The sequence below is a fragment of the Diaphorobacter oryzae DSM 22780 genome (assembly GCF_059568935.1).
The window spans coordinates 411,386-467,796 of record NZ_JCANUL010000002.1 but is presented as its reverse complement, the minus strand read 5'-3'; the positions used below and the strand labels follow the sequence as shown (position 1 = coordinate 467,796).

The following is a 56,411-nucleotide window of genomic DNA, read 5'->3' as shown; positions in this document are numbered from 1 at the left end:
ATTGTCTCGCGCCGCGCCCCCGCTCAGATCATGGCGGCGGGCTCGGCCAGGTCCGGCAGCGCCGGTGCGTGCCCGCCGGCGGCCGCCTTGCGGCGCCCGCGCAGGCGGCCGTCCTCGGCCGGGGCCTGGCGCGGAAACAGGCTGTTGCGCAGCGCCTGCAGGTCCAGCACGCGCAGCCCCCCATATTCGACGCGGATCGCGCCCTGCGCCTCCAGGATGGCCAGCGCCTCGTTCACGCGCTGGCGCGACAGGCCCACCAGGTAGGCCAGCTCCTGCTGGGTGATGCGCAGCACCTCGCCCACGCCGGGGTAGAGCACGGGGTTGAACAGCGCCGCCAGGTTGCGCGCCACGCGCAGGTCGGGGCTGCCCAGGCGGTCGATCTCGCGCGCCGAGATGAACTGCCCCAGGCGCTCGTTGAGCTGGTTCATCACGAAGCGGTTGAAGCCGATGGAGTGGTCGAGCAGCCAGTGGAAGGTGTCCATGGGCAGACCCGCCACCACGCTCTTGCGCAGGGCCTGGATGTTGTAGCGGTAGGGCTCGCGCTTGACGGCCGTGCCCTCGCCGAACCAGCCGCCGGGCGGCACGCCGGTGAAGGTCATGGTCATGCCGTCGGCGTTGTCAGCGCTCATCTTCAGCAGGCCCTCGACCACGCCGAACCAGTAGGTCACGGGCCGGCCCACGCGGCACACGTAGTCGCCGGGATGCGCATCGCCCACCACCAGGGCGGCGGCGGCGCGCTCGCGCTCGGCGGGCAGCAGCAGGCCCATCCAGGGAATGCCGCCCAGTTCGTGCGCGGAAGGGGGGCGGCGCCGCTGGTGCAGGGAGGCATCTTGGTTCATGCCCCCGAGCATGACGCGAAACCGGCCCGGCGTGGCAGGGGGAATACCACGAAGCGGGCGCCGCGGCCGGGCGCCTTACCTGGGATTGATTGCTATATTTTTAATAGCTTTCGGCGCTTTATGGGTGAGCGCAAAGACCATTTTTCATGCAAACCGTATCTCACTGCGAGGGCAGTGCATAGCGGTAGCCGCGGAACGCCCAGACCGTGCGGCCCGGTTCGATGCGGTCGAGCACCAGGCCCGGGGCGGCCTGTTCGCCCTCGTGCAGCACCTGGCCGTTGACGATGACCATGCGGTGCTGCGGGTTGGCGGAATAGGTCACGCCCGCCAGCTGCAGCGTGGGCAGCTGCTCGCGCACGGCGGGCGGCAGGTCGCCCTGGGCGAAGACCGGCGCGGCGGGCGCTTCGGCCGCCGGCGGGCGCGTCGGCGGGGTGCGCGCGGGCTCGGCCCGCGCGGCGGGACGCGCCGGCTCACGCGCAGCGGGCTGTTCCCGCGCCGGTACGGCACGCTTGGCAGGGGCCGGCTTGGGCTCCGGTGCTGGTGCCGGTGCTGGTGCTGGTGCTGGTGCTGGTGCCGGTGCTGGTGCTGGTGCCGGTGCTGGTGCTGGTGCCGGTGCGGCCGGCGGCGCCGGTGCCACGGGCGCGGGCGGCGTCACGACGGGGGCCACGGGTGGCGCCTGGACGACGACCACCGCCGGGCGCGACAGCGTGCGCCACAGCCACCAGCCACCGCCCGCCAGGCCCGCGCCCAGCGCCAGCGCGGCCAGCGCCCAGGCCACGCCGCGCGCCGGTGCCGCGCCGGCGGCGGGCAGGCCGGCCACGGGCGTGGCCGGGGTGTGCAGCCCCGGCACGCTGCCCCGTCCCCGTTCGGCTTGTGCGCGCCGCAGCGCATCCAGGATGTAGGACATGGGTTCAGGCTCCGCGGTGCAGACGTGGTTCTTGCACGCCGGCGGCGCGGTTGAGCAACATCAGGGTCAGGGGACCGGCCTGGCCGTCGGGCGTCAGCCCCCGGCCCAGCTGGAACTGGTGGATGCGCGCGCGCCGCGCCGCGGGCGTCACGCCGCGCGCCGCGGCCGGGCCGGCGCCGGCCAGCGCCAGTTGCCGGTCCAGCCAGGCGGCGCCGGCCGCGGTGGCGGAGATGTCGCCGCCGGCCGGCAGGTTGGCGGGCGCCTTCCACAGCGTGGCGATCTCGCCGCGCCACAGCGGGGCCAGCTCTGCCACCGGAACCTGCAGCCGCATGCCGTCCGCGCCTTCGAGCGCGGCCGTTTCGCCCTCCAGCTGCCGCAGCACGGCGGCCACGGCGGCCGAGCCGTCGGGCGGCTGCAGCGTGAGCAGCACCGGCCGGTCGATCTGGCGCAGCAGGTTCAGGCTGGCGCGGCGGCTGCGGTAGCAGCGCAGGCCCTCGGGCGCCAGCGCGGCGCAGGGGTCCGCGGCATCGGCCGGCAGATCGGCCTGCCACGCCCGTGCGAGCACGCGCCAGGCCGCCGCGCCGCCGTCCGCCTGGGCGGCCAGGAACTGCGCCAGCGTAGGCGCGGCGGCGGAAGCGGCCGCAGGCACCGAGGCTGCGGACGCCGCCGGCAAGGCGACCGGCGCTGCCAAAGTCGAAGCGGACGCAGAAGCAGCGACCGCCGGCACCGGCGCCCGCGCGGTCGCGCCGCCCCCGCCTCCCGCCACGGGCGGCCACCAGCCCATGGCCCAGGCCAGCCCGCCCACGGCGGCCGCTCCCAGCAGCCCGCCCGCCCCTGCCGCCAGCCAGCGCGAGCGCCGGCCCGTGGGGTGCGGCGCGGCCGCGGCGGGCGCATCGAACACCTCGCGGGCGGCCTTGCGCACCATGGCGTCGCTGACTTCGCGCACGCCGGCAGCGTAGGCGCCCAGCAGCACGCGGTCGCACAGCAGGTTGATGCGCCGGGGCACGCCGCCGGTCAGGGCATGCACGCGCGCCAGCGCCCGGCGCTGAAAGGGCAGCGCCCCCTGCAGCCCGGCCACGGCCAGGCGATGGGCGATGTACTGGCGCGTTTCATCCGCGCTCAGGGCATCCAGGTGGTAGCGCGCGATCACGCGCTGGGCGAGCTGCTCCAGCGACGGGCTGGCCACCATGGCGCGCAGCTCGGGCTGGCCGATGAGGATGATCTGCAGCAGCTTGCGCTCGCTGGTCTCCAGGTTGGTGAGCAGGCGCAGCTGCTCCAGCACGTCGGGCGCCAGGTTCTGGGCCTCGTCGATGATGAGCACGTTGTTGCGCCCCGCGGCGTGCTGGCGCAGCAGGAATTCGTTGAGCGGATCGAGACAGTCCTTGACCGTCTCGGCGCCGGGCGCCGCGGGCCGGTGCGCCACGCCGAACTCGTCGCAGATGGAGCGCAGCAGCTCGGGCACCGTGAGCTTGGGATTGAAGATGTAGGCAACGTTGCAGTGCGCAGGAATCTGCTCCAGGAAGCAGCGGCACACGGTGGTCTTGCCCGTGCCGATCTCGCCCGTGAGCAGCACGAAGCCGCCGCCCGCGTCCAGTCCATAGAGCAGATGGGCCAGCGCCTCGCGGTGCCGCTCACTCATGAACAGGTAACGCGGGTCGGGGGCGATGGAGAACGGCGGGTGTTCGAGTCCGAAGAACGGGGCGTACATGGCAGCGAGGATAGCGCCCCGACCGGGGCACGGACGCGGCACGCGGGCCGCCGCCTTTCAGGGCCGACTCTGCGGCGATTCAGGGTTTGACCCCTGAGGATTAACCCTGGAATTGTCGTCGCAAAGACAAGATAACGTCAAAGTCATTCCTACCATTGGTTGCAATCGTGTGGCGGAACGTTCTCTTACGGCATTCCGCTGCCTTCCACAGAACTCGATAGGAACAGGAATGAAGACCACATTCCCCCATCTACTGTTGCAACATGCCGCGCAGCGGCCCGAAGCGGCGGCCTTGCGCGAGAAAGAATATGGCATCTGGCAGAGCTGGAGCTGGAAGGCCGTGGCCACCGAGGTGCGCCACATGGCCTGCGGCCTGCTGTCGCTGGGATTTACCAGGGGCCAGAACCTGGCGCTGATCAGCGACAACCGGCCCCACCTGTACATGGGCTTCGTGGCTGTGCAAAGCGTTGGCGGCGTGCCCATCCCCCTGTACCAGGACGCCGTTGCCGCCGAGATGGTCTTCGTCATCAAGGACGCCGAGATCGCCTTCGCCTTCGCCGAGAACCAGGAGCAGGTGGACAAGCTGCTGGAGGTGCGCGAGTCCGTGGCCGGCATCCAGCACATCATCTATGACGACCCACGCGGCCTGCGCAACTACGACCAGCCCGGACTGATCAGCACCGCGCAGCTCGTCGCGCGGGGCGCCGAGTGGGACAAGGCCCACCCCGGCGCCTGGGAGGCGATGGTGGAGCGCATCGACCCGCAGGATGTCTCGGTGATCCTCTACACCTCGGGCACCACGGGCCAGCCCAAGGGCGTGTGCCAGACGCATGCCAGCTTCATCGCCTCCGCCCAGGGCGGCGTGGAAGTGGACCGCCTGGGCCCGCAGGACAACGTGATCTCCTACCTGCCGCCGGCCTGGGTGGGCGACCACCTGTTCTCGCTGGCGCAGTGGATCGTGGCGGGCTTCACCATCAACTGCCCCGAATCGGCCAGCACCGTCAACATCGACCTGCGCGAGATCGGCCCCACCTACTACTTCGCCCCGCCGCGCGTCTTCGAGGGCATGCTGACCTCAGTCTCCATCCGCATGGAGGACGCCGCCGCGCCCAAGCGCTGGCTGTTCGACAAGTGCATGCAGCTGGCGCGCCGCGTGGGTTCGGACATCCTCGACGGCAAGCCCGTGGGTGGCCTGGACCGCCTCAAGTACAAGCTGGCCGACCTGATGATCTACGGGCCGCTGCGCAACGTGATGGGCCTGTCGCGCATCCGCGTGGCCTACACGGCCGGCGCCGCCATCGGCCCCGACCTGTTCCGCTTCTTCCGCTCGATCGGCATCAACCTCAAGCAGCTCTACGGCCAGACCGAGACCTGCGCCTATGTCTGCGTGCAGCGCGACGGCCAGGTGGAACTCTCCAGCGTGGGCCAGGCCGCGCCGGGGATCGAACTCAAGATCGCCGACAACGGCGAGGTGCTGGTCAAGGGCGTGTCGGTGCTCAAGGAGTACTACAAGCGCCCCGATGCCACGGCCGAGGTCATCGACGCGAACGGCTACTTCCACACCGGCGACGCCGGCGTGATCGACGCCAACGGCCAGTTGCGCATCATCGACCGCGCCAAGGACGTGGGCAAGATGAGCACGGGCGCCATGTTCGCGCCCAACTACATCGAGAACAAGCTCAAGTTCTTCCCGCATGTGAAGGAAGCCGTGTGCTTCGGCAACCAGCGCGAGCAGGTCTGCGCCTTCATCAACATCGACTACGAGGCCGTGGGCAACTGGGCCGAACGCCAGGGCATCCCCTACGGCGGCTACGTGGACCTGGCCTCCAAGGCCAAGGTGCTCGAGTTGGTCGCCGACTGCATCGCCCAGGTCAACGCCGACCTGGCGGCCGAGGCCGGCATGGCCGACACCCAGGTGGCGCGCTTCCTGGTGCTGCACAAGGAACTCGACCCCGATGACGACGAGCTGACCCGCACCCGCAAGGTGCGCCGCAACTTCATCGCCGACAAGTACGGCGTGCTGGTGGATGCGCTGTACTCGGGCAAGACCGAGCAGTTCATCGAGACCCAGGTGAAGTTCGAGGACGGCCGCAAGGGCAGCGTGAGCGCCACGCTGAAGATCACCGACGCCAAGACCTTCCCCGCCGCCCGCGCCGCCGCCTGACACGCAACGAGGCCCTACACATGACCAGCAAGAAGATTGGCGACGTCATCCTGGACGTCAAGAACATCAGCCTCCGGTTCGGCGGCGTGAAGGCGCTCACCGACATCTCGTTCAATGTGCGCGAGCATGAGATCCGCTCCATCATCGGCCCCAACGGCGCCGGCAAGAGCTCCATGCTCAACTGCATCAACGGCGTCTACACGCCCTCGGAAGGCTCCATCACCTTCCGCGGCAAGACCTTCGACCACATGAACAGCCGCCAGGTGGCGGAGATGGGCGTGGCCCGCACCTTCCAGAACCTGGCGCTGTTCAAGGGCATGAGCGTGATCGACAACATCATGTCGGGCCGCAACCTCAAGATCAAAAGCAACATCCTGATGCAGGCGCTGCGCATCGGCCCGGCCGAGCGCGAGGAGATCGCGCACCGCGAGAAGGTCGAGCACATCATCGACTTCCTGGAAATCCAGGCCTTCCGCAAGACCCCCGTGGGCCAGCTGCCCTACGGCCTGCAAAAGCGCGTGGACCTGGGCCGCGCCCTGGCCATGGAGCCGCAGGTGCTGCTGCTGGACGAACCCATGGCCGGCATGAACGTGGAAGAAAAGCAGGACATGTGCCGCTTCATCCTCGACGTGAATGACGAGTTCGGCACCACCATCGTGCTGATCGAGCACGACATGGGCGTGGTGATGGACATCTCGGACCGCGTCGTTGTGCTGGACTACGGCAAGAAGATCGGCGACGGCGCGCCGGACGAAGTCCGCAACAACGAAGACGTGATCCGTGCCTATCTGGGCACGAGCCACTGAGGCGGGAACCACTAGGAGAGATGGGCAAATGGCATTCTTTCTCGAAACACTGATCGGCGGCCTCATGGCCGGCATGCTCTACGCGCTGGTGGCACTCGGCTTCGTGCTGATCTTCAAGGCCTCGGGCGTCTTCAACTTCGCGCAAGGAGCGATGGTGCTGTTCGCGGCCCTGGCCATGGCGCGCTTTGCCGAATGGATCCCGAAGTGGACCGGCATCGACAACGCCATCGTGGCGAACCTGGCGGCCTTCCTGATCGCGGGCATGTGCATGTTCGCCGTGGCCTGGCTCATCGAGCGCCTGGTGCTGCGCCACCTCGTGAACCAGGAGGGCGCCACGCTGCTCATGGCCACGCTGGGCATCACCTACTTCCTCGAAGGCCTGGGCCAGACCATCTTCGGCAGCGACATCTACAAGATCGACATCGGCATGCCCAAGGACCCCGTGTTCCTGCTGGAGTCCACGTTCCAGGGCGGCGTGCTGGTGAACAAGGAGGACGTGATCGCCGCCGGCATCGCTGCCGCGCTGGTGGTGCTGCTGAGCGTCTTCTTCCAGAAGACCAAGACCGGCCGCGCCCTGCGCGCCGTGGCCGACGACCACCAGGCGGCCCAGTCCATCGGCATTCCGCTGAACCATATCTGGGTCATCGTCTGGTGCGTGGCCGGCGTCGTGGCCCTGGTGGCCGGGATGATCTGGGGCTCCAAGCTGGGCGTGCAGTTCTCGCTGACCACGGTGGCGCTGCGCGCCCTGCCGGTGGTGATCCTGGGCGGCCTGACCTCGGTGCCCGGCGCCATCATCGGCGGCCTGATCATCGGCGTGGGCGAGAAGCTGTCCGAGGTGTACCTCGGCCCCTACGTGGGCGGCGGCATCGAGATCTGGTTCGCCTACGTGCTGGCACTCGTGTTCCTGCTGTTCCGTCCGCAAGGGCTGTTCGGCGAAAAGATCATCGACCGCGTCTGACCCCACAAGAACAACAAGGAGAGAGTCCATGTTCTACCGCGAAAACGGCCAATTCAAGACGACCTACAAGGCCGACCAGCAGATCTTCCCGATCACGCAGGACCGCCTCGCCATCCTGCTGCTGCTGGCCATGGCATTCCTGGTCGTGCCCATGCTGGCCTCCGACTATTTCTACCGCGCCATCCTGATCCCGCTGGTCATCATGTCCATGGCGGCCCTGGGCGTGAACATCCTGGTGGGCTACTGCGGCCAGATCTCCCTGGGTTCTGGCGCCTTCATGGCCGTGGGCGCCTACGGCGCGTTCAACTTCTTCGTGCGCTTTCCCGGCATGCCGCTGATTCCGGCGCTGATCCTGGGCGGCCTGTGCGCCACCTTCTTCGGCATCCTGTTCGGCCTGCCCAGCCTGCGGGTCAAGGGCCTGTACCTGGCCGTGGCCACGCTGGCGGCGCAGTTCTTCAGCGACTGGATGTTCCTGCGCATCAAGTGGTTCACCAACAACTCCGACTCCGGCTCGGTCTCGGTGAGCAACCTGCAGGTGCTGGGCATGCCCCTCGACAGCGCCATGAGCAAGTACCTGTTCTGCCTGGCTCTGCTGGTGGTGGTGGCCCTGCTGGCCAAGAACCTGGTGCGCGGCGCCATCGGCCGCGAGTGGATGGCCATCCGCGACATGGACGTGGCCGCCGCCGTGATCGGCATCCGCCCGATGTACGCCAAGCTCAGCGCCTTCGCTGTCAGCTCCTTCATCGTCGGCATGGCCGGCGCGCTGTGGGCCTTCGTGCACCTGAGTTCGTGGGAGCCGGCGGCCTTCTCGGTGGAGGTGTCGTTCCGGCTGCTGTTCATGGTGATCATCGGCGGCATGGGCTCCATCATGGGCTCCTTCTTCGGCGCCGCCTTCATCGTGGTGCTGCCCATCTTCCTGAACCAGTTCCTGCCCGCCGCGGCCAGCCTGTTCGGCATGGAGATCTCCACCGCCGCTGTGTCCCACGCCGAGCTGATGATCTTCGGCGCGCTGATCGTGTGGTTCCTCATCGTCGAACCCCACGGCCTGGCCAAGCTCTGGTCCATCGGCAAGCAGAAGATGCGTGTCTGGCCCTTCCCCCATTGATGTTTTTGCAAGGTGTGTTCCGCGCCCAGACAGGCGCAATTCAGGCGACGTTCCGATCCATCCACAAGGAGACAAAACCATGAAATTCACCCGACTCGCTGTAGCCGCCACGGTGGCATGTACCCTGGCAGGCTTTGCGGGCAGCGCAGCCGCGCAGGCCAAGGAGCAGTTCTTCCCGCTGCTGTCGTACCGCACCGGCCCCTACGCACCCAACGGCGTGCCATGGGCCAACGGCAAGCAGGACTACATCAAGCTGATCAATGCGCGCGACGGCGGCGTCAACGGCGTGAAGCTCACCTTTGAAGAGTGCGAAACCGGCTACGCCACCGACCGCGGCGTGGAATGCTACGAGCGCCTCAAGAGCCGCCCCGGCGTGACGCTGTTCGACCCCCAGGCCACCGGCATCACCTTCGCGCTGACCGAGAAGGCCCCCGTGGACAAGATCCCGCTGATGACGCTGGGCTACGGCCTGTCGGTGGCGCAGGACGGCATGGCGTTCAAGTGGAACTTCCCCTACATGGGCAGCTACTGGACCGGCGCCGACATCCTGATCCAGCACATCGGCAAGAACGCCGGCGGCCTGGACAAGCTCAAGGGCAAGAAGATCGCCCTGGTCTACCACGACAGCCCGTTCGGCAAGGAACCCATCCCGCTGCTGCAGGAACGCGCCAAGATGCACGGCTTCGACCTGCAGATGCTGCCCGTCACGGCGCCCGGCGTGGAGCAGAAGGCCACCTGGCTGCAGGTGCGCCAGAGCCGTCCCGACTACGTGCTGCTGTGGGGCTGGGGTGTGATGAACTCCACGGCCCTGAAGGAAGCCCAGGCCACGGGCTACCCGCGCGACAAGATGTACGGCGTGTGGTGGGCCGGTGCCGAGCCGGACGTGCGCGACGTGGGCGACGGTGCCAAGGGCTACCACGCACTGGCGCTCAACGGCCATGGCACGCAGTCCAAGGTCATGCAGGACATCCTCAAGCATGTGCATGGTGCCAACCAGGGCACGGGGCCGAAGGACGAAGTGGGCTCGGTGCTGTACACGCGCGGCGTGATCATCCAGATGCTGGGCGTGGAAGCCGTGCGCCGTGCGCAGGAGCGCTTCGGCAAGGGCAAGGTCATGACGGGCGAGCAGGTGCGCTGGGGCATGGAGAACCTGGCGCTGGACCAGAAGAAGCTCGATGCGCTGGGCTTCTCGGGCCTGATGCGCCCGCTGTCCACCAGCTGCGGCGACCACATGGGCTCCACCTGGGCCCGCGTGCACACCTGGGACGGCAAGAAGTGGGACTTCTCGTCCGACTGGTACCAGGCTGACGAGCAGATCCTCAAGCCGCTCATCAAGGCCGGCTCCGAGAAGTACCTGGCCGACAAGAAGATGACGCGCCGCGACGCGGCGGACTGCCAGTCTTGAGGGCATCCCCCTGAGGCGCTTACGCGCCTTCCCCCTTCTCTCGAATCGCTGCGCGATTCGGGAAGGGGGACGCCACCGGCGCGGCGGGGCGGCCCTTGCGCGGTGGCCCTGGCCTGGTCCGCGCCATATCAACGGCCGACGATGTAGCGGTTGCCCTCGGGCAGCCGCCAACCGAAAGGGTTGCGCCCGCAGCCCTTTCGATTGGCAAAGCGAGGCAACACCATGGACTCCAAAAAAATCGTTCTGAGCGTCAACGGCATCGAGGTCATCTACAACCACGTGATTCTCGTGCTCAAGGGCGTTTCGCTGCAGGTTCCGGAGCGCGGCATCGTCGCCATCCTGGGCGGCAACGGCGCGGGCAAGACCACCACGCTGCGCGCCATCTCCAACCTGCTCAAGGGGGAACGCGGCGAGGTCACCAAGGGCTCGATCGAGCTGCGCGGCGAGCAGATCCAGAACCTGTCGCCGGCCGAGCTGGTCAAGCGCGGCGTGGTGCAGGTCATGGAGGGCCGCCACTGCTTCGCCCACCTGACCATCGAGGAAAACCTGCTCACCGGCAGCTACACCCGCACGGACAAGGGCGAGATCGCGGCCAACCTGGAGAAGGTCTACAACTACTTCCCCCGGCTGAAGACGCGCCGCACCTCGCAGGCGGCCTACACCTCGGGCGGCGAGCAGCAGATGTGCGCCATCGGCCGGGCGATCATGAGCAACCCCAACATCGTGCTGCTCGACGAGCCCTCCATGGGCCTGGCGCCGCAGATCGTGGAGGAGGTATTCAACATCGTGAAGGACCTGAACGCCAAGGAGGGCACCACCTTCCTGCTGGCCGAGCAGAACACCAACATGGCGCTGAAGTACGCCGACTACGGCTACATCATGGAAAGCGGCCGCATCGTCATGGACGGCCCGGCGCAGGACCTGGCCAACAACGAAGACGTCAAGGAGTTCTACCTGGGCGTCGGCGGCGGCGAGCGCAAGAGCTTCAAGGACGTCAAGAGCTACAAGCGCCGCAAGCGCTGGCTGGCCTGATCGCTCCTAAATCAATAGCTGTCAGCGCTTTATGGATAAGCGCTGGAGGCACATTTAGCCCACAACCATCCTCCCCATGACAGGAGACCCAGGCATGAGCATGTTCTACGACGCCCTGGAAACCCGCGCCCCCGCCGAGCGCGAAGCCGCCCTGATGGCGGCATTGCCGCGCCAGATCGCCCATGCCCAGCAGGCCAGCCCCGCCTTTGCCGGCATCCTGGCCGGAACGGATGCGGCGGCCGTCACGGACCGCGCGGCCCTGGCCCGCCTGCCCGTGACGCGCAAGTACGAGCTGCTGGAGCGCCAGCAGGCCGCACGCGCCCAGGACGCCTTCGGCGGCTTCAGCGCGCTCACGTTCGGCGCGCGCATGCCCCGCGTGTTCGCCAGCCCCGGCACGATCTACGAACCCGAGGGCGCGCGGCCCGACTACTGGCGCATGGCGCGCGCCATGCATGCCGCGGGCTTTCGCCCCGGCGAGCTGATCCACAACAGCTTCAGCTACCACTTCGTTCCCGCCGGCTCCATGATGGAAACCGGCGCGCACGCCCTGGGCTGCACGGTGTTCGCCGGCGGCACGGGCCAGACCGAGCAACAGGTGCAGGCCATGGCCGAACTGCGCCCCGCCGGCTACATCGGCACGCCCAGCTTCCTGAAGATCATCCTGGAGAAGGCTTCCGAGCAGGGCGTCGCCCTGCCCAGCGTCACCAAGGCCCTGGTCTCCGGCGAGGCCTTCCCGCCCTCGCTGCGCGACTGGTTCGCCGAGCGCGGCGTGGCCGGCTACCAGTGCTACGCCACGGCCGACCTGGGCCTGATCGCCTACGAAACCAGCGCCCGCGAGGGCCTGGTGCTGGACGAGGGCGTGATCGTCGAGATCGTGCGTCCCGGCACGGGCGACCCCGTCCCCGAGGGCGAGGTGGGTGAGCTGGTGGTGACCACCCTCAACCCCGACTACCCGCTGATCCGCTTCGGCACCGGCGACCTCTCGGCCGTACTGCCGGGCCCGTGCCCCACGGGCCGCACCAACACCCGCATCAAGGGCTGGATGGGCCGGGCCGACCAGACCACCAAGGTGCGCGGCATGTTCGTCCACCCGGGCCAGGTCGCCGCGGTGGTCAAGCGCTTCCCGCAGGTGCTGCGCGCACGGCTGGTGGTCAGCGGGGAAATGGCCAACGACCAGATGCTGCTGCAGGTGGAGACCCTGGAAACCGCCGCCGGCCTGGCCCAGCAGCTGCAGGATGCCCTGCGCGAGACCACCAAGCTGCGCGGCGACGTGCAGATGGTGCCGCCGGGCAGCCTGCCCAACGACGGCAAGGTGATTGAGGACGCGCGCAGCTACCGCTGACGGACGCGCTGGCGCCGCCGTGGCCGCAAGGCGGCGCCCCGTTGCACCAGCCCGCTGCGGCCGTCAACCCCGGCGGGTCAAACGGCGCTCACTAACCAGGCGCCAGGGGCTCGGTGATTTCCTTGATGCCCGACAGTTATTTCACCTCTAATATTGCGCCTCATTTCTAGGAGCATCATGAAAACTACCCTCAAGATCGCCATGGGAGCGGCCGCCATCCTCGCCGCTTTCGGCGCCTCCGCTCAGGCCTACCCGGTCAAGGACAAGAACATCTCCATCGTCGTGCCCTTCTCGGCCGGCGGCCCCACCGACCGCGTGGCGCGTGACCTGGCCGAGGCCCTGCGCAAGCCCCTGGGCGGCGCCACCGTCGTCATCGACAACGCCGCCGGCGCCGGCAGCACCATTGGCGTGGCCAAGGTGGCCCGGGCCGCGCCCGATGGCTACACCCTGTTGCTCACCCACATCGGCATGGCCACCATTCCCACGCTGTACCGCAAGCTGCCGTTCAACGTGATGACCGACTTCGAGTTCCTGGGCATCGTCAACGACGTGCCCATGACCATCATCTCGCGCCCGACGCTGGAGGCGAACAACTACAAGGAACTGGCCACCTGGATCGCCCAGAACAAGGAAAAGGTGAATCTGGGCCATTCCGGCCTGGGCTCGGCCGGCCATTTGTGCGGCCTGATGTTCCAGCACGCACTGCAGTCGCACATGACGCCCGTGGCCTACAAGGGCGCGGCGCCCGCCATCACCGACCTGATCGGCGGCCAGATCGACCTGATGTGCGACCAGACCACCAACACCACGTCCCAGATCGAGGGCAAGAAGGTCAAGGCGTTTGCGGTGACCACCAAGGAACGCCTGAAGATGCCGGCGCTCAAAGATCTGCCCACGCTGCAGGAGAGCGGCCTGAAGGACTTCAACGTCTCGGTCTGGCACGGCCTGTATGCCCCCAAGGGCACGCCCGCCGCCGTGGTGGCACGCATCAACGAGGCGCTGCAGGTGGCCGTGAAAGACCCTGAGTTCATCAAGAAGCAGGAAGGCCTGGGCGCCGTGGTGGTAAGCGACAAGCGCGTGATGCCCGAGGAGCACAAGAAGTTCGTGCAGTCCGAGATCGACAAGTGGGGCATGGTGATCAAGGCGGCCGGCACCTACGCCGACTGAGGCCGCGCACACCGGCGGGGGCCTGACCACGGCCCCAACCACCCAACGCCCGATGCCCTGCATCGGGCGTTTTCGTTGGCGGTGCGGTCACCGCCCTGCGGGTAATCCTGCAGCCCCTGCCGGCCCGCATGGGCCTACAACCAGGGTTTCGCACACCCTGGGGGACCGCATGACGACGACCAACGCTTCACCACACCGCCTGCGGCGCCGGCCGATGCTGCTAGCCATCGGCGCGGCGCTCGCCGCGGGCCTGGGCGCCACCGGCCAGGTACAGGCCCAGGCCGGCCACTGGCCCGCCAAGCCCGTGCGCATCGTCGTGCCCTTTGCCGCCGGCGGCACCACCGACATCCTGGCGCGCGCCATCGCGCCCGAGCTGGGCAAGGCCTTCGGCCAGCCGTTCATCGTGGACAACCGCGGCGGCGCGGGCGGCAACATCGGCGCGGAACTGGTGGCCAAGGCGCCCGGCGACGGCTACACCCTGCTCATGGGCACGGTGGGCACACACGGCATCAACCGCGCGCTCTACAAGCACCTGCCCTATGACCCGATCAAGGACTTCGTGCCCGTCACGCTGGTGGCCTCGGTGCCCAACGTGATGGTCATGAACGCCGACAAGGCCCGCACCCTCGGCATCCACAGCGTGCAGGACTTCATCCGCTACGCCCAGGCCCATCCCGGCAGGCTCAACATGGCCTCCAGCGGCAACGGCACCTCGATCCACCTGGCGGGCGAGCTGTTCAAGAGCATGACCGGCACCTACATGCTGCACATGCCCTACCGCGGCTCGGCGCCGGCGCTGCTGGACATGGTGGGCGGCAACATGGACGTGATGTTCGACAACCTGCCCTCGTCCATGGCCCACATCAAGGGCGGCAAGCTCAAGGCCCTGGCGGTGACCAGCGCCCACCGCTCCACCGCCCTGCCCGACGTGCCCACGGTGGAAGAAGCCGGCGGCCCCGCGCTCAAGGGTTACGAGGCCAGCTCCTGGTTCGGCCTGCTCGTGCCCGCGGGCACGCCGCCCGACCTGGTGCAGCGCGTGCAGCAGGAGGTCGCCAAGGCGCTGGCCACGCCCGCGGTGAAGGAGCGGCTGCTGGCGCAGGGAGCGATTCCCGGCGGCAACACCAGCGCCGAATTCGCCGCCCTGATCGAGGCGGAGCACCGCAAATGGGCCCAGGTGGTCAAGGCCTCGGGCGCCAAGGTGGACTGAGCGCCGCGCCCGCCGCTTACCAGACCACGTCGGCGTCGTCCGCCGCGCTGCGGCGCAGCATGTCGATGAAGGGCGCCGCGCGCTGGCGCAGGCGCACGGTGTCGCGCCGCGGCTCCTGCTCGCCCTCCAGGTCTTCGCCCTCCTCGGCGGGTGCGCCGGCCTGCGCCTCATCCAAGGCCACGGCGGCCTCCAGTGCGCTGATGGCCCCGGGAATCTGCGCGACGGTCACGATGCCATGGGGCTCGTCGGGGGACTTGCCGATGATCTCCAGCAGCTGCCGCCCGTTGGGCTCCAGCATGATGAGATCGGCGGTGGCGCGGGATTTGAACTTGAACAGCATATGGACTCCAGACGAATGATCAGGGGGTGCCGTGCACGGCCGCCTGGCTGGCGTACATGTAGGCGCGATTGAAAGGATAGTCGGACTGCGCCCCCGGGAGTATCCCGCCCGCAGCGCTGGCGTCGGCGCGCGCGGCCAGCATCTGGTGCAGCGCGATCCAGCCCCGCTCGAACGCCAGGGCGCAGCCCGCCAGGTACAGGCGGTAGGCGCGCAGCGCCTTCTCGCCCTTGTCCGCGCCATGCTGGGCCACGAGGATGCGGCGCGCCTCGTCCTGGCGTGCCTCCAGCATGTCGGACCAGGCCCAGAGCGTGCGCGCGTAGTGCGGGCGCAGGTTCTCGGTGTCCAGCATCTCCAGCCCCGCGCGGGCCATGTCGTGCAGCACCGCGCTCACATGCAGCAGCTCGCCGCCGGGAAAGATGTAGCGCTCGATGAAGTCGCCCAGGCCGGCGCCCAGGCCGGCATTGTCCAGGCCGCCGGCCGTGATGCCGTGGTTCAGCAGCAGGCCGCCCGGGCGCAGCAGGCGGTGCGTGGTGGCGAAGTAGCGCTCCATCTGCGCCCGGCCCACATGCTCGAACATGCCAACCGAGGCGATCTTGTCGAAGGGCTGCTCCACCTGCAGTTCGCGGTAGTCCAGCAGCCGCACGCGCACGCGGCCCTGCAGGCCACGCTCCTCGATGAGCCGCTGCACATGGGCATGCTGGTTGCGCGACAGCGTGATGCCCGTGGCGTCCACGCCGTACTCCTGCGCCGCCCACAGCAGCAGGCCGCCCCAGCCGGCGCCGATGTCCAGAAAGCGCTCGCCGGGGCACAGCAGCAGCTTGCGGCAGATGTGGTCCAGCTTGGCCTCCTGCGCCTGGGCCAGCGTCATGTCGGCCGCGCGGTAGTAGGCGCAGGAATAAATGCGCCGCGGGTCCAGCCACAGGGCGTAGAAGTCGTCCGACAAGTCGTAGTGGAACTGGATGTGGCGCGCGTCATGGGCCATGGTGTGCGCAGCCATCGAGCGGGCCCGCAGCAGCACGCGCCGCCACCAGTTCGCCTGCTCGTCGTGCGCCGGGTCGAACCGGAGCATGGCCGCGGCCACCGTCATGAGCTGGCGCATGCTGCCCTCCAGCGCCACGCGGCCTTCGACGATGGCCGCGCCCACGTTGCCGATCTCGCCCATGGCCAGGGCCACGACGGCCATGCGGTCACGGAAATGCAGCCGCAGATCGGCGTTGGCATCGCCGAGGCGCACACCGCCCGGCAGTTCCACGGCCACCCCGACCGGCGACAGGGCCAGGCTGGCTTCCAGGGAATCGAGCAAATGCTTCATGGCACGTCCTCTTCCTCCGCGACAGCCCCGATTCTTGAAGGCGGCGCCCGGCCGCGTCAATGGGTGGCGGCCTGCCGGCCGGCGGCGCGGGGGGGGCCTGCCGCTCCCGGACGCGCCGTCATTTCAATGAAACAGGCCTCCAGCGCTTATACATCAAGCGCAAACAGCTATTAATTTAATAGCAAAAAGAACACTCCGAACCGCAGCGTACCCACGCGCCCCATGCCGCAGCCCAGCCGCCGGCGCCCGGTGCGGCAGCGCGGCTATGGCCTAATAGCGTGTTTTCATCGTTTTTCAATTCAGGAGCCACCATGGGCAACAAAATCGTCACCGAAGCCGACCGCAAGCGCACGCCCCGTCCCACCCCCATGCCCGGCATGCCCGTGGCCACGCACGGCCGCGGCCAGCGCGTGAGCCTGGAGCGCGGCGTGGCCACGCGCAGCAAGAAGAACCCTGGCAAGCGCAGCACCAAGGGCGGCTGATCGCCCCCCGCCGGACCGCTTCCGCGCCGCAAGCCCTCCGCCGGAGGGCTTTTTCATGCCTGCGCCACGGGCGGCACGAACGCGGCGCGCGCCGCCTCGGCCGCGGCGCGGGCGCCGCAGCCCTCAATGTGGTCGTTGACCAGGCCCATGGCCTGCATGAAGGCGTACATGGTCGTGGGGCCGACGAAGCTCCAGCCGCGCTTCTTCAGGTCCTTGGACAGCGCCACCGACGCGGCCGAGGTGGTGAGCGCGCGCACCGCCGCCAGCGTCATGCGCTCGGGCCGGTCCTGCGCCGCCTGCGGCGCATAGCGCCACACATAGTGCGCCAGCGAGCCGAACTCGCGGCGCAGCTCCAGCACGCGCCGCGCGTTGTGGATGGCCGACTCGATCTTGCCGCGGTGGCGCACGATGGCCGCGTTACCCAGCAGCTGCTCGACCTCGGCCGGGCCGAAGCGCGCCAGCTCCTCCGCCTCGAACCCGGCCAGCGCCGCGCGGAAGGCCTCGCGCTTGTTCAGGATGGTGAGCCAGCTCAGGCCCGCCTGGAAGCCCTCCAGGCACAGCTTCTCGAACAGGCGGCGATCGTCCGTCACGGGAAAGCCCCATTCGTGATCGTGGTAGTGGCGGTACAGGGGCGAGGCGCTGCACCAGAAGCAGCGCGCATGGCCGCCCTCGTCGGTGAACAGGCCGCCGGCGTCCGGCGCCGCCGGGGCGGCGGGGGTGGTAGAGGTTTCGGGCATGGCGGCATTGTGAAGCGCGGGCGCACCCCGCGTAAACCGGCCGGCCATGGCGGCTTGCTATGCTGGCCCGTCCGCCATCGCCACCACCCTTCATGACCCCTGCCGCCCGCCCCCCACTTCGCCTGCTGCTGGCCTGGGCCGCCGTGCTGCTGCTGGGCGGCTGCGCGCAGTCCGGCGGCACGCTGGGCTACTACTGGCAGTCGCTGAACGGCCACCTGGCCATCATGAACGCCGCCCGCCCGGTGGACGAATGGATCGCCAGCCCCGACACCTCGCAGCCGCTGCGCGCGCGGCTGCAGCTCGCCCAGCAGGCCCGCGCCTTCGCGGTGGACGCGCTGGCCCTGCCCGACAACGCCAGCTACCGGCGCTACGCGCGGCTCGAGCGCCGCGCCGCCGTGTGGAACGTGGTGGCGGCCGGCCCCTATTCGCTCACGCTGCACCGCTGGTGCTTTCCCGTCACCGGCTGCATCGGCTACCGCGGCTATTTCGATGAGGCCGGCGCCCGCGCCGAGGCCGATCGCCTGGCCGCCACCGGGCTGGAGGTGAGCGTGTACGGCGTGCCCGCCTACTCCACGCTGGGCTACAGCAACTGGATGGGGGGCGATCCGCTGCTGTCCACCTTCATCGCCTGGTCCGAGGGCGACTTCGTGCGCCTGCTGTTCCACGAGCTGGCGCACCAGGTGGCCTATGCGCCGGGCGACACCGAGTTCAACGAAGCCTACGCCACGGCCGTGGAGCGCCTGGGCGTGCAGCGCTGGCTGGATGAACACTCCACGCCCGCGGCGCGCACGGAGTTCGCGGCCAGCGAGGAACGCCGCGCGCAGTTCCGCGCCCTCACGCGCGCCACGCGCGAGCGCCTGGGCGCCATTTATGCATCCAACAAGGCCCCAGCGCCCGACCATCAAGCGCTAGATGCTATGAAAAGTGAAGCAATGCAGCGCTTCCATGCCGACTACGACCGGCTGCGCGCGCGCTGGCTGGCGGCGCAGACGCCGCCCGAGCAGCTCGTGGCGCTGGACCGCTGGGTGCGCGAGGCCAACAACGCCAGCTTTGCGGCGCAGGCGGCCTATGACCATTGGGTGCCCGCCTTCGTGGCGCTGTTCGAGCGCGAGGGGCGCGACTGGCCGCGCTTTCACGCGGCGGTGCGGGCGCTGGCCCGGGCACCGCAGGCCGAGCGCATGGCAGCCCTGCAGGCCCTGGCGCCGCCGGCGCACGGCGTCGCCCAGGCGGCCGACTGATCAGCCGCGCAGGGACTCGATCAGGTCGATGTACTGCTGCTTGGCGGCGTCGCCCGCCGTGCCCTTGAGCTTTTCCCAGGCATCCCACTTGGCGCGGCCCACGATGTCGGAGAAGCTGGGCTTCTTCTCGGCGTTGTCGCCGGCCGTGGCCTGCTTGTACAGGGCATAGATCTTCAGCAGCGTCGGGTTGTCCGGGCGCTCGCTGAGGTTCTTGGAGTTGGCGACGGCGGCTTCAAAGCTGGCGTTCAGGTCGGACATGGCATGTCTCCGGTTCAGGGTTGGTATCGCCGCACAGTGTAGTCAAAACACGAACGATCGTTCTTTTTTGCGCATCCTGCTTGTCACCCGGCGCACAGTCCATCCACCGCCTGGAACAGCACCTGCCGCGCCTGGCTGATCACCTGGCCCTTCCAGGCGTCGGTATCGGTGTGGAAGGCCTCGCGCATCTGGGCGTGGACCCGCTGGGCCAGCGCGGGCGAAGCCTGCGGGTGCAGGTGCAGCCAGTGGTCGGCGCGCAGCGCCTGCAGCACGGCGGGAGCGGGCTGGGTGCCGAACTCCAGCGTGAGCGCCGTGAGCTGCGCCTGCGGGCATTCGTCGTAGGCGCTGTGGCACATCAGCCCCGTGAGCGGGGCCGAGGCGGAGGAGCCGTCCTCCGTCGACGTGACCGGCGTGGCGCCGCCACCGCCCCACCAGCGGCGCGCGCGGGCCAGGGCCTGGCCCCCATCCGCGTCGTCGCGCCCGGCGTGAATGCGCTCGCCATGGCCGGCGGGCCCCAGGCCCGTGTGCAGGTCCACCCAGGCGATGCGCTCGGCCCGCGCGCACTCGCGGCGCAGCACGGCGCGCAGCGTGCGGTTGCTCCAGGTGGGCGCCGTGCCGCCAAAGTACAGGCCGTCCGGGTGCGTGTACTGTCCCCGGGTGATGGCGGCCTGCAGCGCCTGGGCGCCCAGGGAGTCGAGCAGGCCCAGCAGGGCCCGCGTGTTGGCGTCGCCAGGCGGCCATTCGGGCGGCAGCAGCACGGGGTGCAGCGCGCCGTAGGCCGGGTGGGCCGGCAGGGGCTGGCCGAAGTCCACGAAGTTGCGGTTCAGGTCCACGTTCTCCTGCGTGACGCGGCGCAGGTGGGCAAAGCCATGGGGGTTGAGCGCATGCAGGTACAGCACGGCCACGCCCTGCGCCCGGGCCTTGGCGCGCCATTCGGCGTCGTGCAGCGCGAACACCTGCACGCCGCTGCCGCAAAAGCCCTCCACGCCATGGCAGCCGCTGCTCACGATGAGCAGGCGGCGCGCGTCGGGCGGCCCGTCGCGCACCACGTCCAGCGCCAGCGTTTCACCGTCCGGGCCGCGCAGCGGATGGATGTCGGGCGCCAGCGCCAGCCCGGCCGTGGCCGCTGCGCCCACGAACTGGGCCCGGGCCTGGGCGTAGCTGGCGGCGAATGCCTGCGGGATACCGATCATCGAACCCCCTTGCGTCCATAAAAAAAAGCCCCACCGCGCAACGGTGGGGCCGGGACATGTCAGCCGTGTGAAGGCCGCTGCAAGCCGCGTCAGGCCGTGGGCTGGGCCAGCCACTGGCGGGCCAGCTCCACCCAGTAGGTGCCACCCAGCGGGATCAGCGCGTCGTTGAAGTCGTAGCTGGGGTTGTGCAGCGTGCAGGGGCCGCCGCCGTGGCCCATGGCGCGGTGGTCACCGTCGCCGTTGGCGATGAAGACATAGGCGCCGGGCTTGGCCTGCAGCATGAAGGAGAAGTCCTCGGCGCCGCCGGTGGGCTCCTGGGGCAGCACGTTCTGCTCGCCCACGATGCCGGCCATCACCTTGCGTGCGAACTCCGCCTCAGCCGGCGAGTTGATCGTGGGCGGGTAGTTGCGCACGAACTCGAACTCGCAACGCGCCTCGAACGCGGCGCAGGTGTGCTCGGCCACCTGGCGCATGCGGCGCTCGATCATGTCCAGCAGTTCGGTGGAGAAGGTGCGCACCGTGCCCTGCAGCTCGCAGCTGTCGGGCACCACGTTGGTGGCCTCGCCCGCGTGGATCATGGTGACGGAGATCACGCCCGCCTCGATCGGCTTCTTGTTGCGGCTGATGATGTTCTGGAACGCCTGCACCATCTGGCAGGCCACCGGCACGGGGTCGATGCCCATGTGCGGCATGGCGCCGTGGCTGCCCTTGCCGCGGATGGTGATCTTGAACTCGTTGCTCGAGGCCATCACCGGCCCCGGGCTCACGGCGAAGGTGCCGGCCGGCATGCCGGGCCAGTTGTGCATGCCGAAGACGGCCTGCATGGGGAACTGCTCGAACAGGCCGTCCTTGATCATCTCGCGCGCGCCGCCGCCGCCCTCCTCGGCCGGCTGGAAGATCAGGTACACGGTGCCGTCGAAGTCGCGGTGCTTGGAGAAGTACTGCGCCGCCGCCAGCAGCATGGCCGTGTGGCCGTCGTGGCCGCAGGCGTGCATCTTGCCCTGGTACTTGCTGGCGTGGTCAAAGGTGTTGAACTCCTGCATGGGCAGGGCGTCAATGTCGGCGCGCAGGCCCACGGCGCGGCCGCAGGCGCCGCCGTCGCGGCCCTGGACGATGCCCACCACGCCCGTGGTGCCCAGGCCGCGGTGGGTGGGAATGCCCCATTCGGTGAGCTTGGCCGCGATCACGTCGGCCGTGCGCACCTCCTGGAAACACAGCTCGGGGTGGGCATGGATGTCACGCCGCACGGCGGCAATGGAGGCCGCCTCGGCGACGATGGAATCGATGACTTTCATGGCGTTTCAGTGCTTGCTTGTACTGGTGGTGTCACAGTCTAGCCGTGGCCTCGCATCCCTGCCGAACCCGCGGCCATAGCCCCGTGCCTCAGGTGCGCACCCGCCCGTCGCCCGTGAGCATGGACATCTCCACGAAGCGCGAGCCCTGGCGGTCGGTGGCCCCGAAGCCCACCTGGAAGCCGCCCACCTGGCCATTGATGGCCTCCAGCCCGGCGATCAGCGCCTCGCGCGTGGGCCTGCCGCCGCCTTGCGCCTGGGCGTTGCGCAGCCCCTCGACGAACACGCGCGCGGCCAGGTAGCCCTCCATGCTGGAGTAGTTGGCCAACACCTTGCCGCCGCCCTTCTTGATGGCCTCGTGGAACTCGCGCGTGATCTGGCGCGAGCCCTGGTAGGGCGAGGGCACGACCTGCGACACCACCACGCCCGCGCCGTCGGCGCCCAGCGCGTCGGCCAGCGCCTGCGTGCCCACGAAGGACACGTTGTAGAAGTTGCCGCCGTAGCCCGCCTTGCGCGCCGCGCGCACGAAGGCCGCGCACGAGGCGTAGGTGCTGATCTGCACGATCGCCTCGGGCTTGGCCGCCACCAGCCGGGCCACCGCGTCGCCCACCTTGTCGGAGTTGCGCTCCACCGTGCCCGTGGCCACGGGCGTGAGCTGGCGTGCGGCCAGCGCCTTGGCCACGCCGTCCAGCCCCGCCTGGCCATAGCTGTCGTTCTGGTGGAACACGCCGATGCGGCTCAGCCCCAGGTGGGTGAGCTGGCGCACCAGCAGCTCGGTCTCGTCGTCATAGGAGGCCCGCACATGGAAGACCAGGCGGTTGAACGGCCGGCGCAGCGCCATGGCGCCCGTGAACGGAGCGAAGAACGGCACCCTGGCCTGCGTGAACAGCGGCAGCGCCGCCAGGCTGGTGGGCGTGCCGATATAGCCGAACAGGGCGAACACGTCATCGGCGATGAGTCGGCGCGTGTTCTCGGCACAGCGGTCGGGCTCGTAGCCGTCGTCCAGCGCGCGGATCTCGATGCTGCGCCGGCCCACGCCGCCCTGGGCGTTGGCCTGGTCGAACGCCAGCTGGGCCCCCGCCTGGAACTGCACGCCCAACTGGCCCGCCGCGCCGGTGAGCGCGGCCGACTGGCCCAGCACGATGGGCCCCTCGCCCTGCGCGCGCACCAAGGGAAAACCCGCAAGCGCCACCGCGCCCAGCCCCACGGAAAACCGCCTGCGCCCCAACGAAAGCTGCGTCATGATGCAATCCCTCTCTGTTCCCAAAAATATCGCACCCGCCCCGTATTCCATTTGGTGGAATACCCGTGCGGCGAGTGTACCGACGCACCAGTGAACGCCATGCCCACAACCACCCCCTCGCCCACCGCCGCGACCCAGGTGCGCGGCGCCTGCCCGCACGACTGCCCCGACACCTGCGCCCTGCTGACCACCGTGGAAAACGGCCGCGCCGTGCGCGTGCAGGGCAACCCGGCACATGCGCAGACCGGCGGCGTGCTGTGCGCCAAGGTCTCGCGCTATGCGGAGCGCACCCACCACCCCGAGCGCATCCTCACGCCGCTCAAGCGCACGGGCCCCAAGGGCAGCGGACAGTTCGCGCCCGTGTCGTGGGACGAGGCGCTGGCCGACATCGCGCAGCGCCTGAGCGCCATCGCCGCGCGCGACGCCCAGGCCATCCTGCCCTACAGCTACGCGGGCACCATGGGCCTGGTGCAGGGCGAGAGCATGGACCGGCGCTTCTTCCACCGCCTGGGCGCCTCGCAGTTGGGGCGCACCATCTGCTCCGCGGCCGGCGGCGAGGGGCTCGTCCACACGCTGGGCGGCAAGGTGGGCATGAAGGTGGAGTTCTTCGCCGAATCCCAGCTCATCCTGATCTGGGGCAGCAACTCCATCGGCAGCAACCTGCACTTCTGGCGCATCGCCCAGCAGGCCAAGCGCGACGGCGCGCGCCTGGTGTGCATCGACCCGCGCAAGAGCGAGACGGCCGAGAAATGCCACGAGCACCTGCAGCTGCTGCCCGGCACCGACGCCGCGCTGGCCCTGGCGCTGATGCACGAGCTGATCACCCACGACTGGCTGGACCACGACTACATCGCCCGCCACACCGTGGGCTGGCAGCAGCTGCGCGAGCGCGCCCTGCAATGGCCCGCCGAGCGCGCGGCCGAGGTCTGCGGCCTGCCGGTGGAGCAGATCCGCCGCCTGGCGCGCGACTACGGCACCACGCGGCCCGCCGCCATCCGCCTGAACTACGGCGTGCAGCGCGCGCACGGCGGCGGCAACGCGGTGCGCGCCGTGGCCTGCCTGCCCGCGCTCACCGGTGCCTGGCGCCACCGCGCGGGCGGCGTGCTGCTGTCCAGCTCCGGCCACTACCCGGTGCAGCGGGCGCAGCTGCAGCGCCCCGACCTGCTGGCCGGCCGCCGGCCGCGCAGCATCAACATGGTGACCATCGGCGACGACCTGCTGCGCGACGCCTCCCCCGCCTTCGGCCCGCGCGTCGAGGCCCTGGTGGTCTACAATAGCAACCCCGTGGCCGTGGCGCCGGACTCCGCCAAGGTGGTGCAGGGCTTCGCGCGCGAAGACCTGTTCACCGTGGTGCTGGAGCATTTCCAGACCGACACCGCCGACTGGGCCGACTACATCCTGCCCGCCACCACCCAGCTCGAACACTGGGACGTGCACCTGTCCTACGGCCACACGGACGTGCTGCTCAACCGCCCCGCGATTGCCCCCCTGGGCCAGGCGCGCAGCAACGCGCAGATCTTCCGCGACCTGGCCGCGCACATGGGCTTTGCCGATCCCTGCTTTGCCGACAGCGACGAGCAGCTGTGCCGCCAGGCCTATGGCGAGGCCGTGGAATTTGGGCAGCTGCTGGAGACGGGCTTCGCGCCCCTGGCCGTGGCGGACGCACCCTTTGCCGACGGCGGCTTTCCCACGCCCTCGGGCCGCTGCGAGTTCCACAGCGAGCGCCTGGCCGCCCAGGGGCTGGACCCGCTGCCCGACTACCTGCCCAACCACGAGGCGCCCGGCAGCTCGGCGCGCTACCCGCTGGCCATGATCTCGCCGCCCGCGCGCAACTTCCTCAACTCCAGCTTCGTGAACCTGCAAAGCCTGCGCGACACCGAGGGCCGCCCGGTGCTGGAGATGCACCCCGAGGACGCCGCCGCGCGCGGCATTGCCGACGGCGCCCCGGTGCGCGTGTTCAACGACCGCGGCAGCTACGAATGCCACGCCGCCGTGAACGGCCGCGCCCGCCCCGGCGTGGTCAACGGCCTGGGCATCTGGTGGCGCAAGCTGGGGCCCAACGGCACCAACGTGAACGAGCTGACCAGCCAGGCCCTGACCGACCTGGGCGCCGCGCCCACCTTCTACGACTGCGTGGTGCAGGTGCAGCCGCTGGCGGGCTGAGCGGCGACTGGCACCGCCCAATTGCTATTATTTTGATAGCTTCTTGCGCTTACCCACTGGGCGCCAGAGCGACTTTTGAGCACACAACGCCCCGTGGACCGCGCCCTCACGGGCGCAGCGGCGCATATTCCGCGGGCACCCAGGCATAGGCCCCGCCCTCGCGGCGCACATGGCCCAGGCCGGGGAAGGGCATGTGCGCGCCGGCCACCCACCAGCCCTGGTCCGCCGCACGCGCCAGCAGGGCGCTGCGGCTGGCCACGGCCTGGTCGCGGTCCGTGTCGGGCTCGAAGGAGGCGTCGGGGCGCGCCAACTGCACCGCGTGGTAGTGCACCACGTCACCCCACACCAGCAGCGGCGCGGCCGCGGCGCCCGCGTCCAGCAGGTACGACACATGGCCGGGCGTGTGCCCCGGCGTGGGCAGCGCCGCCACGCCGGGCGGCAGCGCGTCGGCGGGGGCGAAGCGCTTCAGCCGCCCCGCGGCCTCGTAGGGCGCCACGGCGCGCCGGGCCATGCCGATCAGGGGCCGCAGCGGCTCGGGCAGGCGGCTGGCCGTGGCGGCCTGCAGCCAGAAGTCCGCGTCGGCGCGCGACAGCCACACCGTGGCGCGCGGATAGGCGGCGCGGCCCTGCGCGTCCAGCAGGCCGCACAGATGGTCCGGGTGGGCGTGGGTGATGAGCACGTCGTCCACCTCGGCGGGGTCGAATCCGGCGGCGCGCAGATGGCGCAGCACCTGGCCCAGCCCGTCGCCAAAGCATTGCGCGGTGCCGGTGTCGACCAGCAGCACGCGGCCCTGGCTCTGCACCAGATAGGCGTTGACGGCGGTCTGCAGGCCCTGCGCGTCCTCGGGCACGTAGCGCCTGTCCAGCAGGGCCTGCACCTGCGCCGCGTCCAGGCCGACGATCTGCGCGCGCGTCAGCCCCACCACGCCGTCGAACAGCGCGGTGACGCGCAGCGCCCCCACCTGCTGGCGGTAGTAGCCGGGCGCCTGCGCCTCGCGGCTGGCGGGCGCGGAAGCCGCCGGTGGTGGTGGAGCGCTGGCGCAGCCCACTGCGGCCAGCACGAACAGGGACAGGCAGGCGGCGCGCCAGGCGCCGCGGCGAAGGATGTGAAACCCCATGGGTGGAATGCTCCTGCAACACGGGCCGGCACCGCGCCGGCCCCAGGCACGCACCTTAGGCGGAACCGCCCGCGCGGGGCGCTCAAAGGGCTGTGCGCAGCGCTCAGGGGGCTCGCCCGGCGCTCAGGGCGTGTTGCCGATGCGGGTGGGCTCCAGCCCGTAGCGGGCGCTGAAGCGCCGCGTGAAGCTGGCCACCGAGCGGTAGCCCACGCGCGCGGCCACGGTCTTCACGGGCCAGGAGGTGGCGTAGAGCAGCTCCAGCGCGCGCGCCAGGCGCGTTTCGGCCACCAGTTCGCGCACGTTGGTGTGCTCGGCCTGCAGGCGGCGGCGCAGCGTGGCGCCGGACAGGCCCAGCGCGTCCTCGAAGTGGCGCGACTGCCAGTCGCGCTCGGGCTGCTGCGCCACCAGCGCCCGCAGCTGGGCGGCCACGCTGGGCGGCGGCGGCGCCAGCACGCCGGCATGGCCCGCGTGGCACAGCTGCAGCAGCAGCGCGGCCAGGGCCAGGCGCGCCCGGGCGTCGTCGCCCGCCAGCATGGCGGCGCTCCAGTTCCCCAGCGCCTCCTCGCACGGGGCCAGCGCGCAGCGCACCACGGCCGGGCCGCCGGTAGGAATGGGCTGGGCCCACAGCAGGCGCGCGGCGCTCACCACTTCCTCGCACAGCGCGATGGACAGACTGAGGTACGGGCCGCCGCGCGCGTCCGGGGCGTTCACCGCGTCGATGCGGCAGGGCCGGCGCATGAGCAGCAGCTCGCCCGGCCGCAGGCGGTGGTCCTGCCCCTCGGCGCGCACGCACTTGCGGCCGCGCAGCAGCACCGCCAGCGCGGGCCCGGCCACATCCACCCGCTGCACGCCGTGGGTGTGGCGCGCGCGAAAGCAGGCCAGCCCGTGGGCCTGTTCCTGGGCCGCAAGCTGGCGCTCCGCCAGGGCCTGCAGGCTGTCTAGCAGCGCGGGCGGCGGCGTGCGAACGGGCGTGGCGTGCATGGGGGCTCCTGTTTTTCGTAGCACCCTGCGCAGAATGGGTGGGCGCTGCAGTCGATTTTGCTGCACAAGAGCCCCGCGCGGGGGCGGCTGGGCGCGGCCTTCAGTCCAGCTTCACGCCCGTGGCCGCGATGATGGGCCCCCAGCGCTTGGCCTCGGCGCGGGCCAGGGCGCGGAACTGCTCGGGCGTGCCGGCCAGCGCCTCCATGCCGAAGTCCTGCATGCGCTTGACCACGGCGGGCGCGGCCAGGGCCTTGTTCAGCTCGGCGTTCAGCCGCGCCGTGATGGCGGGCGGCAGGCCCGCCGGTGCCAGCAGGCCCTGGAAGGCGTAGACCTCGGTGTCGGCCACGCCGACCGCGGCCAGCGTGGGCAGGTTCGGCAGCGCCGGCACGCGCTGGGCCGAGCCGATGGCCAGCGCACGCACCTTGCCCGACTGGATCACGGGCAGGCCCGCCGCCAGGTCCAGGAACATGCAGGGCACCTGCCCGCCCATCACGTCCTGCACCGCCGGCGCCGCGCCGCGGTAGGGAATGTGGGTCAGGAAGGTCTGGGTGCGGTGCTTGAACATCTCCATGGCCAGGTGGTGCGGCGAGCCGTTGCCGGGCGAGGCGTAGTTGACCTTGCCGGGATGGGCCCGCACGTAGGCCAGGAAGTCCTTGAACGTCTGCGCCTCGAACGCCGGGTGGACCACCAGCACCAGCGGGAAGCGCGACAGGCCGCCGATGTAGGTGAAGTCCTTCTCGGGGCTGAAGGGCAGCTTGCGGAACAGATGCTCGTTGTAGGCCAGCAGCGCGTTGTCGGCCGACATGAGGGTGTAGCCGTCGGCCTTGGCCGTGGCCACGATCTGGCTGCCGATGTTGGTGGACGCGCCGGGGCGGTTGTCCACCACGATCTGCTGGCCCAGGCCGCCGCGCATGGCCTCGGCCACGGTGCGGGCCAGCACGTCGGTGCCGCCGCCGGCCGGGTACGGCACCACCCAGCGCAGGGGCTGGCCGGGGTAGGCGGATTCGGCGCGCGCCCACGGCGCGGCCACGGCGGCAGCGGCGGCTGCCAGCAACTGTCTGCGGTCCATCGGTTGTCTCCTTGCTCTTTTTTATATAGCTATCAGCGCTTGACAGATAAGCGCAAAGTGCCAATTTGGCTCAAAAATCACTGCGGCGCGGCGATGGTCTGGTCGATCGCGCCGAACAGGCTCTGGCCGGCCTTGTTCTTCATCTCGATGCGGATGGTGTCGCCGTACTGCATGAATTCGGTGCTGGGCTTGCCGTCCTGGATGGTCTCGATGCAGCGCTTTTCGGCGATGCAGCTGTAGCCCTTGGCCCAGTCCTTGTTGCTGACCGTGCCGCTGCCCACGATGGAGCCGGCGCGCACGTTGCGCGTCTTGGCGATGTGGGCGATGAGCTGGCCGAAGTGGAAGGTCATCTCCGGCCCGGCGTCGCACATGCCGACCTTGCGGCCGTTCCAGGTGGACTGCAGCGCCAGGTGCACGCGTCCGCCCTGCCAGGCGTCGCCCAGCTCGTCCAGCGTGACGGCCACGGGGCTGAAGGCCGTGGCGGGCTTGGACTGGAAGAAGCCGAAGCCCTTGGCCAGCTCGGCCGGGATCAGGTTGCGCAGGCTCACGTCGTTGGCCAGCATCACCAGGCGCACGCCGTCCAGCGCCTGCTCGGGGCTGGCGCCCATCTTCACGTCGCCGGTGACGACGGCGATCTCGGCCTCGAAGTCGATGCCCATGGCCTCGCTGGGCACCACCACGTCGTCGCAGGGGCCGATGAAGTCGTCGCTGCCGCCCTGGTACATCAGCGGGTCGGTGTAGAAGCTGGCCGGCACCTCGGCGTTGCGCGCCTTGCGCACCAGTTCGACGTGGTTGATGTAGGCCGAGCCGTCGGCCCACTGGTAGGCGCGCGGCAGCGGCGCCATGCACTGCTGCGGGTCGAAGGGAAAGGCGTGGCGCGCACGGCCGGCGTTGAGCTGGTCGTACAGGTCCTGCAGCTGGGGCGCCATGAAGTTCCAGTCGTCCAGCACCTGCTGCAGGCGGCTGGCAATGCCGGTCGCATAATGGGCCGTGCCCAGGTCACGGGAGACCACGACGAGCTGGCCGTCGCGCGATCCGTCCTTGTAGGTGGCGAGTTTCATGGGCTGGAATCTCCTCTTGGCTGGGATCTGCTGCACCCGCGGGAAACACCGCGCCTGGCACAAATTACGATCCAGTGAATTGATTTAACTAAACAGAACTCCAAAATTCTAGTGCAGATGGACAAGGAACGCGCGGGCATTCAGTCGGTGGAGGTAGGGTTTGCGCTGCTCGACGCGCTGGCGCAGGCGCGCGGGCCGTTGATGCTCAAGGATCTGGCGCAGGAGGCCGGCATGAGCGCCGCCAAGGCGCACCGCTACCTCGTGAGCTTCCAGCGCCTGGGCCTGGTGGTGCAGGATGCGCGCACCTCGCGCTACGACCTGGGCCCCGCCGCACTAAAGTTAGGGCTTGCTTCGCTGGCGCGGCTGGACGCCATGCGCCTGGCGCGCGAACGCATGGCGCCGCTCATGGAAACCCTGGGCCACACGCTGGCGCTGGCCGTCTGGGGCAACCGCGGCCCGACCATCGTGCACTGGGAGGAAGCCCCCCAGTCCGTCACGGCCAACCTGCGCCTGGGCGACGTGATGCCGCTGCTCGCCTCCGCCACCGGCCGCTGCTTTGCCGCCTGGCTGCCGCGCGAAAAGACCGCCGCGCTGCTGGCCGAGGAGCTGGCGCTGGCCACCCGCCAGGGCCCCGCCGACATGCCGCGCGACGCCGCCAGCGTGGACGCGTTGCTGCGCGAGGTGCGCGAGCGCCGCTGCGCCCGCGTGGTGGAAACGCTGCTGCCGGGCATCACCGCCTTCTGCGCCCCCGTGTTCGACGCCGACGGCCACCTGGCCCTGGGCATCACCACGCTGGGGCCCGCCGCCACGTTCGACCCCGCCTGGGACGGCGCCATCGAGCGCCCCCTGCGCGCCGCGGCCGAACAGCTGTCGCGCGACCTGGGGTACGACCCGGCGCGCCACGGCCGGCCGGCGGCCTGACCCACGCCGCCATGCCGCGCCGCGCCCTGCTGCTGCTCACCGCCCTGGTGCTGGTCCTGCACTGGCTGGTGCTGGTGGGCCTGCCGCTGGGCGGCACGGACCAGGGTCTGCCGCAGCGCCAGGCCTTCCACACGCGCATGGTGGCCCCGCCCCCGCCCCCGCCCCCGCCGCCGGAGCCCGAGGCCGCGCCGCCTCCGCCCCCCGCGCCACGGCCGCGCCCCCCGCGCAAGCCCAGGCCCGCGCCGCCGGCCCCCGAGGCGCCCGCGCCGGCACCGGTGCCACCCCTACCGCCGGCAGAGCCGCCCGCCGACAGCGCCGCCCTCGAAAGCGCCGCCACGGACGACAAGGCAGGCGACACCGAGGCCACGGCCCCAACCGCCGAAACCGCGCCGCCCGAGACCGCCGCAGAGCCCCTCGCCGCGGCCGCCTCCGCCCCGCAGGAGCCGCCCGCCGACAGCGCGGGCGTGGAGATCCGCCCCCCCGGCGCCACCGGCGCCAGCGCCAGCACCGAGCCGCCGCCCGTGCGCCTGCCGCCATCCACCCGGCTGACGTTCGACGTGAGCGGCGAGGCCAAGAAGTTCCACTACAACGCCAGCGCCGAGCTGCTGTGGCGCCAGGACGGCGCGCGCTACGAGGCACGCCAGCAGGTCAAGGCCTTCCTGCTCGGCTCGCGCTCGCAAAGCAGCGTGGGGCAGATCACGGCCCACGGGCTGCGGCCCGAGCGCTTTGGCGACAAGTCCCGCAGCGAGCGGGCCGCGCATTTCGACTTCGACAAGCGCGAGGTCATCTTCAGCGCCAACACCCCGCGCGCCGCCATCGGCGACGGCGCGCAGGACCGGCTGAGCGTGTTCATCCAGCTGGGCGCCATGCTGGCCACCGCGCCCGAACGCTACCCCCCGGGCACGCAGATCACGCTGACCACCGTGAGCGCGCGCAGCGCCGACCGCTGGAGCTTCACCGTCGAGGGCACCGAGACCCTGGAGCTGCCCGCCGGCAGCACGCCGGCCCTGAAGCTGCAGCGCCTGCCGCGCGAGGACCGCCAGCGCGACCAGAAGGCCGAGCTGTGGCTGGGCACGGCGCTGGGCTATCTGCCGGTGCGCATCCGCCTGACGCAGGGCAACGGCGACTTCGCCGACCTCTTGCTGAGCGGCCACGAAACGCCCTGAGCCCGGCCGCCGCGTGGGACAAGGCCGCGAAATGCCGCGCCTGCGCCGCGGGCCTTGGTTTCCGTGAAATACTGTGTCCCGGCAGCACCCCGACGGCGGGGGGCTTGAACTCCTGCCACGCACTGCCATCTCATAGACATACCGACAGGGGGACCACGCCATGCAAATGCTCTACGACTCCGACTCCTTTGTGGTCGTCCACATGCTGCCGGACGCCGACCGAAATGGCGCCGCCGACGACACGCCCCTGGCACCGCAACTGGTGCGCCACGGTTTCGAGATCGTGGACAAGCGCTCCGGCAAGGAGGTGTACCTGGACGGCTCCTGGGCCGAGATGTTCCAGCAGCAGATCCTGGCCTGGCAGCGCGACACGCCCACCCAGGAAGAGGTGGAGGACACGCTGGACGGCTACGTCGGGCTGGCACAGAACCCGGTGGTCGTCCACTGAGGGTTTGAGGGCCCTCGGCCCCTTCGCGGTTCACCGCCGGTGAACCGCCGCCCCGCAAGGGGCACAGTGCGCCGTGGCTCGCAACCACGGCGCCTTCATTTTGGGGGCGGCGCTTTTGCGCTGCCGCCCGCAGCGCTCACCCGGCTGCCACCGCCTCGGGCGGCGGATACAGGTGCCGAAACAGCGGCGCCACCAGCAGCAGCACCGCGACCAGCCGGCACACCTGAAAGGCCGTGACCACCGGCACGCCCAGCTGCAGCACCTTGGCGGTGATGGCCATCTCGGCAATGCCGCCGGGCGACGTGCCCAGCACCAGCGTGGCCCAGGGCAGCCCCGTGGCCCGGGCCAGTCCCCAGGCGAACAGCGCGCACACTAGCATCAGCACCAGCGAGCCCAGCGCCACCGAGGCCAGCCAGCGCGGCGCCGTGCGCAGAAAGGCGCGCCGAAAGCGCACGCCCAGGCTCACGCCAATCACCAGTTGCGCCGCGTTCACCAGCGCCTGCGGCACGGCCGACAGGGTGAAGCCGGCCATGGTCAGCCCCATGGACACCAGCAGCGCCCCCATGAACCAGGGGTTGGCGCGGCCCAGCCGGCGCATGAGCAGCGCGCCCGCGCCCGTGAGCGCGATGAGCAGCGCCAGCCCCGCCGGCTCCACCGCGCGCAGCGGCGGCGCCAGCAGGTCCAGCCCCCGCAGGCCGCTGAACTGCAGGGCGAAGGGAATGGTCACCGTGACGATCAGCAGGCGCAGGCTGTGGCTGGCGGCGACGAGGTCGGTGCGCGCCCGTTCGTGCTCGGCCAGCAGCGTCATCTCCGACGCCGCGCCGATGGCGCCCGCGAAGTAGCTGGTGGCGCGCAGCACGGGGGCCGGCACACCGGGCATGCGCGGCGCATGCACGCGATGCAGCCAGGCGCCGAAGGCCCAGCCCAGCACCAGCGCCCAGGCCACGCCCAGCGCCACGGCCCACCACAGGCCGGCCACCAGGGCCGTGACCTCGGGCGTGAAGTACAGCCCCAGCACCGCGCCGATGGTCCACTGCCCCGCGTTGCGCAGCGGCGTGGCGCTGTCGGTGGGCGCGCCGGCCATGGACAGCAGGGCCGTGGCCAGCAGCGGGCCGAGCATCCAGGGCAGCGGCGTGCGCAGCGCCGCGCAGGCCAGGGCGGCGGCCAGCGCGGCTGCCAACGTGAGGGCGACGCGCGCCGCAAAGGGAAGTGACTGGGGCATGGGACAGGGCCACGCCCCCTGGGCGCGGCCGAAGACCGGGGCGAAGCCGCCGAGTATCGCAGCCCCGCCCGGCGGGTGCCGCGTCCGGCCTGGCTTCAAATTTCAAATGAAATCGGGCCTTAGCGACCGACCATCAAGCGCAAACAGCTATATTTTTAATAGCATTTCAGCGCGTACCGCGCCGTGCGGCCATCTCGCCGCCCATGGCCTGCTGGGCGTCCGCGCCCAGCAGCGCGCGTGCGGCGGGGTAGATGCTGTCGTCCTCATGGCGCAGGTGGTCGGCGTAGCAGTCCACGAAGCGGGCGAAGGCCGCCTCGTGTTCGGGCGTGAAAGCCTGCAGCGCGCCCTGGGCCAGCGCCTCCAGGGCGCCACGCGCGGCGGCCCAGCGCTCGGCCATGAGCACATGGTCGCGCTGCATCTGGCGCACCAGCGCCACCAGCCCCGCGTCGGCGGCGGCCGCCAGCAGCGGCGGGAAGACATGCAACTCTTCGTCCTCATGGTGCAGCGGCGCCGCCATGTCGAAGTAGCGCAGCACGTCGCGCGCGGCCTGGCGCGCGGAGTCGTCGCAGCCCCGCTCCCGCAGGTAGGCGCGCAGGCGCGTCAGCAGGTCCAGCGAGCGGCGCACGCGGTCGTGGCAGGCGTCGAGCATCTCGAAGGGCTGGTCGAAGCCAGCGCCCGGCGTGTGCATGCCGGGCAGGGAAACGCGGGTGGACATGGTCGTCTCAGCCTTTCATGGTGTGCCCCGGCGCGCCCTACGCGAGGGCAGCCGAGCAAGGGCCGCCCCGCAGCGAGGGCTGCGTCCCCCTGCCCGCAGCGCACAGCGCTGCGAGAGCGGGGGGAAGGCGCGAAGCGCCACAGGGGGGTGTTGCACCTCAGCCCAGCCGCACGGGCTGGCCCTCGCGGTTGAACGGCAGGTAGGCGGTGAAGGCGCCCGTCTTCACGGCTTCCACCATGCGGCGCAGCACACGGTCGGCGTCGTCGTCCGATGGGGCCTGGCCGGGCGTGCCGGACAGCGCCGCGGTGAACACCAGGCGCCAGGGCTGGCCCGGAAGTTCGAACTGCTGCGACTCGCGCAGCAGCGTGTCGAAGGAGTCCAGCTCCTCGGGCAGCCGGTCCACGCACATCAGGGGCACGAGCACCCCGCCCTCGCCCTGCGCGAAGCGCTCGCGCTGCTCGGGCGTGGCGTCGTCGGGCAGCTCCGTGCCCGCGAACACGAAGAGCAGGCGCTGGCGCTCGCGCCGGCCGCGCGCGGCGCGCAGCAGGTCGTCAAAACTGTTGATTTCGGTCTTCATTGGCATCCGTCTCTCTCGTCATGCCCAGGGCTGCACGCCCTGGCCCGGCACCAGGGTGCCCACATACTGCGCCGGCACGGGGCGGGCGCGCACCGGCTTGCGCGACAGCACCGTGCCCACGCTCACGAAGCACAGGGCGCGCTCGCAGTCCCGCAGCGCGAACAACGCGCGCAGCGCCTGCGACTGCAAGGCCTTGCCGCTGGTCAGCGCCGAGCCGAACCCGAGCGCTGTGGCCATGAGCAGCAGGTTCTGCACCGCGCAGCCCGCCGACACCAGGCGCTCGCTGGGCGGGATCTCGGGGTCGCCCGCCAGTTCGTCGGCCACGGCCAGCAGCAGCACGGGGGCACGGAAGGCCTTCTCGCGCGCGCGCTCCTGTTGTTCGGCCGTGGCCTGGGCGTCGCGTTCGCGCAGGGCCTGGGCGAACACGTCCGCCAGCGCCGCGCGCGCCGGCTGCGGCACCAGGATGAAGCGCCAGGGCAGCAGGCAGCCATGGTCCGGCGCATGGGCGGCCGCGGCCAGGATGGTCTGCAGCTGCGCGGCACTCGGCCCGGGCGCACCCAGCCGCCTGGGCAATATGGTCTGGCGCGCCTGCAGCAGCGCTGCGGCCAGGTCGTGCGGCGCCGCGGCGGTGGCGGGCGCCTGCGCCCGCGTGATCGTTGTGGTGTCGTCCATCGTCTTCTCAGCCCGGTTTTCCATCCGTGCGCAGCCTGCCGTACCAGCCGCCCAGGCGGGCGCCCCAGACCAGCATGATGGCAGCCCACAGCAGCGCCGCCAGCGCCAGCAGCCAGGGCGCCCAGGCCAGCGGCGCGGCGCCGGCCAGGCGCAGCACGGTGGCCAGCTGCAGCAGCCAGAACAGGCCCCAGACCAGGCGGTCGGCCACCAGGGCGCGCCCGCTGTGACCGCAGGACACGCGCGTGACCATGGCCAACATGAGCGAGCCCAGGCAGCCCATGGTGAGCGCATGCAGCGCCCCCAGGCTCCACACGGGCGAGCCCTGCAGGCCGCTCCAGCCGTGGGCCAGGCCATTGAACACGAAGGCCAGCCCGAGCCACAGAAAGCCCACGTGCAGCATGGCCAGCAGGCGGTTCTTGAAGCTTTGCACCAGACCCCAGCGGTAGGCCAGCCACAGCAGCACGCCGCCGGCCGCCAGCTCCAGCGCCGCGCGCGCCAGCAGCCCGGCCCGGGCCACGGCAGGCGCCCAGTCCGCCATCGGCAGCCACACGGCGACGGCCTCGGCCGCCACGGCCGACAGCATCAGCCACAGCACCCAGAACGGCCGCCAGGCCTGGACCATGGGCAGGGCATTCGAGGTAAAGAAGGGAATCATGCGGTGCGCCACCACCACGTAGACCACGGCAATGAAGCCCCACAGGCCGGTCAGCACCCAGGCGCGCGCCAGGTCGCCGCGCCCGGCCGCCAGGCTCAGCCCCAGGGACGCCACGCACAGGCAGCCCACCAGGCAAGCCGCCGCGATGCTGCGCGCATGCGCCTGGTCCTGCATGGGGCTGCGGCGCACCAGCAGCAGGAACAGCACCGTCATCCACGCCAGGCCCACCCACGCGGCGGCGCAGCCGGCCAGCGCCAGGCCCTGGCCCCAGGCGGCGCCCGCCAGCCAGGCCAGCCAGCCCACGGCCTGCAGCAGCAATGGCGCCGCCAGCCGGGACATGGACCAGGGCTCCACATGCAGCCACTTGGGGCCGGCCGTGAACAGGAAGCCGGCGAAGAACAGGGGGATGAAGCCGAAGCTCATCACCGCCGCATGCGCCAGCGACGGGGCGACGGCATAGGGCAGCGCCACGGCGGCGCTCACGCGGTCGGCCTGCACCAGCGCCCACCACAGGCCCGACGCGACCAGCAGCAGCATGGCCAGGAAGAAGCCCAGCCGGTGGGGGGCCAGTGCCAGATGGCGCACGCGCCAGCGGCGGTCGAGCCGCGCCAGCGCCTCGGGCGGCGGGCCGCCCGCCGCCGGGGGCGCGGAGCGCAGGGGTATCACGGGGCGCCGTCCGTCCGTCATGGCGTCACGCCCCTTGGCAGCGCGGCCGCGGCGCGCCGCACGTCAATCCACAAGCACTTGTCCATCATGTTCCACATAAGGAGGGTAAGGGCCGGTGCCACTGCTTTGCGCCTTCGAGGCGGCGACGAAGCCGCCACTCTTGAAGTCGAACACGTGGACCTCGCCGTCTTCGATCACATAGTGCCAGCCGTGCAGCGTGATGTCCCCGTCCTCCACCCGGCGGCGCACCATGGGATAGTCCATGAGCCTCTCAAGCTGCAGCACCACGGCGCGCTGCTCCGTGCGGCGCAGGGCCTCGGGGCTGGGCTGCACCGGCAGCGCGGCCTCGCGCCCCAGGTCCAGCCAGCGCTGCAGGTTCTGCGCCTCGGGCGAGACCTCACCATACAGTGCCTTGATGGCCCCACAGTGGCTGTGGCCACAGACCACGATGCGGCTGACGTTGAGGCTGAGCACCGCGAACTCGATGGCCGCCGCCGTGCCGTGGTGGCCGTGGGAGCCGTCATAGGGCGGCACGAAGGCCCCCACGTTGCGCACCAGGAACAGCTCGCCCGGCCCCGCGCCCGTGAGCAGGTAGGGCACGAGGCGCGAGTCCGAGCAGCCGATGAACAGCGTCGTGGGGTGCTGGCCCTGGTCCACGAGCGCCTGGAACTGCTCGCGGTACTGGGGGAAGGCATCCAGATGGAAGCGGCGCAGCCGCTGCAGCAGTTCGTCGTCTGGCATGTCGGGCCTTTCCTGGGCGCCAGCTACTGCACGAGGGGGGTGTCGGCGGCGTCGAGCTGCACGCCCTCGATGTCGGCCGCGCCGGCGAGCAGCTGCAGGTACTGGCGCAGCGCGTTCACCCAGGCCTGCTGGCGCAGCAGCAGGGCCACGGAGGCACGCACCTCCTCGAAGTCCATGGCGCGGCCGGCCTCGCGCCCGCAGACCTCCACCACATGCAGGCCGAAGCGGCTGTGCACCAGGCGGGCCAGCACGCCGACCTCGGCCGTGCCGAAGATTTCGCGCGCGAACTCGGGCGCGCAGTCGTCCCGCGTGAGCCAGCCCAGCTCGCCGCCCTGCTGGCCGGTGGGGCAGTTGGACCATTCGCGCGCGGCCTCGGCGAAGCGCGCGCCGCCGTCGTTGGCGCAGCGCAGCTCCAGCAGCAGGGCCTCGGCGCGCAGGCGCAGCTGCTTCACATCCACCCCGGGGGTGACGGCGAACAGCACATGGCGCAGGTGCACGCGCTCGCCCTGCCCCGCCAGCGTGGGGTGCGCGGCGTGGTAGCGACGGCAGGCCTCCTCGGAGGGCTCGGGCACCTGCAGGGCCTGGTCGAGCAGGCGCTCGATGGCCTGGGACGCCTCGGCGCTGGTCGCGCCGTCGGTGCCGGGTGGGTCGCCGGCGGCCAGCAGGCCCTCGCGCTGCGCCTGCTGGCGCAGCAGCTCGGTGCAGGCGCGCTGGCGCAGGGCTTCGGGCGCCAGCGGCTCGCCGGGTGCGTGCAGGGGCACGCCGTTGATGCGGGCCACGGGGGCGTCAGAGGCATCGGGCGTTGCGGTGGCGAGAGGGGCGCTGGTGGCGCAGCCGCAGGCGCCCGATCCGCAGGTGGTGGTGTTCATGGGGTTCTCCGGGGTGAGCGGGAGGGCCGGCGGCGCATTTGAAGCCAAATATGCATCCAGCCCTTATCCAGCAAGCGTTACAAGCTATTTAATGAATAGCACCACGGTTGTCCGGCTGGTTGTGGCCGGCGGGCAGGTTCAGGCGCCGCGCACGCACCAGCTGGTAGGGACGCGCGATGTAGGCCAGCGTGCCGAAGCCGCTCCACACGTGCACCAGACGGGTGAACGGGAAGATCAGGAACACCGTCATGCCCAGGAACATGTGGGCCTTGAACACCCAGCCGGCATTGGCCAGCAGCTCCACGGCGCCCGTGCGGAAGGTGACGATGCGCTGCGCCCATTCGGCGAGCAGCATCATCATGGAGCCGTCCAGGTGCTGGGCCGACAGCGGGATGGTGGCCAGGCCCAGCGCCAGTTGCACCCACAGGATCCACAGCAGCAGGATGTCGCTGGTCTTGGAGGTGGCGCGGATGCGCGCATCCGACAGGCGGCGGTGCAGCAGCAGCGTGACGCCGATGAAGGCCAGCACGCCGGCGATGCCGCCCGAGACCATGGCCATGAGCTGCTTGGCACCCGCGCTCATGAACGACTCGTACACGAAGTGCGGCGTGAGCATGCCCACGGTGTGGCCGAAGAACAGGAACAGCACGCCGACGTGGAACAGGTTGCTGCCCCAGCGCAGGCTCTTGGTGCGCAGCAGCTGCGAGGAGTCGCTCTTCCAGGTGTACTGGTCGCGGTCGAAGCGCGCCCAGCTGCCGACGAAGAACACGGCCAGGCAGATGTAGGGGTAGAGGCCGAACAGCAGGGTGTCGATCCAGGCGGTCATACCGAGGCTCCTTGGTTGTTGGAAGCACGTGCGTTGCGCACGAAATGCAGGGGCTGCGGCTGGCCGGGCCGGTTCTGGCCCTTCGTGCTGCAGCCGTCGAAGGCGGCGGGCTCGGCCCAGGTCTCGTCCAGCCCGGGCTCGGGCGCGATGGCCACGGCCTGCACGCGCTGGCCTGCCACCTCCAGCACCGCGGCGATCACACTGGCGTAGGGGTTGGCGCGATCGGCCAGGGCCGTGAACAGGGCGTTCAGGATGTGGGCCATCTCGCCCAGGAATTCCTGGGCCACGGCCGGCGGCTGGGTCGAGGCGAACTCCAGCACCACCGACAGGTGGTCCGGCAGCTCGGGCGCCTCGAAGCGCAGGCCGGCGCGCTCGTAGGTCTGCATCAGGTCGATCAGCGCGGGACCGCGGTCGCGCGAGTCGCCGTGCACATGCTCGAACAGGTGCAGCGAGGTTTGCCGCCCACGGTCGAAGGTGTCCACGTAGCGCGCCTCGGCCTCGTAGGCATCGAGCCCGCCGACCTGGGCGCACAGCGCCTCGATCTCGGCCACGCGCGCGGCGGGCAGGGCCTGCTCCAGGCGCAGCGCGTCGATCAGGCCGGGCATCTGGGCGCGCAGCTCGGCGTCGGGGTAGCCCACCAGGCGCGCCAGCGCACGCAGCGTGAGGCGCAGGGATTCGGGTGTCTTCTTGAACATGTGAGCCCTCCTCAGACCACGGCCTTGATGGGAATGGTGCGGGGTTTCTTGCCGCCGAACATGCTGACCTCGGTCGATCCGTCCGAGCAGCCGTTGCCGAACGAGAAGCCGCAGCCGCCACGCACGTCGAAGGCGTTCTCCGCGTATTCGCGGTGCGTGGAGGGGATCACGAAACGGTCCTCGTAGTTGGCGATGGCCATCACGTGGTACATGTCCTCCACGTCGTGCACCGACAGGCCCGCCTGCTGCAGCACCGCCAGGTTCTGGCGCTGCTCCACATGCTTGCCGCGCTGGTAGGCGCGCATGGCCAGCATGCGCTCGAGCGCGCGCACCACGGGGCCGGTGTCGCCAGCCGTGAGCAGGTTGGCCAGGTACTGCACGGGGATGCGCAGCTGCGAGACGTCGGGGATCTCGCCGTTCACGCCCACGTGGCCGGCGTTCGCGGCGGCCGTGATCGGCGACAGCGGCGGCACGTACCAGACCATGGGCAGCGTGCGGTACTCGGGGTGCAGGGGCAGGGCCACCTTCCAGTCCACCGCCATCTTGTAGACGGGGCTGTTGCGGGCGGCTTCCATCCAGGCATCGGGGATGCCGTCGATGCGCGCCTGGCGGATCACGTCCGGGTCGTTCGGGTCCAGGAAGATGCCGAGTTGCGCCTCATACAGGTCGCGGTCGCGCTCCACGCTGGCGGCTTCCTCGATGCGGTCGGCGTCGTACAGCAGCACGCCCAGGTAGCGGATGCGGCCCACGCAGGTCTCGGAGCACACCGTGGGCTGGCCGGCCTCGATGCGCGGGTAGCAGAAGATGCATTTCTCGGCCTTGCCGGTCTGCCAGTTGTAGTAAATCTTCTTGTACGGGCAGCCCGACACGCACATGCGCCAGCCGCGGCACTTGTCCTGGTCGATCAGCACGATGCCGTCTTCCTCGCGCTTGTAGATCGAGCCGCTGGGGCACGATGCCACGCACGCCGGGTTCAGGCAGTGCTCGCACAGGCGCGGCAGGTACATCATGAAGGTGTTCTCGAACTGGCCGTAGATGTCCTTTTGCACGTCCTCGAAGTTCACGTCCTTCGAGCGCTTGCTGAACTCGCCGCCCAGGATTTCCTCCCAGTTCGGGCCCCATTCGATCTTCTCCATGCGCTGGCCGGTGATCAGGCTGCGCGGGCGCGCGGTGGGCGCTGCCTTCATCTCGGGCGCCGACTGCAGGTGGTCGTAGTCGAAGGTGAAGGGCTCGTAGTAGTCGTCGATCTGCGGCAGGTTGGGGTTGGCGAAGATGCGCATGAGCAGCTTCCACTTGCCCCCCTGGCGCGGAACGACGGTGCCGTCGGCCTGGCGCGTCCAGCCGCCGTTCCACTTGTCCTGGTTCTCCCATTCCTTGGGGTAGCCGATGCCGGGCTTGGTCTCGACGTTGTTGAACCAGGCGTACTCCATGCCGGGCCGGCTGGTCCACACGTTCTTGCAGGTGACAGAACAGGTATGGCAGCCGATGCACTTGTCCAGGTTCAGCACCATGCCGATTTGTGCGCGAATTTTCATCGTGGTTCTCCTTATCGGTCAGGCGCTGTGGGCGCCAGCAGGGGCCTCGTCGTCCATCCAGTCGACGCGGCGCATCTTGCGCACCAGCACGAACTCATCGCGGTTGGTGCCGATGGTCCCGTAGTAGTTGAAGCCGTAGCTGTACTGCGCGTAGCCGCCGATCATGTGCGTGGGCTTGAGCACGATGCGCGTGACGGAGTTGTGGATGCCGCCGCGTGTGCCCGTGATTTCCGAACCCGGGGTGTTGATGATCTTTTCCTGGGCGTGGTACATCATCACCATGCCGGGGTTCACGCGCTGGCTCACCACCGCACGCGCCGCGATGGCGCCATTGGCGTTAAACAGTTCCACCCAGTCGTTGTCCACGATGCCGCCGCGCTTGGCGTCGTCCTCGCTGAGCCAGATCACCGGGCCGCCGCGGTTGAGCGTGAGCATGTGCAGGTTGTCGCTGTACGTGCTGTGGATGCCCCATTTCTGGTGCGGGGTGATGAAGTTCAGCGCGATCTCGGGGTTGCCATTGGGCTTCTTGCCCTCGACCTCGTGCAGCGTCTTCAGGTGCACGGGCGGGCGGTAACTCACGAAGCCCTCGCCGAAGTCGCGCATCCAGGGGTGGTCCTGGTAGAACTGCTGGCGGCCCGTGAGGGTGCGCCATGGGATCAGCTCGTGCACGTTGGTGTAGCCGGCGTTGTAGCTGACCTTCTCGCTCTCCAGCCCGCTCCAGGTGGGCGAGCTGATGATCTTGCGCGGCTGGGCCTGGATGTCGCGGAAGCGGATCTTCTCGTCCTCGCGGTGCAGCGCCAGGTGCACGTGGTCGCGCCCGGTCTGCTTGCCCAGGGCCTCCCAGGCCTTGCAGGCCACATGGCCGTTGGTCTCGGGGGCCAGCATCATCACCACCTCGGTGGCGTCGATGTCCGTCACGATGCGCGGCATGCCCTGCGTGGCGCCTTCCTCGCGCACACGGCCGTTCAGGTCGCCCAGCTGCGTCACCTCGGTCTGGGTGTTCCAGGAAATGCCCTTGCCGCCGTTGCCGACCTTGTCCATCAGCGGCCCCAGGGCCGTGAAGCGCTTGTAGGTGTTGGGGTAGTCGCGCTCGACCACCGTGATCTGCGGCGCGGTCTTGCCGGGCACCAGCTCGCACTCGCCCTTCTTCCACTCGCGCACGCCGTAGGGCTGGGCCAGCTCGGCCGGGGTGTCGTGCATGATGGGGGTGAGCACGACCTCCTTCTCCACGCCCAGGTGGCCCGTGCAGACCTCGCTGAAGGCCTTGGCAAAGCCCTTGTAGATCTCCCAGTCGCTCTTGGCCTGCCAGGCCGGATCCACGGCCGCGGACAGCGGGTGGATGAAGGGGTGCATGTCGCTGGTGTTGAGGTCGTTCTTCTCGTACCAGGTGGCCGTGGGCAGCACGATGTCGGAGTACAGGCAGGTGGTGCTCATGCGGAAGTCCAGCGTGACCAGCAGGTCCAGCTTGCCCTCCGGTGCCTGCGCATGCCACTTCACCTCCTCGGGCTTGGCCTCCTGGGGGCCCAGGTCCTTGCCCTGCACGCCGTGCGTGGTGCCCAGCAGGTGCTTGAGGAAATACTCATGCCCCTTGCCCGAGCTGCCCAGGATGTTGGAGCGCCACACGAACATGTTGCGCGGCCAGTTGGCGGGATGGTCCGGGTCCTCGCAGCTCATGGTGAGCGAGCCGTCCTTGAGCGACTGCACCACGTAGTCCTTGGCATCCAGGCCGCGGGCCTGGGCGTCGCGCACCACCTGCAGCGGATTGGTCTGCAGCTGCGGGGCGCTGGGCAGCCAGCCCATGCGCTCGGAACGCACGTTGAAGTCGATCATCGAGCCGCCGTAGGCCCCCTGGTCGGCCAGCGGCGAAAGCACCTCGTCCACCCCCAGCTTCTCGTAGCGCCACTGGTCGGTGTGGGCGTAGAAGAAGCTGGTGGAGTTCTGCTGGCGCGGCGGGCGGATCCAGTCCAGCGCGAAGGCCAGGGCCGTCCAGCCGGTCTGCGGGCGCAGCTTCTCCTGGCCCACGTAGTGCGACCAGCCCCCGCCGCTCTGGCCAATGCAGCCGCACAGCATCAGCATGTTGATGATGCCGCGGTAGTTCATGTCGCAGTGGTACCAGTGGTTCATGGCCGCGCCGATGATGACCATGGACTTGCCGCGGGTCTTGTCGGCGTTGTCGGCGAACTGGCGCGCGATGGTGGTCACCTGGTCGCGCGGCACGCCGGTGATCTTCTCCTGCCACGCGGGCGTGTAGGGCGCGTTGGCGTCGTAGCCACCGTCCGCCCCCTCGCCGGCCAGGCCGCGGTGGATGCCGTAGTTGGCGGCCAGCAGGTCGAAGACCGTGGCCACGGCCACGCGGCCCTCGACCCCGTCGCCGGCCATGTCCAGATGGGTGACCGGCACGCGGCGCACCAGCACGTCGCCGTTCTGGTCGTTGGCCTTGAAGTTCGGCGACTCGATGCCACCGAAATAGGGGAAGGCCACGTCGGCCACCTCATGCGCCTGCGCACCGTCCTCCAGCACCGAGAGCTTGAGCCTCACGTCGCTGCCGGTACGGGCCTCCTTGGCCTCCAGGTTCCACAGGCCCTGGTCCGGGCGCCCTTCCGCGCCCCAACGGAAGCCGATGGAGCCATTGGGCAGGGCCACGTTGCCATGCTCGTCATAGGCCACGGTCTTCCAGTCGGGGTGGTTGCCCTGGTCAAGCTTGCCGGGGAAGTCGCTGGCGCGCACGTAGCGGTCGGGCACCATGGCCGTGCGGCCGTCGGGGAGCTTCTTTTCCTTGAGCACCACCAGCAGCGGCAAATCGGTGTAGCGGCGCGCGTAGTCGTCGAAGTAGGCCGAGCGCTTGTCGAAGTAGAACTCCTTCAGGATCACGTGGCCCATGGCCATGGCCACGGCGGCGTCGGTGCCCTGCTGCGGGTGCATCCACAGGTCGGCCAGCTTGGCCACCTCGGAGTAGTCGGGCGTCACGGCCACGACCTTGGCGCCCTTGTAGCGCACCTCGGTGAAGAAGTGGGCGTCGGGCGTGCGCGTCTGGGGCACGTTGGAACCCCAGGCGATGATGTAGTTGCTGTTGTACCAGTCGGCCGACTCGGGCACGTCGGTCTGCTCGCCCCATACCTGCGGGCTGGACGGCGGCAGGTCGCAGTACCAGTCATAGAAGCTCATGCACACGCCGCCGATCAGGCCCAGGTAGCGCGAGCCCGCGGCGTAGGAAATCATGGACATGGCCGGGATCGGCGAGAAGCCGATGATGCGGTCCGGCCCATGCTTCTTGATGGTGTAGACGTTGGCCGCCGCGATCATCTGGTTGACCTCGTCCCAGGTGCTGCGCACGAAGCCGCCCAGGCCGCGCTGTTTCTGCCATTCGCGGCGCGCGCCGTCGTTCTCGACGATGGCGGCCCAGGCATCCACCGGGCTCTTGGCCACGGCCAGCGCCGCCCGCCAGTGCTTGAGCAGGCGGCCGCGCACCATGGGGTACTTCACGCGGTTGGCGCTGTACAGGTACCAGCTGTAGCTGGCGCCGCGCGCACAGCCGCGCGGCTCGTGGTTGGGCAGATCGGGACGCGTGCGCGGATAGTCGGTCTGCTGGGTTTCCCAGGTGACGATGCCGCCCTTGACGTAGATCTTCCACGAGCAGGAGCCCGTGCAGTTCACGCCGTGGGTGGAGCGCACGATCTTGTCGTGCGCCCAGCGGTCGCGGTAGGCGTCTTCCCAGGTGCGGTCTTCACCATTGGTCTGGCCGTGGCCCTGCGCGAAGGTTTCGCGCGGCTGCGCGAAGTACGAGAGACGGTCGAGAAAATGACTCATCGTGGAACTCCTTTGAAATCGTTGTGGCTCAGCGTTGCGGCCAGGGCTCAGCAGGGCATCTCGGCGTTCTTGCGCGAGTAGTACCACCAGGTGATGACGATGCACATGGCGTAGAAGACGGCGAACATCCACAGCGCGAACTCCGGGCCGCCCGTGGCCGCGATCGAACTGCCGTAGCTCTTGGGGATGAAGAAGCCGCCGTAGGCCCCGAGCGCCCCCGCAAAGCCCACGGCCGCTGCGCCCTCGGTGTTGCCGTCCTTGATGGCCTGGGCCTTCGCGGCCTCGTCATTGCCGCGCAGCTCGCGCAGCTTCTGCGTGAGGAAGATCACGGGGATCATGCGGAAGGTGGAACCGTTGCCGATGCCCGTGGTGAAGAACAACACCAGGAACATCAGGAAGAAGCCGGTGAAGCTGCCTTCGGCCGGGCCGAAGGGCATGGAGAAGCCCCCCGCCCCCTTGGGCAGGAAGCACAGCACGCCCAGCACGGCCAGGGCCATGACGATGAAGTTCCAGAAGGTGACCACGCCGCCACCCACCTTGTCCGCCAGCCAGCCGCCGAAGGGCCGGACCACGGCGCCCACCAGCGGCCCCATCCAGGCATAGGCCAGCGGATTCACCTCGGGGAACAGGGCCTTGATCAGCAGCGGAAAGCCCGCGGCAAAGCCGATGAACGAACCGAACGTGCCGAGGTACAGCACGCACATGACCCAGTTGTGCTTGCGCCGGAAAATGGCGGCCTGGGCGGCGAAGCTGGCCTTGGCGTCGGCGATGTCGTTCATGCCGAACCAGGCCGCCAGGGACGCCAGGGCAATCCACGGCACCCAGATGAAGGCCGCGTTCTGCGCCCACACCATCTGCTCCTGGCCATTCTTGACGATGGTCTGCGGGTCGCCGCCGAACACGCCGAAGATGCCGGCCGTGATGACCAGCGGGCTCAGGAACTGCACCACCGACACGCCCAGGTTGCCCAGGCCCGCGTTCACGCCCAGGGCCGAGCCCTTGCGCTCCTTGGGGAAGAAGAAGCTGATGTTGGCCATGCTGGAGCTGAAGTTGCCCCCGCCCAGGCCGCACAGCAGCGCCAGCATCAGCATGGTCGGGTAGCTGGTGGTGTTGTCCTGCACCGCGTAGCCGATGCCGATCGCAGGGATCAGCAGCGAGGCCGTGGACAGCGCCGTCCAGCGGCGGCCGCCGAAGATGGGCACCATGAAGGAGTAGAAGATGCGCAGCGTGGCGCCCGAGAGCGCCGGCGCCGCCGCCAGCCAGAACAGCTGGTTGGTCGAGTACTTGAAGCCCAGCGCCGGCAGGTTCACGGCGACGACGCTCCAGACCTGCCAGATGCAGAAGGCCAGGAACAGCGCGGGCACCGAGATCCAGAGGTTGATCTTGGCGACGGCCTCGCCCTCGCGTTCCCAGAACGATTTGTCCTCGGGGGTCCAGAGCGTGAGCAGCCGGCCCTTGCGGCCGTTGCCCTGCGAAATGTTGTTGGCAGACATGTTCGGATCTCCGGTGGATCAGCGGGCCGTGGGCACTGCGCCCTCGGCACCATGCGGGGTCATCACGTCGGTGCGGCGCACCTCGGTGAAGTACATCCAGATCAGCGACACCCACACCACGCCGTACATCAACATGAAGGCGCTGGAACGGATGCCGGTCCAGTCCATGAGCACGCCGAACAGGATGGGCAGGATGAAGCCGCCCATGCCGCCCGCCAGGCCCACGATGCCGCTGATGGCACCGATGTTCTTGGGGTAGTCGTCGCTGATGTACTTGAAGACGCTGGCCTTGCCGAAGGCCCAGGCGATGCCCAGCACGAACATGAGGGCGGTGAACAGGTAGACGTTCAGGCCGATGTGGAAGGTGGTGGGTCCGTCCACGGTCTGGATGGTGAAGTCGGTCTGCGGATAGGACAGCAGGAACAGGCAGATCCAGCTCACCCACATCACCCACCAGGTCACGCTGTGCGCGCCGTACTTGTCCGACAGTACGCCGCCGATGGCGCGCAGCACGCCGCCCGGCAGCGAGAAGCAGGCCGCGAGCAACGCCGCCACGCGGATATCCAGGCCGTACTCGCCCACGTAGTACTGCACCATCCACAGGGACAGCGCCACGTAGCCGCCGAACACGATGCTGTAGTACTGGCAGTACTTGAGCACCTTGGGGTCCTTGAGGGCCTTGAGCTGGTCGGTGAACTTGACGTTGCTGGACACCACATGGCTGGGATCGCTGTGGCTGAACAGCCAGAACAGCACCAGCGTGCCCAGCATGATGGCCGCGTACACATGCGGCACGGCGGCCCAGCCGAAGGCCACGAGGATCACCGGCGCCACGAACTTGTTCACGGCCGCGCCCGAGTTGCCCGCGCCGTACACGCCCATGGCCATGCCCTGGCGGTGCTTGGGGAACCAGCGGGCGACATAGGGCGTGCCCACCGAGAACGAGCCGCCGGCCAGACCGACGAACAGCCCGATCACGAGGAAGTGCCAGTACTCGGTGGCGTAACCCATCATCCAGATGGCGGGCACGGTGGCGGCCATGAGCACCGCCATCACGATGCGCCCGCCGTAGCGGTCGGTCCAGATGCCCAACGGCACGCGCACCAGCGAGCCCGTGAGCACCGGCATGGCGGTGAGCAGGCCGAACTGGGTGGAATTGAGGTTCAGCATCTTCTTGATCGGGATGCCGATCACGCCGAACATCATCCAGACCATGAAGCAGACGGTGAAAGCCAGCGTGCTGACGATGAGCACCGACCAGGCCTGCCGGTTGCGGCGGCTGTCGCCGGCGGTGGGTAGTCCCGGCGCGGCTCCTTGAGGCAGATGTGCCATTGCAGTAGTCCTCTCTTGCGGAATGGCTGCAATGGTCCCGCGAACCGGCCGCGCTGCCCATCCTTCGCTGGGACACCACGGACGGTGCAAAAGAACGAGGGCGGCCTGCGCCGCCCTACTCCCAAAGAACTATGTGCGGGCCGGTCGGCTACTCCGCCAGGCGCTGGCGGTCGGAGGCGTACACGGCCGCCTGCACGCGCGAAGACAGTCCCAGCTTGCGCAGGATGTGCTGCACATGGATCTTCACCGTGGTCTCGGCGATGGACAGCTGGCGCGCGATCTCCTTGTTGCTCGCGCCGCGTGCGATCTCGCTCAGCACCTCCTCCTCGCGCGGCGACAGCGGGGAGGCCGGCTCGGCCTCCTCGGGCAGCAGGTCCGGCCCGGGCGCGCCCTGGGACTGGAAGGCGGCCACGAGCTTGCCCATCATCTCGGGGCTGACCACGGGTTCACCGCCGGCGGCACGGCGGATGGCCTCGGCCAGCAAGTCGCCGTCGATGGTCTTGAGCAGGTAGCCCTGCGCGCCGTTGCGCAGCGCGGCCGCCAGGTCCTGCCCGTCCTCGCTCACCGTCAGCATGAGCACGCGGCTGCCGCTCGAGGCCTCGCGCAGCCCGGCGATGGCGTCCACCCCGCGCACGCCGGGCAGATGGTTGTCCAGCAGGATCACGTCGGGCCGCAGCGCCGGCAGCAGGCGCAGGGCCTCCGCGGCGTCCCCGGCCTCGCCCACCACGCGCAGGTCCGGCTGCTGGGACAGCAGGGCCACCAGCCCGCGGCGCAGCAGCGTGTGGTCGTCGATCAGGAACAGGGTGATGGTGGCGTTCATGCGGCAGCGGCGAAGGAAGTAGATGGGCTGGGCGGCGGACTGTCCTCCCGGCCCATGGGAGGCAGCTCCAGGGTCACGCGGGTGCCGTGGCCGTCGGGGCGGGAAGTCAGTTGCAGGCTGGCGCCGATGCGCTGGGCGCGCTCGCGCATGATGCCCAGGCCCACATGCAGCGAATCGGGCGGCACGCCCGCGGGGTCGAAGCCGCTGCCGTCGTCCTGCACCTCGAAGCGCCAGCGCGGGTGGCGCTGCACGCGCAGTTCCACACGGCGCGCGCCGGCATGCTTGCGCACGTTGGACAGCGCCTCCTGCACGATGTGCAGCACCTGGATCTGCACGTCCGGTGCCAGCGGCAGCCCCTGCCCCGACATGCCGAGGACGGTGGCCACGCCGGTCTGGTGTTCGAACTTGGACAGCGTGGCGCGCAGCGCGTCCTCGATGTCCTCGTCCTGGGTGCGCGTGCGAAAGTGCACCAGCAGCTCGCGCACATCGGCATAGCATTCACGCACGCCCACGTCGAGCTCGGCCATGCTGCGGTCGCGGGCCTGCGCATTGCCCTTGGCCACGGCATCGCGCAGCAGCTGGGTCTGGATCTTGAGGAAGGCCAGCGACTGGGCGATGGAGTCGTGCAGCTCGCGCGCGATCAGCTGCCGCTCCTCGGCCACGGCGGCCTCGCGCTCCAGCGCGGTGGCGCGCAGGCTCTCCATGGAGCTGGCCAGATGCCGCGCCATGGTGGACAGCAGCTCGCGCATGCCTTCGGACAGCTCCAGCGGCGTGCGGTAGAACAGCGTCACCTCGCCCAGCAGCCGCTGGTGCAGCTGCACGGGGATGCTGACCACGGTCTCGAAGCCCGCCTCGCGGCAGTGCGGCAGCTGCAGCCCGCCCACCGGCGTGATGGGAATCACGCGCATGCGCGCCTGCTCCCGTTCCTGGCCGCATTCGCAGGAGCCCGTGTTCAGGCAATGCTCCTGCTCGGCCAGGGCATGGGGCAGGCCGTCGGCCGCCAGCAGCACGTAGCGCTCGTTGGCCTCGTCGGACCAGCGCACCGCCGCCGCGTCGCAGCCCGCCACGCGGCGGATCTGCTGGGCGAAGCCCTGGGCCAGCACCTCCAGGCTGCCGGCCTCCGCCGCCAGCGCGCTCACGGCGTAGAGCGCGGACAGGCGTTCGTTGCGCACCTCGACGCTGGCGGTCTTCTCGCGCACCTTGCGCTCCAGGTCTTCGTGCGAGGCCTGCAGCGCATGGGCCATGAGGTTGAAGCCCGCCGCCAGCTGGCCGAACTCGTCGTCCGTCTCCACCTCCAGGCGGGTGGACAGGTCGCCCTGGCGCACGCGCGCCAGCGCCTGCTGCAGCCGCGTCACGGGGTTGAGCACCAGCAGGTAGCTCAGCGCCATGAAGGTCACGGCCGAGCCGATGGCCAGCGCCACCATGAACAGGTGGAACAGGTGCAGCGCCGCCGTCCAGCGCACGATCTGCACCTCGATCGCCTCGACGAAGCTGTCGAGTTCGCGCACGAAGGCGTCGCCGCGCGCCACGGCGGCGGCGCCGCTCTCGGCCGGTGCCGCCGCCTTCCATTCCTGCTGAATGGCCTGCCACTGCGCGCTGACATGCTCATAGCGCTCGCGCGTGTCGTCGCTCCAGGGCACGAACAGCGGCCGCGCGGGGTCGCCCGTGCGCAGCAGCTCCAGCCCCGCCTCGAAGCGCTGCTCGAGCAGGACGAACTCTTCCGGGGATTCGTTTTGCTGCGCCAGCACCATGCGCAGCATGTTCATGCGCAGGCGCCCGGCCTCGTTCACGGCCGCGGCGCCGCCCTCGAGCTGCCAGGTCACCCACAGCGTGAAGCCGATGGACGCCAGGGCCACCAGCAGGAACACCGTGCCCATGGCCAGCAGCTTGGCGGACAGCGAAGGCTTCTTGCGCATGGCGGCAGTGTAGGCACGCAGGCCCGGAATGTCTTGACTTTTATCAAGCACATCCATGCCGTGGCCACCGCCCTCTCATTACATGCCAAAAAGGCATGTAGCGCCCACCCAGCAAGCGCTAATAGCTATTAATTTAATAGCAATTCAATGACTACAGGGCGAACGCGGCTCAGCCGCAGCTGCCCAGCGCGCCGCACTGGGTGCAGTAGTCGCAGCCGTCCTTGCGGATCACGGCATGGGCGCCGCATTCGTGGCATTTCTTGCCTGCCATGGCGGGCGGCATGCCGGTGGACATGACCGGCTCGTCCAGCGGCAGCACCTGCTGCTGGGGCGCGTCGGCGCGGCGCGCCAGGATGTTCTGCACCGCGTAGGCGATGGCCGCAACCTCGGAGTCGTGCCACAGCGGCACGTGGGTGCCGTCGGCCTTTTCGTGGGTGCCCAGCCGCACGGGGCCGCGGTCCCAGGCCACCTTGCGCATGTCGGACAGGGCGCGCTCCAGGAAGCCGCCGCGCGCCGCCAGCGACAGCAGGCGCATGCTGGAGGTGATCCACTGCTGCGACTCGCTGCTCTGCCCCACGGGCATGAAGAACTCGATGGCGCGGTCCACCGTGCCGCCGCGCCCATCGGGCACCGGCAGGAAGGAGACGATCAGGTACAGGCGCTTGTGCCCTTCCTGGGTCCAGTACTCGATCTTCTCGGCCACGGCCGACAGCCCGCCCTTGGGGCGGCTTTCGATCACGATGCGCATCGGGTCGATGGGCTGCGCCGGCTCGGGCGCGGGCTCGCTCTTGGCGGGCTTGGCCTCGGCGGCCGGCACCTCCAGCACGGCGCCCAGGATGCTGTTGGGGCGGTAGGTGGCCAGGCCCTTCAGGCCCGAGTGCCAGGCCTGCAGGTACAGGCCCTTGAAGTCGGCGTAGGGGTAGTCCTCGGGCACGTTCACGGTCTTGGAGATGGCCGTGTCCACGAAGGGCTGCACCGCCTCCATCATCGCCACATGGTCGCCGGCCGCCATGTCCATGGCGCTCACGAAGTAGTCGGGCAACTGGCTCACATTACCGCCCAGCGTGCGGTACAGGCGCCAGGCGTAGTCCTCCACCACGTACTCGCTCTTGCTGCCGTCGGCCTCGCGCTTCCTGCGCGTGTAGGTCCAGGAGAACGGCGGCTCGATGCCGTTGGAGGCGTTGTCGGCGAAGGCCAGGCTCACCGTGCCCGTGGGCGCGATGGACAGCAGGTGGCTGTTGCGGATGCCGTGCTTCTTGATGGACTTCTGGATGTCCTCGGGCAGGCGGCTGGCGAAGGTGCCCTTGGCCAGGTAGCCGTCGGCCTTGAACTTGGGGAAGGCGCCCTTTTCCTTGGCCAGCTCGACGGAGGCGCGGTAGGCCGCGTTGCGCATGCGCTCGGCGATCTGCACCGCCATGTCGCGGCCGTCCTGGCGGTCGTAGCGCTTGCACAGCATGGCCAGGGTGTTGCCCATGCCGGTGAAGCCCACGCCGATGCGGCGCTTGGCCGCCGACTCGGCCTGCTGCTGCGGCAGCGGCCAGAAGGTCACGTCCAGCACGTTGTCGAGCGCGCGCACCTGGGTGGCGACGGCCTGCTCGAAGGCGTCGAAGTCGAACGCCGCCTCGCCGTGCAGGCCGAAGGGGTTGCGCACGAAGCGCGTCAGGATGATGGGGCCCAGGTCGCAGCAGCCGTAGGGCGGCAGCGGCTGCTCGCCGCAGGGGTTGGTGGCCTGGATCGACTCGGTGTAGTGCAGATTGTTGTCGGTGTTGATCTGGTCCAGGAACAGGATGCCCGGCTCGGCGAAGTCGTAGGCCGACTTCATGACCGTGTCCCACAGCTCGCGCGCGCGCACCGTGCGGTACACCCACTGCCCGTCGGCGCGCTGGTGCGCGCCCTTGGCCTGCAGCTCGGTGCCGGGCGTGGCGCCGTGCACCAGCTCCCAGTCGCGGTCCTGCTCCACGGCCTCCATGAAGGCGTCGGGCACGCCCACGGAGACGTTGAAGTTGTTCCAGCGCCCCGGCGTGCGCTTGGCGGTGATGAAGTCCAGCACGTCCGGGTGGTCGATGCGCAGCACGCCCATCTGCGCGCCGCGGCGCGCGCCCGCGCTCTCCACGGTGGAGCAGGACTGGTCGAACACATTGATATAGCTGCACGGGCCGGACGCCATGGACGCCGTGCCCTTGACCAGCGCGCCGCGCGGACGGATGCGCGAGAAGTCGTAGCCCACGCCGCCGCCGCGGCGCATGGTCTCGGCGGCCTCGCGCAGGGCCTCGTAGATGCCGGGGTAGCCGGCGTCGTCCACGCCCTGGATGCAGTCGCCCACGGGCTGCACGAAGCAGTTGATCAGCGTGGCCTGGATGTCGGTGCCGGCAGCGCTCATGATGCGGCCAGCGCCGATGGCGCCCGCGCGCAGGTTGTCCAGGAAGCGCGCCTCCAGCGTCTGGCGCAGGTCCTCGCGCTCCACCGAGGCCAGGGCGCGCGCCACGCGGCGGTACAGGTCTTCCACATCGCTCTCGCCGTCCTTGAAGTATTTCTCCTTCAGCACGTCCAGGCTGATGGGCTGGACGGGCAGGCTGGGGGCGAGGTCGGTGATTTCACGTTGCATGGCGGGGGGCTCCGAAGATGTCTGACAGGCACGCCGCGACCCGAGCGCGGCGGCAATCCCCGTTTGTACACCGCCCACCCGCGCCCTGCCCCACACGCGGATCAAGACCCTGCGCCGCCCTCCGGCCGCCGGCCGGCGTTTCTCCGATTCCTGTAGCACGCCAGCCGCGAGACGCGCGGGAGAGCACATGGACGAGCCGCTGCGCCGCCGCGCAGGAAAAAATTACCAACGGTTGCATTGCCGCCACGCCCTACCATGGGGCATGCGCCCCACTCCGCTCCTCCCCGCTTTGCGCCGCCTGTTGCCCGCGCTGTTACCGGTCCTGTCGCTGGCCCTGCTGCAGGGCTGCGCGCTCCCCCGGGCCCCGGCCGAGAGCGACGCCGCCTGGCGGGCCCAGCTCGACCGCTGGCCTGCCGTGGACGCGCTGCTGCTGGGCGAGCAGCATGACGCCGCCGCCCACCAGCGCTGGCAGGAAGACACCGTGCGCTGGCTGGCCGCGCGGGGCCGCCTGGCGGCCGTGGTGATCGAGATGGCCGACGCGGGCACCGCCACGGACGGCCTGCCGCCGCACGCCAGTGCAGAACAGGTGCGCGCCGCCCTGCGGTGGAACGAGGCCGCCTGGCCCTGGGAGCGCTACGCCCCGGTGGTGATGGCCGCCGTGGCGGCCGGCGTGCCGGTGCGCGGCGGCAACCTGCCGCGCGAGCGCATGCGCGCGGCCATGCGGGACGAGGCCCTGGACGCCCATCTGCCGCCCGCGGCGCTGGCGCGGCAGCGCGAGGCCATCGACGCGGGCCACTGCGGCCTGCTGCCCGCCGACCGGCTGGCGCCCATGGTGCGGGTGCAGCTGGCGCGCGACGCCAGCCTGGCCCAGACGCTGCTCGCCGCACGCCAGAACGGGCGCACGGTGCTGCTGGTAGCGGGCTACGGCCATGCGCGGCGCGGCCTGGGCGTGCCCACCTGGCTACCAACGGATTTCACATCAAAAGTGGCCATAGCCCAGGCGGGGCAAGCGCAAGAAACTATCAAATCAGAAGCAGACTACATCCACCACACGCCGGCCCTGCCGCCGCAGGACCCTTGCACCGACCTGCGGGCCCGCTGGCCCGGCTCCGCCACGCAAAAGTAAGCCCACGCTCACACCACCGGCTGCGCCTCCAGCAGCTGCGCGAACTCAGCCGGCGGCACGGGGCGGCTGCACAGATAGCCCTGGAAGGTGTCGCAGCCGCGCTCGCGCAGAAAGGCCAGCTGCTCGGGCGTCTCCACCCCCTCGGCCAGCACCGACAGGCCCAGGCTGTGGCCCATGGCGATGATGGCCGCGCTGATGGCCATGTCGTCGGCGTTGCGCGGAATGTCGCGGATGAAGCCCTGGTCGATCTTCAGCACGTCGATGGGAAAGCGCTTGAGGTGGGCCAGCGAGGAATAGCCGGTGCCGAAGTCGTCCACCGCCACGCGCAGCCCCTGGGCGCGCAGGCGCTCCAGCATCTGGCGCGCCTCCTCGGGGTGGGCGGCCAGGGCCGACTCGGTGATCTCCAGCTCCAGCGCCTGCGGCGGGTAGCCCGACACCTGCAGCGCCGCGGCCACGCTGCCGCTGAGGTCCGTGAGGTGGAACTGGTGCGGCGAGATGTTGATCGACAGCGTCAGCGGCTGCAGTCCCTGGGCCAGCCATTCCTGCCCCTGGCGGCAAACCTCGGCCAGCACCCATTCGCCCAGCGGCCCGATGAGGCCCGTGGCCTCGGCCACCGGAATGAACTGCGCGGGCGACACGGGCCTGCCGGTGTCGGGCGCGAACCAGCGCACCAGCGCCTCCGCCCCCACGATGCGGCCGCTGGCGATGTCCACCTGCGGCTGGTAATGCACCTGCAGCTGCCCCGGGTCGCGCAGCGCCTGGCGCAGCCGCGCCTCCATCGCCAGGCGCTCGCGCGCGGACTGGGTCATGCCCTCATGGAAGAAGCACCAGGCGCCGCGCCCCTGGGCCTTGGCGCCGTAGACGGCGGCATGCGCGCCCTGCTGCAGCAGCTGGGCATCGCCGGCGTGGTCGGGATACAGGCAGATGCCCGCGCTGGCGCTGGCCACCACGGCCAGCCCGTCGGGCGAGCGCCAGGGCCGCGCCACGGCGGCGATGAGCTCGCGCGCCACGGCGATGGCGTCCTCGGGCCGGCGCAGGTTGCGCGCCAGCACGGCCAGCTCGTCACCGGCCATGCGGCCCAGCAGGTCGCCCGGCCGCAGGGCCGCCTGCAGCTGACGCGCGATGTGCTTGAGCACGTCGTCGCCCACGACATGGCCGTAGCTGCCGTTCACGTCCTTGAAGCGATCCAGGTTGAGCTGCAGCAGCGCCATGCGCTCGCCGCGCGCGCCGGCATCGCGCACGGCATCGGCCAGCAGCTCGCCAAAATGCGCGCGGTTGGCGATGCCGGTGAGCGGGTCGCGGTGCGCCAGGAACTCCAGGCGCTCGCGCTGCGCCTTGTCCTCGGAGATGTCGGTGAACATGCACACGTAGTGCGTGACCTGCCCGCCCTCGCCGCGCACGGCCGACAGTGACATGCGCTCGGGAAAGATCTCGCCGTTCTTGCGCCGGTTCCAGATCTCGCCCTGCCAGTGGCCCGTGCGGCGCATGGAGTCCCACATGGCCTCGTAGAACGACTTGTCGTGCCGCCCGGACTTGAACACACCCGGCGTGCGGCCCAGCAGCTCGTCCTCGGTGTAGCCCAGCAGGCGCGTGAACGAGGCGTTGACCGACAGGATGCGGCTCTCGGCATCGGTCACCACCACGCCCTCGATGGTGTTGTCCACCACCGTCGCCGCCAGGCGCAGCCGCTGCTCGCTGAGCGCCTGGGCCGCGCGCGCGGCCTGCAGTTCCCGCATGGACTGCAGCACGCAGACCAGGTGCTCGGGCTCGCCATGCGCGGCCGCCACGTGGCTCACCGTGCACAGCACGGGCTGGCTCGTGCCGTCGCGCAGGTTGTGGCACTGGCGCTCGCCCTGGTAGTGGTCGATTTCCCCGGCCCTCAGGCGCTCCAGTTGGGTTTCCACCCAGGCGCCGTCGGCCGGGCACACCAGGGCGCGAAAGCTCGTCTCGGGCAGCGGCTCGTCCGGGCACAGGCCCAGCCAGTCGCGCAGGCGCTCGTTGGCCCACAGCAGGCGGCCGTCCATGCCCAGGCGGGCCATGCCCGCGGGCGCGTGGCGCAGCACCTGGTCCACCTCCCGCACCAGGGTGCGCGGCTTCGGGCCCATGCGGTACGCACGCAGCAGCCAGACCACCAGCACGCCGACCAGGGTGCCCTCCACCCAGGCCTTGCAGCGCAGCGCCAGGGCATGGTCATCGGGCTCCAGCGGCAGGCGCTGCAGCAGGCCCGCGCCCGCCCACGCCCATGCCGCGCCGGCCGCCAGGACCAACGCCACCGCGCCCCAGGGCGCCATCGACGAGGGCCCGCGGCCCGCGCTATTGCTCTGCAATCCTTACTCCCAGTGGGGCGCCGCGTGCTGCGACAATCGCGGCATATGACCCATTCCTACATCCTGACACTGTCCTGCACCGACCGGCTCGGGCTGGTGCATGCCGTCTCCGGCTTCCTGCTGGACCAGGGCGGCAACATCGAGGAAGCCG

Annotated in this window: 48 protein-coding genes (1 of these 48 cut by a window edge); 17 read left to right on the top strand and 31 right to left on the bottom strand. The window is 70.0% G+C overall.

The window, feature by feature from the left end; genetic code table 11:
- Positions 1–23: 23 nt before the first annotated feature.
- From BP68_RS05390 to BP68_RS05380, 3 genes are all read right to left on the bottom strand, one after another.
- On the bottom strand, positions 24–839 hold the full coding sequence (locus BP68_RS05390; RefSeq protein ID WP_496369585.1) for a Crp/Fnr family transcriptional regulator: 816 nt from the start codon (positions 837–839) through the stop codon (positions 24–26).
- Between the two features lie 160 nt (positions 840–999).
- Positions 1,000–1,746, bottom strand: a complete 747-nt coding sequence (locus BP68_RS05385; protein ID WP_496369584.1) for a general secretion pathway protein GspB — start codon at positions 1,744–1,746, stop codon at positions 1,000–1,002.
- 4 nt (positions 1,747–1,750) lie between these two features.
- Positions 1,751–3,454: an ExeA family protein gene (locus BP68_RS05380; protein ID WP_496369583.1), complete on the bottom strand. Its 1,704-nt coding sequence runs from the start codon at positions 3,452–3,454 to the stop codon at positions 1,751–1,753.
- Positions 3,455–3,683: 229 nt separating this feature from the next.
- Here BP68_RS05380 and BP68_RS05375 point away from each other — a divergent pair, with 229 nt between their 5' ends.
- The 9 genes from BP68_RS05375 to BP68_RS05335 all read left to right on the top strand — a co-directional run bounded on the left by BP68_RS05375 (position 3,684) and on the right by BP68_RS05335 (position 14,640).
- A complete protein-coding gene (locus BP68_RS05375; protein ID WP_496369582.1) occupies positions 3,684–5,618 on the top strand; it encodes an AMP-dependent synthetase/ligase in 1,935 nt (644 codons plus the stop codon).
- 20 nt (positions 5,619–5,638) lie between these two features.
- Complete coding sequence (locus tag BP68_RS05370) at positions 5,639–6,424, top strand: ABC transporter ATP-binding protein (RefSeq protein ID WP_496369581.1); 786 nt, start codon at positions 5,639–5,641, stop codon at positions 6,422–6,424.
- Between the two features lie 28 nt (positions 6,425–6,452).
- Entirely contained in the window at positions 6,453–7,382 is a 930-nt protein-coding gene (locus tag BP68_RS05365; RefSeq protein ID WP_496369580.1) for a branched-chain amino acid ABC transporter permease, read from the top strand.
- A 28-nt stretch (positions 7,383–7,410) separates the two neighbouring features.
- A complete protein-coding gene (locus tag BP68_RS05360) occupies positions 7,411–8,487 on the top strand; it encodes a branched-chain amino acid ABC transporter permease (RefSeq protein WP_496369579.1) in 1,077 nt (358 codons plus the stop codon).
- Positions 8,488–8,566: 79 nt separating this feature from the next.
- Entirely contained in the window at positions 8,567–9,892 is a 1,326-nt protein-coding gene (locus tag BP68_RS05355; RefSeq protein WP_496369578.1) for an ABC transporter substrate-binding protein, read from the top strand.
- A 222-nt stretch (positions 9,893–10,114) separates the two neighbouring features.
- Positions 10,115–10,924, top strand: a complete 810-nt coding sequence (locus BP68_RS05350; protein ID WP_496369577.1) for an ABC transporter ATP-binding protein — start codon at positions 10,115–10,117, stop codon at positions 10,922–10,924.
- A 94-nt stretch (positions 10,925–11,018) separates the two neighbouring features.
- Positions 11,019–12,266, top strand: a complete 1,248-nt coding sequence (locus tag BP68_RS05345; RefSeq protein ID WP_496369576.1) for a phenylacetate--CoA ligase family protein — start codon at positions 11,019–11,021, stop codon at positions 12,264–12,266.
- 177 nt (positions 12,267–12,443) lie between these two features.
- Positions 12,444–13,433, top strand: coding sequence for a tripartite tricarboxylate transporter substrate-binding protein (locus BP68_RS05340; protein ID WP_496369575.1), 990 nt, complete (start codon positions 12,444–12,446; stop codon positions 13,431–13,433).
- Positions 13,434–13,602: 169 nt separating this feature from the next.
- Positions 13,603–14,640 (top strand): Bug family tripartite tricarboxylate transporter substrate binding protein, encoded by a 1,038-nt coding sequence (locus BP68_RS05335; protein ID WP_496369574.1) that lies wholly within the window; start codon positions 13,603–13,605, stop codon positions 14,638–14,640.
- Positions 14,641–14,656: 16 nt separating this feature from the next.
- On the opposite strand, the gene BP68_RS05330 is transcribed toward BP68_RS05335, so the two are convergent.
- Together BP68_RS05330 and BP68_RS05325 are read right to left on the bottom strand one after the other, a co-directional pair.
- Entirely contained in the window at positions 14,657–14,980 is a 324-nt protein-coding gene (locus tag BP68_RS05330) for a DUF1840 domain-containing protein (RefSeq protein ID WP_496369573.1), read from the bottom strand.
- Between the two features lie 19 nt (positions 14,981–14,999).
- Positions 15,000–16,292, bottom strand: coding sequence for a class I SAM-dependent methyltransferase (locus BP68_RS05325; protein ID WP_496369572.1), 1,293 nt, complete (start codon positions 16,290–16,292; stop codon positions 15,000–15,002).
- A 311-nt stretch (positions 16,293–16,603) separates the two neighbouring features.
- Here BP68_RS05325 and BP68_RS05320 point away from each other — a divergent pair, with 311 nt between their 5' ends.
- Positions 16,604–16,774, top strand: coding sequence for a hypothetical protein (locus tag BP68_RS05320; RefSeq protein ID WP_496369571.1), 171 nt, complete (start codon positions 16,604–16,606; stop codon positions 16,772–16,774).
- A gap of 53 nt (positions 16,775–16,827) precedes the next feature.
- Here BP68_RS05320 and BP68_RS05315 read toward each other — a convergent pair whose 3' ends face one another.
- Positions 16,828–17,511 carry a DNA-3-methyladenine glycosylase I gene (locus tag BP68_RS05315; protein ID WP_496369570.1) on the bottom strand — a complete coding sequence of 228 codons (684 nt, stop codon included), beginning with the start codon at positions 17,509–17,511 and terminating at the stop codon, positions 16,828–16,830.
- Positions 17,512–17,603: 92 nt separating this feature from the next.
- Between BP68_RS05315 and BP68_RS05310 the strand changes: the two genes are divergently transcribed.
- On the top strand, positions 17,604–18,749 hold the full coding sequence (locus tag BP68_RS05310) for an aminopeptidase (protein WP_496369569.1): 1,146 nt from the start codon (positions 17,604–17,606) through the stop codon (positions 18,747–18,749).
- Here the strand turns inward: BP68_RS05310 and BP68_RS05305 are convergent, their stop codons facing one another.
- The 4 genes from BP68_RS05305 to BP68_RS05290 form a co-directional block, all read right to left on the bottom strand.
- On the bottom strand, positions 18,750–19,007 hold the full coding sequence (locus BP68_RS05305) for an acyl-CoA-binding protein (RefSeq protein WP_496369568.1): 258 nt from the start codon (positions 19,005–19,007) through the stop codon (positions 18,750–18,752).
- Positions 19,008–19,090: 83 nt separating this feature from the next.
- The gene (locus BP68_RS05300; protein ID WP_496369567.1) at positions 19,091–20,200 is read right to left on the bottom strand and encodes a M14 family metallopeptidase; all 1,110 of its coding nucleotides are present in this window, start codon (positions 20,198–20,200) and stop codon (positions 19,091–19,093) included.
- Between the two features lie 89 nt (positions 20,201–20,289).
- Positions 20,290–21,495, bottom strand: a complete 1,206-nt coding sequence (locus BP68_RS05295) for a M20 aminoacylase family protein (protein WP_496369566.1) — start codon at positions 21,493–21,495, stop codon at positions 20,290–20,292.
- An 88-nt stretch (positions 21,496–21,583) separates the two neighbouring features.
- The gene (locus BP68_RS05290; RefSeq protein ID WP_496369565.1) at positions 21,584–22,735 is read right to left on the bottom strand and encodes an ABC transporter substrate-binding protein; all 1,152 of its coding nucleotides are present in this window, start codon (positions 22,733–22,735) and stop codon (positions 21,584–21,586) included.
- Between the two features lie 99 nt (positions 22,736–22,834).
- Between BP68_RS05290 and BP68_RS05285 the strand changes: the two genes are divergently transcribed.
- Positions 22,835–24,898: a molybdopterin-containing oxidoreductase family protein gene (locus tag BP68_RS05285; protein WP_496369564.1), complete on the top strand. Its 2,064-nt coding sequence runs from the start codon at positions 22,835–22,837 to the stop codon at positions 24,896–24,898.
- A gap of 106 nt (positions 24,899–25,004) precedes the next feature.
- Here BP68_RS05285 and BP68_RS05280 read toward each other — a convergent pair whose 3' ends face one another.
- From BP68_RS05280 to BP68_RS05265, 4 genes are all read right to left on the bottom strand, one after another.
- Complete coding sequence (locus tag BP68_RS05280) at positions 25,005–26,015, bottom strand: MBL fold metallo-hydrolase (RefSeq protein WP_496369563.1); 1,011 nt, start codon at positions 26,013–26,015, stop codon at positions 25,005–25,007.
- A gap of 123 nt (positions 26,016–26,138) precedes the next feature.
- Positions 26,139–26,996: a helix-turn-helix domain-containing protein gene (locus BP68_RS05275; protein WP_496369562.1), complete on the bottom strand. Its 858-nt coding sequence runs from the start codon at positions 26,994–26,996 to the stop codon at positions 26,139–26,141.
- A 100-nt stretch (positions 26,997–27,096) separates the two neighbouring features.
- Positions 27,097–28,065, bottom strand: coding sequence for a Bug family tripartite tricarboxylate transporter substrate binding protein (locus BP68_RS05270; protein WP_496369561.1), 969 nt, complete (start codon positions 28,063–28,065; stop codon positions 27,097–27,099).
- Between the two features lie 77 nt (positions 28,066–28,142).
- Positions 28,143–29,126 (bottom strand): fumarylacetoacetate hydrolase family protein, encoded by a 984-nt coding sequence (locus tag BP68_RS05265; RefSeq protein WP_496369560.1) that lies wholly within the window; start codon positions 29,124–29,126, stop codon positions 28,143–28,145.
- A 117-nt stretch (positions 29,127–29,243) separates the two neighbouring features.
- Here BP68_RS05265 and BP68_RS05260 point away from each other — a divergent pair, with 117 nt between their 5' ends.
- From BP68_RS05260 to BP68_RS05250, 3 genes are all read left to right on the top strand, one after another.
- Positions 29,244–30,047, top strand: a complete 804-nt coding sequence (locus BP68_RS05260; RefSeq protein ID WP_496369559.1) for an IclR family transcriptional regulator — start codon at positions 29,244–29,246, stop codon at positions 30,045–30,047.
- Between the two features lie 11 nt (positions 30,048–30,058).
- The gene (locus tag BP68_RS05255) at positions 30,059–31,213 is read left to right on the top strand and encodes a DUF3108 domain-containing protein (RefSeq protein ID WP_496369558.1); all 1,155 of its coding nucleotides are present in this window, start codon (positions 30,059–30,061) and stop codon (positions 31,211–31,213) included.
- A 160-nt stretch (positions 31,214–31,373) separates the two neighbouring features.
- The gene (locus BP68_RS05250; protein WP_496369557.1) at positions 31,374–31,661 is read left to right on the top strand and encodes a BTH_I0359 family protein; all 288 of its coding nucleotides are present in this window, start codon (positions 31,374–31,376) and stop codon (positions 31,659–31,661) included.
- Between the two features lie 136 nt (positions 31,662–31,797).
- Here the strand turns inward: BP68_RS05250 and BP68_RS05245 are convergent, their stop codons facing one another.
- The 16 genes from BP68_RS05245 to BP68_RS05170 all read right to left on the bottom strand — a co-directional run bounded on the left by BP68_RS05245 (position 31,798) and on the right by BP68_RS05170 (position 52,807).
- Positions 31,798–32,883: an AbrB family transcriptional regulator gene (locus tag BP68_RS05245; RefSeq protein ID WP_496369556.1), complete on the bottom strand. Its 1,086-nt coding sequence runs from the start codon at positions 32,881–32,883 to the stop codon at positions 31,798–31,800.
- Between the two features lie 166 nt (positions 32,884–33,049).
- The gene (locus BP68_RS05240; protein WP_496369555.1) at positions 33,050–33,598 is read right to left on the bottom strand and encodes a hemerythrin domain-containing protein; all 549 of its coding nucleotides are present in this window, start codon (positions 33,596–33,598) and stop codon (positions 33,050–33,052) included.
- A 157-nt stretch (positions 33,599–33,755) separates the two neighbouring features.
- On the bottom strand, positions 33,756–34,175 hold the full coding sequence (locus BP68_RS05235; protein ID WP_496369718.1) for a ribonucleotide reductase subunit alpha: 420 nt from the start codon (positions 34,173–34,175) through the stop codon (positions 33,756–33,758).
- An 18-nt stretch (positions 34,176–34,193) separates the two neighbouring features.
- Entirely contained in the window at positions 34,194–34,847 is a 654-nt protein-coding gene (locus tag BP68_RS05230) for a nitroreductase family protein (protein WP_496369554.1), read from the bottom strand.
- Positions 34,848–34,854: 7 nt separating this feature from the next.
- On the bottom strand, positions 34,855–36,189 hold the full coding sequence (locus tag BP68_RS05225) for an NnrS family protein (RefSeq protein WP_496369553.1): 1,335 nt from the start codon (positions 36,187–36,189) through the stop codon (positions 34,855–34,857).
- Between the two features lie 42 nt (positions 36,190–36,231).
- Positions 36,232–36,909, bottom strand: a complete 678-nt coding sequence (locus BP68_RS05220) for a carbonic anhydrase (RefSeq protein WP_496369552.1) — start codon at positions 36,907–36,909, stop codon at positions 36,232–36,234.
- Between the two features lie 23 nt (positions 36,910–36,932).
- Complete coding sequence (locus BP68_RS05215) at positions 36,933–37,778, bottom strand: peptidylprolyl isomerase (protein WP_496369551.1); 846 nt, start codon at positions 37,776–37,778, stop codon at positions 36,933–36,935.
- Between the two features lie 88 nt (positions 37,779–37,866).
- A complete protein-coding gene (gene narI / locus BP68_RS05210) occupies positions 37,867–38,604 on the bottom strand; it encodes a respiratory nitrate reductase subunit gamma (RefSeq protein WP_496369550.1) in 738 nt (245 codons plus the stop codon).
- Positions 38,601–39,299: a nitrate reductase molybdenum cofactor assembly chaperone gene (narJ, locus tag BP68_RS05205; RefSeq protein WP_496369549.1), complete on the bottom strand. Its 699-nt coding sequence runs from the start codon at positions 39,297–39,299 to the stop codon at positions 38,601–38,603. The genes narI and narJ overlap by 4 nt, the downstream gene beginning before the upstream one ends.
- Before the next feature lie 11 nt (positions 39,300–39,310).
- On the bottom strand, positions 39,311–40,834 hold the full coding sequence (gene narH, locus BP68_RS05200; protein ID WP_496369548.1) for a nitrate reductase subunit beta: 1,524 nt from the start codon (positions 40,832–40,834) through the stop codon (positions 39,311–39,313).
- An 18-nt stretch (positions 40,835–40,852) separates the two neighbouring features.
- Complete coding sequence (locus BP68_RS05195) at positions 40,853–44,641, bottom strand: nitrate reductase subunit alpha (RefSeq protein WP_496369547.1); 3,789 nt, start codon at positions 44,639–44,641, stop codon at positions 40,853–40,855.
- Between the two features lie 47 nt (positions 44,642–44,688).
- Positions 44,689–46,134 carry a NarK family nitrate/nitrite MFS transporter gene (locus BP68_RS05190; protein ID WP_496369546.1) on the bottom strand — a complete coding sequence of 482 codons (1,446 nt, stop codon included), beginning with the start codon at positions 46,132–46,134 and terminating at the stop codon, positions 44,689–44,691.
- Positions 46,135–46,152: 18 nt separating this feature from the next.
- On the bottom strand, positions 46,153–47,466 hold the full coding sequence (locus BP68_RS05185) for an MFS transporter (RefSeq protein ID WP_496369545.1): 1,314 nt from the start codon (positions 47,464–47,466) through the stop codon (positions 46,153–46,155).
- Between the two features lie 148 nt (positions 47,467–47,614).
- Positions 47,615–48,286 (bottom strand): response regulator, encoded by a 672-nt coding sequence (locus tag BP68_RS05180; protein ID WP_496369544.1) that lies wholly within the window; start codon positions 48,284–48,286, stop codon positions 47,615–47,617.
- Positions 48,283–50,202 carry a type IV pili methyl-accepting chemotaxis transducer N-terminal domain-containing protein gene (locus BP68_RS05175; protein ID WP_496369543.1) on the bottom strand — a complete coding sequence of 640 codons (1,920 nt, stop codon included), beginning with the start codon at positions 50,200–50,202 and terminating at the stop codon, positions 48,283–48,285. Before BP68_RS05175 ends, BP68_RS05180 begins: the two co-directional genes overlap by 4 nt.
- Before the next feature lie 169 nt (positions 50,203–50,371).
- Positions 50,372–52,807 (bottom strand): adenosylcobalamin-dependent ribonucleoside-diphosphate reductase, encoded by a 2,436-nt coding sequence (locus BP68_RS05170; protein WP_496369542.1) that lies wholly within the window; start codon positions 52,805–52,807, stop codon positions 50,372–50,374.
- Between the two features lie 262 nt (positions 52,808–53,069).
- Between BP68_RS05170 and BP68_RS05165 the strand changes: the two genes are divergently transcribed.
- Complete coding sequence (locus BP68_RS05165) at positions 53,070–53,933, top strand: ChaN family lipoprotein (RefSeq protein ID WP_496369541.1); 864 nt, start codon at positions 53,070–53,072, stop codon at positions 53,931–53,933.
- A gap of 8 nt (positions 53,934–53,941) precedes the next feature.
- On the opposite strand, the gene BP68_RS05160 is transcribed toward BP68_RS05165, so the two are convergent.
- The gene (locus BP68_RS05160; RefSeq protein ID WP_496369717.1) at positions 53,942–56,224 is read right to left on the bottom strand and encodes a putative bifunctional diguanylate cyclase/phosphodiesterase; all 2,283 of its coding nucleotides are present in this window, start codon (positions 56,222–56,224) and stop codon (positions 53,942–53,944) included.
- Positions 56,225–56,305: 81 nt separating this feature from the next.
- Here BP68_RS05160 and purU point away from each other — a divergent pair, with 81 nt between their 5' ends.
- On the top strand, positions 56,306–56,411 hold the start of the coding sequence (gene purU / locus BP68_RS05155; protein ID WP_496369540.1) for a formyltetrahydrofolate deformylase. Its footprint extends 743 nt past the window's final position; only the first 106 of its 849 coding nucleotides appear in the window; the start codon lies at positions 56,306–56,308; its stop codon lies beyond the right edge, outside the window.

What these genes read in the sequence shown, in the direction of transcription:
- BP68_RS05390 (WP_496369585.1), bottom strand. Translation starts at nt 839, where the DNA reads ATGAACCAAGATGCCTCCCTGCACCAGCGGCGCCGCCCCCCTTCCGCG.
- BP68_RS05385 (WP_496369584.1), bottom strand. Translation starts at nt 1,746, where the DNA reads ATGTCCTACATCCTGGATGCGCTGCGGCGCGCACAAGCCGAACGGGGA.
- BP68_RS05380 (WP_496369583.1), bottom strand. Translation starts at nt 3,454, where the DNA reads ATGTACGCCCCGTTCTTCGGACTCGAACACCCGCCGTTCTCCATCGCC.
- BP68_RS05375 (WP_496369582.1), top strand. Translation starts at nt 3,684, where the DNA reads ATGAAGACCACATTCCCCCATCTACTGTTGCAACATGCCGCGCAGCGG.
- BP68_RS05370 (WP_496369581.1), top strand. Translation starts at nt 5,639, where the DNA reads ATGACCAGCAAGAAGATTGGCGACGTCATCCTGGACGTCAAGAACATC.
- BP68_RS05365 (WP_496369580.1), top strand. Translation starts at nt 6,453, where the DNA reads ATGGCATTCTTTCTCGAAACACTGATCGGCGGCCTCATGGCCGGCATG.
- BP68_RS05360 (WP_496369579.1), top strand. Translation starts at nt 7,411, where the DNA reads ATGTTCTACCGCGAAAACGGCCAATTCAAGACGACCTACAAGGCCGAC.
- BP68_RS05355 (WP_496369578.1), top strand. Translation starts at nt 8,567, where the DNA reads ATGAAATTCACCCGACTCGCTGTAGCCGCCACGGTGGCATGTACCCTG.
- BP68_RS05350 (WP_496369577.1), top strand. Translation starts at nt 10,115, where the DNA reads ATGGACTCCAAAAAAATCGTTCTGAGCGTCAACGGCATCGAGGTCATC.
- BP68_RS05345 (WP_496369576.1), top strand. Translation starts at nt 11,019, where the DNA reads ATGAGCATGTTCTACGACGCCCTGGAAACCCGCGCCCCCGCCGAGCGC.
- BP68_RS05340 (WP_496369575.1), top strand. Translation starts at nt 12,444, where the DNA reads ATGAAAACTACCCTCAAGATCGCCATGGGAGCGGCCGCCATCCTCGCC.
- BP68_RS05335 (WP_496369574.1), top strand. Translation starts at nt 13,603, where the DNA reads ATGACGACGACCAACGCTTCACCACACCGCCTGCGGCGCCGGCCGATG.
- BP68_RS05330 (WP_496369573.1), bottom strand. Translation starts at nt 14,980, where the DNA reads ATGCTGTTCAAGTTCAAATCCCGCGCCACCGCCGATCTCATCATGCTG.
- BP68_RS05325 (WP_496369572.1), bottom strand. Translation starts at nt 16,292, where the DNA reads ATGAAGCATTTGCTCGATTCCCTGGAAGCCAGCCTGGCCCTGTCGCCG.
- BP68_RS05320 (WP_496369571.1), top strand. Translation starts at nt 16,604, where the DNA reads ATGGGCAACAAAATCGTCACCGAAGCCGACCGCAAGCGCACGCCCCGT.
- BP68_RS05315 (WP_496369570.1), bottom strand. Translation starts at nt 17,511, where the DNA reads ATGCCCGAAACCTCTACCACCCCCGCCGCCCCGGCGGCGCCGGACGCC.
- BP68_RS05310 (WP_496369569.1), top strand. Translation starts at nt 17,604, where the DNA reads ATGACCCCTGCCGCCCGCCCCCCACTTCGCCTGCTGCTGGCCTGGGCC.
- BP68_RS05305 (WP_496369568.1), bottom strand. Translation starts at nt 19,007, where the DNA reads ATGTCCGACCTGAACGCCAGCTTTGAAGCCGCCGTCGCCAACTCCAAG.
- BP68_RS05300 (WP_496369567.1), bottom strand. Translation starts at nt 20,200, where the DNA reads ATGATCGGTATCCCGCAGGCATTCGCCGCCAGCTACGCCCAGGCCCGG.
- BP68_RS05295 (WP_496369566.1), bottom strand. Translation starts at nt 21,495, where the DNA reads ATGAAAGTCATCGATTCCATCGTCGCCGAGGCGGCCTCCATTGCCGCC.
- BP68_RS05290 (WP_496369565.1), bottom strand. Translation starts at nt 22,735, where the DNA reads ATGACGCAGCTTTCGTTGGGGCGCAGGCGGTTTTCCGTGGGGCTGGGC.
- BP68_RS05285 (WP_496369564.1), top strand. Translation starts at nt 22,835, where the DNA reads ATGCCCACAACCACCCCCTCGCCCACCGCCGCGACCCAGGTGCGCGGC.
- BP68_RS05280 (WP_496369563.1), bottom strand. Translation starts at nt 26,015, where the DNA reads ATGGGGTTTCACATCCTTCGCCGCGGCGCCTGGCGCGCCGCCTGCCTG.
- BP68_RS05275 (WP_496369562.1), bottom strand. Translation starts at nt 26,996, where the DNA reads ATGCACGCCACGCCCGTTCGCACGCCGCCGCCCGCGCTGCTAGACAGC.
- BP68_RS05270 (WP_496369561.1), bottom strand. Translation starts at nt 28,065, where the DNA reads ATGGACCGCAGACAGTTGCTGGCAGCCGCCGCTGCCGCCGTGGCCGCG.
- BP68_RS05265 (WP_496369560.1), bottom strand. Translation starts at nt 29,126, where the DNA reads ATGAAACTCGCCACCTACAAGGACGGATCGCGCGACGGCCAGCTCGTC.
- BP68_RS05260 (WP_496369559.1), top strand. Translation starts at nt 29,244, where the DNA reads ATGGACAAGGAACGCGCGGGCATTCAGTCGGTGGAGGTAGGGTTTGCG.
- BP68_RS05255 (WP_496369558.1), top strand. Translation starts at nt 30,059, where the DNA reads ATGCCGCGCCGCGCCCTGCTGCTGCTCACCGCCCTGGTGCTGGTCCTG.
- BP68_RS05250 (WP_496369557.1), top strand. Translation starts at nt 31,374, where the DNA reads ATGCAAATGCTCTACGACTCCGACTCCTTTGTGGTCGTCCACATGCTG.
- BP68_RS05245 (WP_496369556.1), bottom strand. Translation starts at nt 32,883, where the DNA reads ATGCCCCAGTCACTTCCCTTTGCGGCGCGCGTCGCCCTCACGTTGGCA.
- BP68_RS05240 (WP_496369555.1), bottom strand. Translation starts at nt 33,598, where the DNA reads ATGTCCACCCGCGTTTCCCTGCCCGGCATGCACACGCCGGGCGCTGGC.
- BP68_RS05235 (WP_496369718.1), bottom strand. Translation starts at nt 34,175, where the DNA reads ATGAAGACCGAAATCAACAGTTTTGACGACCTGCTGCGCGCCGCGCGC.
- BP68_RS05230 (WP_496369554.1), bottom strand. Translation starts at nt 34,847, where the DNA reads ATGGACGACACCACAACGATCACGCGGGCGCAGGCGCCCGCCACCGCC.
- BP68_RS05225 (WP_496369553.1), bottom strand. Translation starts at nt 36,189, where the DNA reads ATGACGGACGGACGGCGCCCCGTGATACCCCTGCGCTCCGCGCCCCCG.
- BP68_RS05220 (WP_496369552.1), bottom strand. Translation starts at nt 36,909, where the DNA reads ATGCCAGACGACGAACTGCTGCAGCGGCTGCGCCGCTTCCATCTGGAT.
- BP68_RS05215 (WP_496369551.1), bottom strand. Translation starts at nt 37,778, where the DNA reads ATGAACACCACCACCTGCGGATCGGGCGCCTGCGGCTGCGCCACCAGC.
- narI (WP_496369550.1), bottom strand. Translation starts at nt 38,604, where the DNA reads ATGACCGCCTGGATCGACACCCTGCTGTTCGGCCTCTACCCCTACATC.
- narJ (WP_496369549.1), bottom strand. Translation starts at nt 39,299, where the DNA reads ATGTTCAAGAAGACACCCGAATCCCTGCGCCTCACGCTGCGTGCGCTG.
- narH (WP_496369548.1), bottom strand. Translation starts at nt 40,834, where the DNA reads ATGAAAATTCGCGCACAAATCGGCATGGTGCTGAACCTGGACAAGTGC.
- BP68_RS05195 (WP_496369547.1), bottom strand. Translation starts at nt 44,641, where the DNA reads ATGAGTCATTTTCTCGACCGTCTCTCGTACTTCGCGCAGCCGCGCGAA.
- BP68_RS05190 (WP_496369546.1), bottom strand. Translation starts at nt 46,134, where the DNA reads ATGTCTGCCAACAACATTTCGCAGGGCAACGGCCGCAAGGGCCGGCTG.
- BP68_RS05185 (WP_496369545.1), bottom strand. Translation starts at nt 47,466, where the DNA reads ATGGCACATCTGCCTCAAGGAGCCGCGCCGGGACTACCCACCGCCGGC.
- BP68_RS05180 (WP_496369544.1), bottom strand. Translation starts at nt 48,286, where the DNA reads ATGAACGCCACCATCACCCTGTTCCTGATCGACGACCACACGCTGCTG.
- BP68_RS05175 (WP_496369543.1), bottom strand. Translation starts at nt 50,202, where the DNA reads ATGCGCAAGAAGCCTTCGCTGTCCGCCAAGCTGCTGGCCATGGGCACG.
- BP68_RS05170 (WP_496369542.1), bottom strand. Translation starts at nt 52,807, where the DNA reads ATGCAACGTGAAATCACCGACCTCGCCCCCAGCCTGCCCGTCCAGCCC.
- BP68_RS05165 (WP_496369541.1), top strand. Translation starts at nt 53,070, where the DNA reads ATGCGCCCCACTCCGCTCCTCCCCGCTTTGCGCCGCCTGTTGCCCGCG.
- BP68_RS05160 (WP_496369717.1), bottom strand. Translation starts at nt 56,224, where the DNA reads ATGGCGCCCTGGGGCGCGGTGGCGTTGGTCCTGGCGGCCGGCGCGGCA.